The following is a 57,671-nucleotide window of genomic DNA, read 5'->3' as shown; positions in this document are numbered from 1 at the left end:
GGCGGTCTTGTGTATCCGGGCCAGCAGGAAGCAGGCGACGCCCAAGTGGTAATCGGCACCCGGATAGGCCGACTCGCCCGCCGTCCGGGCGCGCCGCAGCAGGGCCTCGGCCCCGGCGAGGGCCTCGCGCAGCCGTCCGCCGGCCCATTGCTGCTCGATACGAGTCCGCTCGGCCTCGAACCGGGCATGGGTCCAGGCGTCGCCCGGCGCGCGTGCCAGCGCCTGCGCCGCGGCATCGCGCGCCTGCCCGATTCGCGCGAGTAGCCGCGGCCGGCCGAGCCGTTGCAGCAGTTGATACAGTGACGTGGAGAGCCCGATAGTCGCCTCCGCCTCCTCGGCGCCCTGCACCCGATCGAGCAGCGCGAGCAGGTTGGGGATCTCCAGCCCCGTCAGGGTCGCGGTGATCTCGGTCTGCCGGTCGTACTGCTGGACCAGAAACGCGACATACTGCCCCATCGACTCCACCCAGCGCTCGGTGAGGGTATCAAGCTCGGCCGGCCCCAGGCGTCCGCGGAGACTAGGGCAGAGCGCCGGGTTCAGGGTCAGGTGGTTGTAGGGGTCGGCGGTGGCGAGCCCGGTGCGGATCAGGTCCTCGGCGAGCGCGGCGCAGTCGGCCTGCTCCCAGCCGGTCAGGTGCCGCAGCATGTCCAGATCGACCCCGCCATGAAAGACCCCGAGCACCGCCGCCCGCTCCCGATTGGCCGGGGCGAGGCGCTCCAGCGACAGTTCGACGCTCGCGAAGACCGAGCGCTCGCGGCTGCCGGGCCCAAGACTGAGGGGATAGCGGCGGTCCATCTCGGCCATCAGGTCGGCGAGGCGCGCGCGGGTGCGCTCGACCCCGAGGGCGCGCAGCGACGGTGCCAGCAGGGCGAGGGTGCGGGCATGTCCGTGGACCGCCTCGACCAGGGCGTCGATCGACTCGCGGGTCGCGTCGTCCGCGTCGTCCGCGGCGCCCGGGCCGTGGTCGCGGCTGCCCTCCAGTGCCCGCTCGATGAGGCGCACCGCGTCCTCCGGTGCGAGCCGCTCCAGCTCCCGGCAGCGCCGCTCGGCCGCGAAGGGCGCGGGCAGGGTCTCGCGGCTGGTGAATAGGAGCCGGGTTTGGCCGTTGCCGAGCAGGCGGTCGCAGAGGGCGAGGATGGCGGTGAGGGCGTCCCGGGCGTCCTCGCGCAGGGCCTGCGGGGACTCCTGCGCGAGATAGGGCGGGGGTAGGATGCTTTCCAGGTTGTCGATCACCAGCAGGGTCGGGTGCTCGGCCAGCGCGCGTTCGATGGGGAGGATGGCTTGTTCGAGGTCTTGTAACGGGTCGCCGGCGGTCGCCGCACTGGGGTGCGGCGCTCCCAGGGCGGCGACCGAATAGGACTTGCCGACCAGTTGGTGGCCGAGGGCGTCGAGCACGGCGGCGGCATGCGTATGGTTCTCGACTGAGACGAAGGCGGCGCGGCGGACCTGGCCGGAGCGCACCAGCCAGCGCGCCAGCTCGCAGGCCAGCGCGGTCTTGCCCTCCCCGCCCTGGCCGCGGATCAGGGCCCAGCGCTCGGGTTTGGGGGCGCCGGCGGCACGCGGGCGGAGCATCCGCTCCAGGGCCAAGAGATCCCGGCTGCGCCCGACGAAGCCGGTCTCGGGCGGGTCGGGCAGCGCCCCGAGTCGGGCTTTCAGGATGGTCCGCAGGTCCTCGCGCACCTGGGGGACGAGTCGCGCCAGGGCCGCGGGGGCGAAGAGCGGCGGGTCGGCCTGGCCCTGGTAGAGGACCGGGACGAACCAGTCGGCGAGGCGCAGCTCGCCGGTGCCGAAGACCTGGCCGCGGAAGTCGTCGTCCTTGAGCCCGCGTTGGCCGTCCAGCATGGCATCACCGACCCGCTTGCCTTCGGCCAGCCCCTGGTAGAACCTCAGCACGAAGCGCCTGGCGGTCTCGACCAGCACCGAGTGGTTCATGGCGACCACCGAGCCGACCCCGACCTTGAGGAGGCCCGAGGCGACCGACTCGGAGGCGTCCTGGGCCTGCGCGCTCTGGCAGGCATCCAGAAAGACCAGCGGGATGCGGTGGTCGCGCAGCAGCGGGCCCAAGGTGTCGGTATGCACCAGCAGATGGCGGCGCCCGTCCGGGCGGTCGCGGTCGCGCGGGTCCTCGAAGCAGAGCGCGCCCAGACCCACTTGGCGGTCGTAGAGGCCGTGGCCGTCGAAATGGACGCAATGATAGGGGGTGCCGGCATCGTAGGCGCGTTTGAGCTCCGCGCTCAGGGCCGGCAGGGTGGGCGGCTCCAAGAGGCGCAGGTCGACCAGGCCACCCAAGGCTTCCATCGTCTCGACCAGTGGCAGGGCGCTGGCGCGGTGGTCGATATAGCCGCAGGCCTCGTCCTGCGGGCGGGCGACGACCAGCAAGAGGCGGATGGGGGCGGCGGCGAGCGGCTGGCCCCGTGCCGGGTCGGTGTCCTGCGGGTCTTTGTCTTGCGGGTTTGGCAGGCGGCGGCGTACCCGGGTGGGGCGGGTGCCCTGGAACAGGAAGCCGGTGCCGTCGTGCAGCAGTTCCCAGGGGAGCGCCAGCAGGGCGCTGGCGGATTCGGAGCCGGGGCGTCCCGCCCCGGTGTCCTCGCGGGCGGGACGCCCGCGCTCCTCCAAATGCACCGAGAAGCGTCGGCCGGCATGGGGGGCGGTGGCGGACCAGGCCTTCAGGACATCGGTAGCGTGCTCGGGGGGCAGGGCGGCACGATGCAGATCCCGGCCCCAGTCGATCAGGCCCGCCTCGACCCGCCGCGCCCGGTCGGCGAAATAGGTGCTGGGCCAGACGGCGTATTTCTCCAGATACCAGCGCAGATCTTCGGTCTCGATAGGGCCCAGGGGGGCGATGAGTGGCCAGGTGTCGGCGCTGGGGATCGGCGGGCGCGTCGGGTCGGCTGGGCGGTAGATCAGCCGGGCGGTCGCGCTGGGGCGGGGGACGCCCGGCTGGACCTCCTGCACGCCGAGCCCGGTCAGTTCCAGGACCAGCTCCTCGAGCGGGCCGGTCTGGGGTCGGGGCATGGGGAGACGGTCGGTCGGTGCGCGCCAGTGCAGCGCGACCAGCATGGCGTTCAGGGCCGATTCGATGCCGTTGGGGCGGTTGTCGATGCCGACATAGATGGGCTCGTCGCCGAACTCGGCCTCCCACTCGCCGAGCGGGGTGCCGTCGAGGGCGAGTGAGACCACGGGGTAGCGGGTTGCCGCGCCCTGGCGGCTGCGTTGCACTTGGATGGCATGGCGCAGCTCGGCCAGCACCCTTTTGGATTGCAGGGCGTGGGGGCTCACCAGTACCGCGAACCCGGCGGCCGATTCGATGGCCGCGCGGATCGCCGACCCCAGCGGGTCGCCGCCGCGCAGCTCGCGCGAGTCGATCCACAGCGCCTCGCCCAAATCGGCCAGTGCCTGCTGGAGTGCGCGCACGGTCGCGTCGTCGTGCGAACTGTGCGAGAGAAAGACCTTGGACATGGCGCGTAGGCTCCGGGGTCCTTGCTGGTGGCTCGTCGGTTGGTCGACGGGGGGAGTGTATGCCGAATACCCCAAAAAGGGCAGACCTCGCTCAAAGACACAAAGACCACGCATATTCTCAATGCCCTACGTCGGTCGAGCGGACGAGTTGCGCGGGGATCTGGCCGACGCTCGCGAAGCGACTGGACACCGGGTGACCGCTGATTGCGCTAAAGTAGGTCCAGGATGCGCCGGTGATGAGCCGTGACTGGCCGAAGCGCGGCGGGCTGGACGCCCGGCGCCGGCGACGTCAACCCTGCGTAGTTGAAGGGGATATGAACACATCATTCTGGATCACGCTGGCGGTGCTGTGGCTGGTCTCACCAGTCATTCTATTCGTTGCGTTCATGGTTTACCGAAGCCGGAACAAGCAGTTGCACCAGCAACTGGCAGCCCTGCGCGGCGTGAAGCCGCCACCGACCATGACAGCCGAGTCTGCGCGGTCGAGCGTGGGTGGGGAGCGCCGTTTTGCCCGCGTCGACCTAGAGAATTTGCTGTTGTTGCGGCTCGAATTGCTGCGGCAGGTCGAGCTGGGCGCGCTCCCCGCCGCGCGCTGCCGGTCATTGACGGACGCGTTGGACTTGCTGTGGGCGTGGCATCTGCGTGAGGGAGGCGCCCAACCGGATAATGGCGTCTGGGAGCATCGGCGCGCCCTGGCCTGGGGCCTGCTGGCGCACTGGGCCGAGATGCCGATCGGAGCCCCGCCCTGGCAGGCGCCCACCACCATCGAAGATGAAGCGGTTCCCGTGACAGTCACGCCGGGGCCCGGTGGGAGCGGCTTCAGCCGCGACCTGACCCCAACCGCTGCCGTGGCCTCGTCGCGGCTAAAGCCGCTCCCACCGGGACTTTCATCGCCCGGGCTGGTGCGCCGGAAGGACACCGCCGAGGTGGGGGATGTACGCAAACCCGACCCGGTGCCCGCCTCGGTCTGGCGGCCGGCCGCGCCAAGCCGGTTGGAGCAGGCGCTGCAGGTGCTGTCCGGTTGGCCCGCGCTGATCGCGCCCTTCCTGGTGCAGAACATCGGCTGGTTCATCGGCGGTTTCTGCTTCGTGGCCGGCGCGCTGTTCCTGATCGCCAACACCAGCGGCTTCGTCAACGCCTTGGTGGTGTTCGGTAGCTTGTTCGGGGCCACCGCCTTTCTGCTCTGGGCCGGGTTCCAGTTCCGTCGCCAGCGTGCGGAGTTGGTCGTGCCCAGCAGCGTGTTGCTGACACTGGGGATGTTGCTCGGGCCACTGGTGGTGGCGGTCGCGGTTCGCCTGGTGGCTGCCAGTCTGGGTGATGGCTTGCTGATGATCGTCAGCGTGCCGGTGGCGGTGGCGACCCTAGGTGCGTTCGGCTTGGCCGCCGCCCTGGCTAGCGCGCTGATGGACCGGGCGTTGCAGGGGCGCTATCCCTGGTTGCTGACTGGGCTGGCGGCGGTGCAATTGGCCGTGCCGCTGGCGGTGTTCGCGACCGGCTGGCCGGCGCTGGCGGCGCTGCACACCCTGCTGCTGGTGTTGCTCGGTTACGGCTTGTGGCGCTTTGCGGGTGAATGGTTGCGGCGGCTGTTCGTGGACCAGTGGCGCACCACCTATTACGCCGCCGGGCTGCTGGTCTACACCGCGCTCGTGTCCTTCGTCCACCTGACCTGGGTCTGGCCGCAGCCCCTGCCGGGGGGCTATGCAGGGCCCTTCCTGATGGCCCTGTGCGGCCTGCTGCTGCCGGTGGATGCCGCGTTCAAGGAGTGGGTCAGCAAGTATGCGTTCCTGTCCCGGTTCACCTTTGCGCTCTATGGTCTGTCGGTGGTGGCGCTGGCCGTGGCGCTTCAGAGCACGCCGGCCGCGATCCTGACGCTGGCCATGGGCGCGGCGCTCTATGCTTGGATGACCTGGCAGTATCGCACCCTGCCGCCGCTCTATCTGCTGTTCGGCTGTGTGGCCGGGCTTTACGGGTTCGTCATTCTGAAGCCACTGCCGCCGGCCTGGCATGGGCTTACCAGTCTGCCCGCATTGCTGGCCCTGCTGGGGTTGGCCCGCTGGGCGGCCGCCCGATCGCGCAATCTCGCTATACAGTGCCTGGTGACCTTCGCCCTGCTGCTCTGCGCTGTGACGCTGTGGAGTCTGGTCTGGACCTCGCCGGGGGCGCTCTCAGGGGTGGCGACGGCCGCGACGGCGGCGCTGTTGGCCTACGTGGCGGTGCGCCTGGCGCTGAGGTTGCCGGACGTCGATCCCCGCTGGGCGCGCGCCGATGTCGGCGTGGTGGTGCTGGCCACGGTGGCGGTGGCGTTCATGCCCGACGCCTGGCGGTGGGGTTGGGAACTGAGTGCCGCGTTCGGCCTGCTGGCGCTGGCGGCGCTGTGGACCACGCTGGGTCTGCACCATCGCGGTCAGCCGGCGGCCAGCCGGCGGCTGTTCATCGCGGCCGCCTTGTTCAACGTGCCGCTGGCCTTGGGGTTGGGTGGCCTGGCACTGTGGCCGGGATGGCTCGGGCGGCTGGAACCCATCCTGCTGCTGGTGCCGGCGGGGGCGCTGTTGCTATGGCTCTGCCTGGGCCTGCGTCGGCAGGCGCTGTTTTACGGTGTGCTGGCCTGCGCGGGCGGGATAGGCGTCTTGGTCAAGCAGCGGTATGCCCCCGGCCCCGGCACCGGCCTGGTGGACTTCATCCTGGTGCTGGCCCTGTGGGCCTTCCTGTGGCGGCTGGCCTGGCGCGCGCGTATCAGCGCGGCGCTTGACCCGGGGTCGGACGCCGTGACGGACCACCATGAGCCGCCCGGTGCCGGGCTCTGGTCATCAGCCGCTGCGTATTTCGATCCCTCAGGTCCGCATGAAACCAGTCTGGCCGAGCTGGTCCGTGCCCCGCTGGAACAGGCCATGGTCCTGCTGTGGGCACTCGGGCTGCTGCATCTGGGTCTGCCGGTGCTCGCCGACGCGCTCTCGCCGGGGTGGCCCTGGATCACCGCCCTGGCCGTTGGCTCAGGCGTCCTGGTCGTCAGCCATTTCCACCTGTTCCGCTGGGTGGCCTTGCCGATGCTGTTGGGGCTGGTCGGTCTGCTCGTCGGACTGGACCAACTCACGTTGAACCTGCCCTGGCTCGGCGCGGCGGCGGTGCTCTATGCGCTGCTGGTCTGGCGCTTGAGTGTCGACCTGCTGGAGCGGCCGTCGACTGGGCGGCTGGCCGGGGCGCTGCATTTCACCGTGCCGGGTCGTGCCGGCGGTCGTCGGCAGGTGGAGGACAGCCTGCACGCCGGCGCGATGCTGGTTGCCGCGATAGCAGTGGCGGCCGTTCCGACGCTGGTCCTGGCGGGACTGCCGACGCCCGAATGGCTGCCGACGCTGGCGTTGAGTCTGCTGCTGTTCCTGCTGGCCGGGTGGCAGTACCGCACCGAGATCCACGCCTGGGCGGCGCTGGCCGCGCTGACGGTCGGCGCCTGGCTGACCGGGGCCTGGTTGGCCCCGCCGGCCCTGCTCGTCGTGGGGCAGCCCGTGCTCAATGGGTGCCTGAGTTTGGGCCTGGCGGTAGCCGCGGTGGGGCTGGAGGCCGAACGGGCCCGGCCGCTGGGGTATTGGCGAAGGCCGTTGCAGCGCACCAGCGGGCTCCTGTACCTGTTGGCGCTCGGCGGGGCGGTGCTGGGGGCACTGGCCGACGCGCCACGCCTGCCGGTCCTGCTGGGGTTGTTGTGCGTTGCGCTGTTCCCGGTGGCCCGACCGCTGCCGGATGCGGCGCACTGGCGCGGCCTGGGACTGGCGCTGCTCACGAGCGCCCTGGTCTGGAGTCTGGCGGTCCAGTCTGGCTTTGAGCTGCGCGCCGCGGCCTGGATTGCGGTCGCCTGGGGCTATGTGCTGTGGGGCGTCGGCAATCTGGTGCTCCCCCGCTGGAATGCCCGCTGGCCGGGCTGGGCGGCAGCGCCGACGAGTTGGCCGCTCCTGGGGCTGGCCGGCGTGCTGGGTGGGGTGACGGTCGGGGCGCTGGCTGGGGCCTGGTCGAGTGCCACCGCGCTTGCGGGGCTTACGCCCTATCTGTTCCTGCTGCTCGCCAATACCGCCTGGCCCGGTATGGCGTGGCTGGCGGTCGCGTCGCTGGCGGGGAGCGGCCTGTTGGCCGCTGGGGCATGGGCCTGGGGCGCTGGTCGCTGGCTGCCGGAGCATGCAAGCGGGTTTGCGGTCGTGCTTCCGTGGCTCAACCTGCTGTTGTTCTTGGTTCCATTCTGGCGGCGTTATGGCCGGCGGCTCGCCGCGCGACTGTCCTGGCGGCAGGACGGACTGGCGGCGCCGCTGTTCTGGATACCCTTCGCCATACTGGTGCTATTGCTCGCCGCCCTGCTCTTGGTGGAGGCCGGCGACTTGCTGCGGGCAGCGGTAGTCGACTTCGGTCGTCCGGTCGGGTGGTTGAGCGGACTGGCGCTGTTGCTGGCGGCCACGGCCAGCCATGCCTGGCGGTTGCGCCCGGGGCCACTGACCGCACAGGTGCTGTTGATGGCGCTCACGGCCACGGTCGTGGCGATCCTGCTCGATCTGCGGGTCCCGCTCCTCTGGCTGCCGCTGGTCGCGGCCCTGTGGAACGGCGTCCTGCTGTTGGCGTGGCGTTATGGGCCGGGCAAGGAGGGGCCGCGTGCCGCACTGGCTCCCTGGCTGACCGTCCTGCCGGTGGTGAGTTTGGGTTTGCTGGTGCCGCTGGCCCCCGCCGACTGGGTGGTCTGCACCCTGACCCTGTGGCTGCTGGCCCTGGTGACGCTGGCGCGCGGCTGGTGGCAGGGCAGTGGATTCTGGCTGAAGGCGGGGCTCACGTCGGCATTGGCGGGTGGTTACGCGGCCTGGCTGGTGGGGATGCCGCCGATGGTCGGGGTGCTGCCCTGGTACGCCTTGCAGACCGTGCTGTTGTTGTTGGCGTTCATCGCGGTTCAAAGGCCATTGGCGTCTTTGCTGGAGCGGGTGGACCCGGACCAGGACGCGGACCGGTTCAGGCGGATCAGTGAGGCCGAGCAGGCGGTGAGCCAACTGGTCGCCGGATTGCTGGCCTTGAGCCTGCTGTGGCTGGGTCTGCACGGCTGGTTCGTGTTGGCGTACCAGGCCGGCTGGGGGCCGCTGCCCTGGCGGTTCGGGCGTCTCGCGGACACGCTGGCCGCAGGGACTGCGCTGTTGCTGCTGGCGGGACTGTTGGCGGTGCGTGCCTGGCGGCAGCCGGACGAGCACGCCTGGGTCTATGCGGCAGCGCTGCTGCTGGGGCTGCTGGCCGGCTACGGGCGGCTGGTGGTGCTGGGGCTGGCGCCGTTCACCCCCTGGGACACGGCCGCGCTGCTGGCGGTGGCCGGCGCGACCCTGCTGCTGTATCAGCTCACCGGCTCCTGGCCGGTGTCCCGCCTGGCCCTGCTGCTGCCCGCGGTGGCGCTGGTGACCGTGCCCTGGCAACTGGCGTCGCCCTGGGCCGGCGGGGCGCTGTTGGCGGTGGCCGTGCTCTATCTGTCACAGGCCGCGACCCTGCGCAATCCCTGGCCGCTGTATCTCGGGGTGCTGGCCCTGAACGGCGCGGTCTATCTGTGGGCGCCGCTGTGGGCGGCGCACTACGGGCTGTGGCAGTTCTACATTGTCCCGGCGGCGGTGTCGGTGCTGGTCCTGCTGCATTTGCATCGGCGCGAATTGCGCCCGCAAGTGCTCGGCGGCGCGCGCCTGGCGGCCCTGAGCGCGCTCTACGCCGGGGCCGGGGTGGACCTCTTCCTGCGGCCGGAGTTGGGCGTGTTCGTGCTTGCACTGGCCTTGGCGCTGGTGGGGGTGATCCTCGGCATCGCGCTGCGCATCCGGGTCTTTCTCTATGCCGGAGTGGCCTTCCTGGTGCTGAACGTCGGCGGGCAACTGGTCCGCTTCTATCCCGGGCAGGGCCTGAGTCGGGCGCTGATCCTGATCGGCCTCGGCGTGGTCATCACCGCCGGGATGGTGGCGTTCAACCTCAAGCGCGAGTCGATCCTGCGGCGGATTCGGATCGCGCAGGCCGATCTGGCGGATTGGGAATGACCCATTGCCGGGCTTGGGTTCAGGGGATATAGCCTGGGGCGTTCGGTCCCAGGTTCTTTTCGTCGCGTAGCGCCGCGTCGCGCAGGTCGGCATAGCCCTCCACTGGCCCGCCCTCGTTGGTGGTCCCGTCACTCATGTCCTGGACGTCCGCCCCGATGGCCGGGCCGCCGCCCTGCGGGGCCTGGTCGATGACCCCGCGCACATCCACGTTGATTCCGTCGTTGTCGTTGATGAGCACCTGCTCGGCGGCGGCGGTGAGTCCGATGGCCAGCAGCAGGGTGGCGGTGGTCGCGCGGGTCAGGGTCTTGGGGTTCAAGTGGCACCTCAGTGAGTTGGATAACCGAAGGTTCATGATTGCGGCCGCCGGGCGGGTGACATTCGTCGCTGCCTGGGGCCGTTGCGCCCAGTAGGAGCGGCCCCCAGGCCGCGACCGATTGCCGCGAATGCCCCCTCACCTTTGCTGGCGGCAGTTTAGCTGGATGGTACCAGTTTGTCGCCACGTCAAGCTGACTCGCCCTCGCGGTGCCACCGACTGCCACTACACACGACTGCCACTACACATTGCCGATCAGCTGTGTTCCGGCTTCCCTCGCTAGCCTGTTGCGTCACGGTTGGCGGGGGTCGGGCCAGCCTGGATGACTGCCGCCCCGTCGTGGGCGGCTCACAAGCCACATGGGTACATCTGAATGTTGGATTCGATAAGACTGGTCGATTTCAAGAATCACGCCGATACGCGGATCGATCTGCGGGGGCTGACGCTCTTGGTCGGACCTAATGGGGCCGGTAAATCTGGTGTGCTCCAGGGGATTCACCTCGTTTCGCAAATTCTGAAGCCCAGTACGCAATTCGATCCGTCCCCCGCGTATCGTCCGGAGGTATTGATACGGCGGGGTAAGACCCAGGCGTTCATCCAATTGGTTCGTGACGATATAGATCCGAATCTGAGTAATGGCTGGGTCCTGGGTTTGACGTTTCACGCCGCCGCACGCTCGGATAGCTTTGGCGAGATCAGTTTTGCTCCCGCCGGACCGGTAATCCAAAAAGCCAAGGTGCCGAGCAACAGTTTGCTTACCCAAACCATTCGTGAGCAGCTTGGTTCCGCCGTTTATCTCAGGTTCAGCGCAAAGAACCTTGCAGAGCCAAGCTACTTGGACTCCGTATCCGCCACTATCGACTCCGACGGCTATGGTTTGGCCTCGACCCTTGCCCATTTGATGACCTTCGAGCGCGACCGCTTCGAGGAGCTTGAGGGTGCTGTACGCTCGGTGTTACCGGCGGTTAAGCGGATCAGGGTCCGTCGTGTCGAAACCGCGATCTCGCGGCCAGGGCGCGAGTCGACCAAGGTGCTCGCCGATGAGTTGATCCTCGACATGCGCTCGGGGGACACCTTGCCGCCCCAGGCGATCAGCGAGGGTACACTGATTTTCTTGGGGCTTCTCACCGTGCTGGTGGGACCCGACTGTCCGCGTCTGCTCCTGATCGACGACATCGACCAGTCTCTACACCCGCGCGCCCAGGCCCAACTCATTTCGCTCCTGCGCGGCCTGATTAAGAAGCGCGAGGTGCAGATCGTCGCGACCAGTCACTCCCCTTATTTGATCGACGAACTCGACCAAGAGGAGGTTTGGTTGATGTCGACCCGGCTCGACGGTACCGCGGCAGCTGCCTGTCTCGCTGAGCATTCGGACGCCGAGCGCTTTCGTGATGTCCTCAAGAGTGGAGAGTTTTTGAGCTCGGTCGGTGAGGATTGGGTCCTGACTCGGGAGGAGACCGATGCGGCTGGTACTGATCGCTGAGGACCGCGTCGGTTTTGTCACGGCCAAGTCGCTCGCGGATCGCGTATTGATCGAATGTGGCCCGGACTGGATCAATGCCGACTCGATTGAAGGTCTGCGTGACTGGACCGGTCTCGATGAAACGACGCCTTTCACGAAATGGATCGAGCTACAGCGACATCCAGGCTTTCCTCACGTCAAGGTGCATGGCAAGAGCGAGGGATTAAATTACATGGAAGCTGGGCGAGCTCTTACACTCGCCGTGCTCGTTGCCAAGGACGCCCCCATTGATGTCGTCGTGCTGGTTCGCGATTTGGACAATGACCCCAGTCGGAGGCAAGGCTTGGAAAAGGCGAGAGACGTGATGGCCACGGGACTTCCGTTCCAGGTGATCATCGCCGCTTCCGATCCGGAGGGAGAAGCGTGGATACTGCACGGCTTCTGCGTCCAGACTGACGCCGAAAGTGACTGTCTGGCGAGCGTTCAAGCTCGCCTGGGATTCGATCCGACCCGTCAACATGAACGCCTGCGCGGTGATCGCAGACGCGGCGGCAAACAGGCAGCGCGCGACATCAAGTTGGTATTATCGGAACTCATCGGCCCCGACCCTATGCGAGAAGAGATCTGCCTGGCGTCCACTCCACTGCGGGTGTTGATAGAGCGCGGGCGGGCCACAGGATTAGCCGATTTTCTTGCCGAAGTACGTGCTCGGATCCTTCCACTGCTGGACCCCGCTCCTCCCCGGCCCTGCGATGCATGGATGGACTAATCCTGCATGGGGAGCGTTGGCGTTATACCGTGGAGCTGATACGCCGCTGGGTCGCGGCAGGGCGGATGGAGTAGCATCCCCTCATGAGCCACGACCAGAACTTCAAGAACCTGATCCTCGACTATCCGCGTCAGGCCCTGGCCTTCTTCGCCGCGGCGGAGGCCGACGACCTGCCGGAGTCGGTGCGGATCACGCCGCTGCGTCAGGAGCAGTTGCAGGAACGCCTGGGCGAGCGCTTTCGCGAACTGGACACCCCGCTCCTGGTGGAATGGCCGGACGGGCGGCGCGAGGCCCTGCTGTTCGTCGTCGAGGAGGAGAGTGACCCGCGTCGGTTCTCGATCTACCGCTTGGTGCGCTACTGCGCGGACCTGGCCGAGCTGTGCCAGACCGACCGGGTGGTGCCGATCGTGGTCTTCCTGCGCGGGTCGCCCGACCGGCGTTCACTGACCCTTGGGGGGGATCGTCACACCTATCTCAGTTTCAGCTACATCGCGTGCGAGCTGGCGGAGTTGCCCTACCATGCCTACCGCGACAGCGACAATCTGGTCGCGCGGCTCAACCTACCCAACATGCGCTATGCGCCAGACGAGCGGGTCGCCGTCTACGCCGACGCGGTGCGTGGCCTGACGACTCTGGAGACTGATCCGGAGCGTCAACTCAAGTACATGGATTTTATCGACATCTATGCTGCGTTGGATGAAAATGAACGGCAACGCTACAGTCAAGAGTACCCATCAGAGGTCGCAACGATGACGAATTTTGCCGAACGATTTCGGGAAGAGGGTAAGCAGTTAGGCGAAGCCACCATGCTGCTGCGTCAGTTACGCAGCAAATTCGGAGAGGTCCCCGAGACCACCTGTAAGCGCGTTGAGACGGCCGACCCGGACACCCTCCTGACCTGGTCCGAGCGCATCCTGACCGCCGACAGTATTGAGGAGATCCTGCACTGACCCTGTCGCGCTGAGCCAGCCGCGTGCAGCGCGGTCGTGCGTCACGTCGGGCCTGCTGATACGGCGCCCGTCGGCAGCAAGCCAGCGTCGAAGATTGCCACCGCGCGCGTCCAACCGGCCGATGCGCCGCGGATCTTGTGCGGGAAGCAGGAGACGTAGAAACCGTCGGGCGGCAGGCACTCGAGGTTGTGCAGCTTCTCCAGGTGACAATAGCCGATGTCGCGCCCGGCCTTGTGGCCTTCCCAGATCAGCGAGGCGTCGTGGGTGGCGGCGTATTTCTTCGCGGTGTAGACGAAGGGCGCGTCCCAGCTCCAGGCGTCGGTACCGGTCAGGCGCACGCCGCGCTCCAGCAGGTACATGGTCGCCTCATAGCCCATGCCGCAGCCGGACGCGACGTAGTCGGCCTGGCCATAGCGCGTCCCGGCGCTGGTATTGACCAACACGATCTCCAGGGGCGCGAGCCGATGGCCGATGCGCGCGAGTTCAGCCTCGACATCGGCCGCCGTGACCACATAGCCATCCTCGTAATGGCGAAAGTCGAGCTTCACCCCTGGCTGGAAGCACCACTCCAGCGGTACCTCGTCGATGGTGATGGCGGGCTCCTGGCCGCCCAGCGCCTTGTTCATCGTCGAGTGATAATGGTACGGGGCGTCGAGATGGGTACCGGCGTGCGTGCAGAGCCGTATCCATTCGATCGCCCAGCCCTCACCGTCGGGCAGGTCGCTCTCCTGCAGTCCGGGAAAGAACGACGTGATCTGCTCGACACTCTGCGCGTGGTTGACATAGTCGATCCGCGGGCCGAACGGCGGCGGATCGGCGGGTACGTCATTCTCCAGGTAGATCGACAGGTCGACGAATGTACGCGGCATGGGCAGCTCCGCTTCGGCACCGTTCGGGGTGCTGGAGAAATGCATGAAATCCAATGATATCTGTCGGATTATCCGACCCTGGACGCGCATCGTCAAGCACTGATGTCGCAAGTCCGACTGAAATGGTTCGTTGATAAGGCGTTTGCAGCAGGCTATAACAATGAGACAGTGAGCCCGCTCCAAATGACGCTCTTGGAGCCGGTTTAAATATCAGGCGTAACAGTGTTGGGCGATCAGTCGTTGCGCGTGCAGTTTGGCCTTTGGGTGTCTCCCTGCTCACCAGCGTTGGCCGTCCAGGCGATCAAACCGTATTTTTCGCAATGATTTCGGCGCCGTCCGTATCGACGAACCGGGGGATTCAGCATGCCAGGTTCAGCCTAAGTGCCCCGCCCGCTGACCGCCGCTAGTGCGGCGCTGTGCTCTGCCCGCACCGCACCGCAGGCCGGGGACTCGGTGGCCGCGTCCAGGTCGGCGATGTATGTGATTCTACGCCGCGGTCCTGCTACGAGTGCCTGCCGTCGCGCGGCGGTTGGCGGGCGAACGTGCGGTTAAGGTAACACGGCCACGAATGGGATCCGATGTGCGATAGCGGACAAGGCCGGTGCCGGTTCGTCCGCCGGCCCTGGGAACCAACCTCCTCAAACCAAAGCTCACGAGGACAAGCCAATGATGAGTCGCTCCTTCTTGCGCGTTTTTCTGCTGTTTACAGGCTGTTGTCTGCTACTGCCCAGTGCGGCGGCGGCGGTCCCTGAGCAGAGCGCCTTCCAGCAGATGCTGGACTCATTGGTGGCGAATTCCAAGACGAAAACGCCCGGCGCCGTACTTGCGGTCCTTACCCCCACCGCAGAATTCAGCGTCGCCAGCGGGAAGGCCGTGCTTGGTGCGACCGATCTTGATCCGGGGACCAACATGCAGTCGGGCGATATGCTGCGTATCGCCAGTATGACCAAGACCTTTTTGGCGACCGTCGTCCTCAAGCTTGCTGAAGAAAATAAACTGAAACTGGACGATAAGATTTCAATCTATCTTCCTGCCGCGTCAGGATCGAGCGGCAATGGTGAAACCGCTACTGTCCGCAACCTCCTGAACATGACCAGCGGGATATTCGAATATTACGATAACAGCGCCTATCTGGCGGCCGTCGCCGCCAGGCAGCCGCGCGATGCCTGGACGGCGAACGAGATCATCACGAAATATGTGTATGGTCAGCCGGGGACATTCAGGCCGGGGCTGGAGTTCAAGTATACTAATACCAATTCTCTGTTGCTGGAAATGATTGTACGGCAAGTAACAAGTAGCACGCTCGCCGCCCAAATGCGGCGGATCATTTTCGACCCGCTGAAGATGGCTAATATCTTTATGGAGATGGCGGAGACGCGTTCCGGCGGATTCGGCGGGCTGCTGGTGCGTGGGTATGATACCGGCCAGACGCCACGCAAAGATATTACCGAGCAAAACGATGCGTTGGGGCTTGGCGACGGCGGTCTGATCTCTGACGCACCGGGGATTGCAAGATTTCTACGGGCACTGTTTAAAGACAAGACGATACTAAACGCCGATTCACTCACGCAGATGAAAACCATCGGCTTTACGGGGAAAGAGTATGGGCTCGGGCTTGAGGTGAAGCAATCGAGCACCTACGGGACCAGCTGGGGCCATAGCGGGAAATCAGCCGGATTTCAGTCTGAGATGCGCTATTACCCCGGCAGGGACCTGGCGTTGGTGATTCTGACCAATGAAGAGAACTCGGGTTCGGATATGATTGAGTTGATTCTGGCCGAGAGCCTGCGGCGACTGCTGTTGTGCCAGGAATGCCTGCCGCCGCGCGGCGGTTGGCGGGCGATCACGCGGTAAGGTAACGCGGTCGTGAATGGGAGCCGGGTGGTCCGAGTAATGATCACGGGGGCGCGACGCCCCGCTCCTCTCAATACAGATAGCGCTCGGCTGCGGCCACCAGGTCCTCACGGGCCGGCAGTTCGCTGGGTGAGAATGACACCAGCTGCATGACGAGCCGTTGCTCGCGGGCATTGTGCAATTCCTCAAAGTCGATCCGGCGGGCAGCGGGGTCGTGGGGGGTGCGCTCAATGTTCATCGGGTCAATGAAGAGGGTGAGTGGCTCGGACCAGAGCAGATGCTCGGCCTGTCCCAAGGACTCGGCGACGATCTCCAGATGGGTCTGCAAGACCTGGTCATCCCTCCCTAAGCTCGCCAACTGATCCGTGATCGAGTCCAATTCACTTTCCAGCGTCGCCGGATCAGGGTGCTCACCCTCGCTCGGATTAAAAGTCAAGCCCCCGCGCTTGAACGCCGCCAATTTGCCGCGCAGCAGGTCACGCTGGCGCGCGAGATCGGCGCGCTCGATGCGCACCTCGCCGATCCGGGTCAGCGCCAGAAATAGCAGATGGTCGAAGGCGCGGCGTTTCAGGTGACGGCGCGCCTCTTCTTCGCTGGCCCTGGGGTCCACCAGGTTATGATCGGTAAAGCAGACCGCTACCTGCGGCACCTCGCGGCGGATGATATCGCCCGTCAGGTCAATGCCAAAGACGGTCCGCTGGCCGCGTTCTGCCAGCACCAATGCCGTGATTCGCCCGGCGTCGCGGCCTTCCGGGCTCGCCAAATAATCGGTCAGTGAGCGATCCCGACTGAACTGGTCCAGCATATCAGCGGCGGAGGCGTACAGTGCGGCGAGCGCTGGAGCGGATGTGAACTCATGTTTGTCGGCCGACACCGGGGCGGGGATCCTGTCAACCAGCGAGATGACATGATCAATGGCGTGGATCACTGGTCCACGCAGGTGTTTACGGTAGCCCGGCAGGAGCCGGATGCGTGAGTCTGTGGTATCCACCGCGCGCTCGATGGCCGCCTCAATGAGCGACTCGGGATAGCGGCCATGGGTCTCCTCGCGACCGCCGAAGATGGATTGGAAGAGCTTCATGGTTTAGGGCTCCAGAGTCTGCAAATGCGCCCGGGCCTGCGCGGCGCTATCATATGATGAGGCGACAGAGGTCGCCGCGGGACTTCGGTGCAACCATCTATCGACCCTGAAAGCTCGATGCTACTATACCGCCCTTGGTTTTTCACGTCCTGGATGGTCCCCCTGGCCGACGCTACAGTTCCGGACCTGAAGGAAAGCCAATCGGGTCCATTGCCATGCTGTGTGGGTTCCCAGCGCCAGGGCTTCATCGGTAGCATGGTATCTTCCTCACGCGTAGCCATCGCGTGTAGGGTTCGGAAGGCTTGCCCACCGTACCAGCCGGCCGCGCTGCGGTTTGTTTCGCACCCTATTTGGCAACCCCCAGCTTGACGATTGCGTTACCGACATAAGAAATGCGCACAGGCAAGCCTTCCCCAATGGGGCCACCGTGAGAGGTGGTCGTGTTGAACCCGGCAACGACCACGTAGTCAGAGTATTCAAAGCAAACGTCTGATACGCAGAAGCGCTCCATGGCGTGACCGGTCAGTGGCATTGGTTTGAAGTTGGTGACAAGGCCTTCGACAATGCTTACCTGGTGGAGGCGCCGTGCCTGCGATAGCGATGAGTATGCGCCGTAAGTCGAGAAAAATGCACCGAGCGTCCACAGGACCGCGAACCCCAGAAAGAAGAAGGCAAATAGATTGCTCGCCGTGGGGTGCTTGCCCCACCCGCCGGGCAGTCGCTTGCGAGTCGCCACCAGCCAGGTGCCGGCAGCAACAAAGATCAACCCGAACGACACGAACCACCCGCTCTTGTATCCGGCGTCAGCAATGTCAAAGACGGTCCGATAGTCCATACGCGGTTGCCTTCTGAGGTTTCGTGGCCATGATCGTCGTTTCGGCCAAGAGAGGATAGATTGAGTCTCTACCATTATAGTCGCGCCGGGAGCGCGCTCCAATTCTCCCTCTCTCTAGGGTAGGGTGCGGAGAGAATGGCCAAGGCACCCGCAACGTTCATCTTTCGGGGCGGTGTCGGCGCCATGGCCGTTAGCCATTCGATCGGTTACTGGCGCCGGGTCTGGAGCCCAGGCAACCCGCGCATCCAGCCGCCACCACCGCCACCACCGCCAGTGCTGCCGTGACGCACACTGCGGTCCGGCGCGCGGGGCGCGGGGAAACCCAATCGCTCATTGATTCTTGATGATTTTCCGCTATCGCAGCCGGACCACAGCGAGTTCCACGCGGTCCCCCGGAATTTCACCTAAGGTGTCAGCACATCGGCGTCTTGTCGCGCTCGCCCGAGCAAAAGTCGCGCGTTGGAGAACAAAATGTGAAAAGTTAACAAAAACTTTACACTGATTTTCTTGCGACAATGCCCAAGCAGAGTATTCTGCGCGGCGACGAACACACACAAGGTGGGCGCCGGGGATGCGACGAACACCCGCGCCCCCTGACGCGTCACCTTGTTCGATCCTGCGTTGCCGCTGTTTTCGAAAGGCGGTGGTCGTCGCGGGCGGACATGAGCGCGACAAGAAACAAAATCTGGATGCGTTTTACGAGCAGCTTGGCCAGCGCGAACTTCGGCGCGGAACGGCTGCAAATTCCACGGATAGCCATAACGAATGAATTAATTGCTATGCCGAGGCAGCGCGATGGCCAAAGTTGACGACGCGAATACGTCACTGGAAATTTCTGACACCAGGGAGCGCCGTCGTCAACAACGGCTAAGGGTACAGGTGGCAGCGACACTGGTCTTGCCGGGCACGGATCAATCAATGTCCGCCCTGAATCAGGAGATCTCTTGGGGGGGGGCGGTTTTCACTGCCGCGCAACCGCTGCCGCCAGGAAGCGATTCGGTATTGGTCAATTTGCCATGGGTACGAGGTCAGTGCATTTCTATTAGCGCCGTTGTGCTGCGTACCGCGCTACTGCCAAATGATCAATATCTTATTGTTGTGCGCTTTTCCAGTCTCATGCCTGAAAGTCATTTGCGATTGGAAAAGCTGCTGCAAATACTCGGCGGGAAAGCGCACGCAACGGATCACAAGGATTCCACTGACCTGTTCCACGAGCTCGCAGTCACCGTCGGTAATCTCGAGGATTTTCGCCAGATTTTGGAGCAGATTGCCGCCGGACGATTCAATTTGCACGCGGTCAGTGGGTATGAAATAGATCAGAGTATTAGTCTTTCGGTTGAGGGTCCTGGTCATCTGCCTGAGCTACGGTTGCGGGCGCGCGTTATTGATATCAACAAAGCACCGGGCAAATATTTTGACGGGTCCGACCTGCACTGCGTGACACTGAAGTTTGAGCATCCCAGGGACGCCATCACGTCCTTGATCGATTCGCTATTGGGTCGCTTGCCGAAATCAAGTGGCGCGTTACGACGTCGTGCGTCACCGGTTGTTGGATCATCACGTACCGTTAAGAACACGGTGGCTCAACCTGGTCGATCACCCAGGTGAGACCCAGGGCATAGACTGACACACGGGCCCCGTTTATGCCTATTCGAGTTGATTTGCCGTGATGCTCGACCGCAATTACCGCGTCGGCCGATCAGAACGCTCGCTGGCCACGTCGCTGATCGGCATCACGCCCATCTTGCGGGCCGCCTCAATGTCGATCATCTGATATTGCAGATTGTCCGCGTCTTCAAACTTGTCGCCCGCCTCCGCAATTTCCCTGTCACCCTCCCGGACGGCCTCATCGAAGGTGCTGTCATCCAGCATGGTGGTCTCGATTCCGATCGTCTCATCACCGCCCTCATCCAGGTCCGCTGCCAGCAGCATGTGACCAGGCAGCGCCACCAGATAGACCTTGAGGCCGATCTTGCGCAGAATAGATGCCAGCAATACGCTGCCGTCCACACAATTGGCCTGTTTGCTCTTAAGTGCATCCCCCATGAGGCGCACGTGCTGGGTATGGATATGCTCCTCACCACTGGACGTAGTGGCGATATTGCTATACCGGAGACCGCGCTTCTGCAAAGCCTGCCAGATGGCCTTCACTTCATTGCGGACACCCCTTACATTTTTCTGGTATCCGGCAAAGCTCGTCACGATCTTCAGATCCAGTGCCTCACGCAGGATCTCGTCGATGAAGGGGTGGTTTTCATTGACGAAGGCCGCGAATGTCCAGGACATATCGGTGACCCCGTCCTCATCTTCAAAGCCGAACAAGACCTCGTTGATTGGCCGCAGCTGGGTCCGCAGTGACTCCTCACCGGCCGGTTTGTCATCCAGGAGCAGCTTAACCGTCAAGGTCTCCGGAACGGTCTGGTGCAGTGCCAGCAACTTGCCGTAGTCGTATTTCAGGACGGGCCACACGCTATAGGTTTCCCCACCCCTGGGTAAGGCGCCCACGAAACGCGAGGGCTGAATGTAATCCGGGCTCGATATCTCCACCACGATGGGGCAGTTGTCCCGGGGCGCCTTGACCTCAACGCCAACCATGCCCAGGGAATCGCCGAGCACTTGGGGGTCCGGCTTGCGGTCGAGGCGCAGGGTGGCAGTGGCAATCAAGAATGAGGAGTAGATGACATCATTCGTCTCGGTCACCACCTTCCACGCAGACTCGGGTCCTGGTGCTGCCTCCCCCTTCCCGGTTTCGGTCTTCCTATCATCGCGTTCCGGGGCGATGTCCCCCGGCGCTCGTCCGTCATTGTTCGCACCCCCTGTCTCGCCCTGGCTGGCCGAATTGACGAGTGCCGTGATCCGTTCGATGGAGAACTCACCGGCGGCCATCTTTCCGCCCGCAGTGTTCGACCTGCTCCCTACCCACGCCTCGCCGCCGTCCGGGGCTGGACCAGACTCCGCCAGTCCGACCATCGGCTTGAGGGAGCGGAAGATGCCCGCGACAGCATCCGCGACCCCCTTGCTCGCATCCGTGTTTACCAGGACAATCAGCAGGCCGTGTCGTGCGTGAGGCAGTGGGAAGACGATGGCCCGGATATCCAGCGCGGTGCCGTCGTCCTTGATCTTTCCCTTGGCGCGTAATTCCACGGCCGCCAAGCCGTTTGTCTCGATCTGCCGCGGGTTGGAATAGCGAACCCCAGTCGTTCCCCTGGCAATGATCTCTTTCACATCTCGAATGGCCTTCTCATCGGAGCCGGCTTCCCATACCATGGAGAAGGCCAAGGCCTCGTTGTCGGCGTCTTCGCTAGTCAGCAATCCTTCGTCCAGCTCGCTGGTCCATCCATCCGGGGCGGTGATGGTGATGAGCGGCTTGCCCTCCGGGGGGAGTGAAAACGTCTCCGCCCACAGCGCCGTGCTCAGGATCAATGCTATCAGCCCCGGGACGAGCCTCAGCCACTGTGTTGATTGTTTCATTGCGTGCCGAACTCCTGATGCATAGCCCAAGTCGTCAGTCATTCCCGGTGCCAGTGGCGGAGTACCGCGTACCGGGCGTTCGTGCAATTCGCAGTCCTCGGCGCGACTGGTGCGTCGCGAGCCCTCTTTGCTAGCCACCTGATCTCAGAATAGTATGCCGCTCGCCAGGACGTCAACCTGACGTCGAGCGAGCGGTGTCGCCAGCGCCGTTTGCGCAGCGCCATCAGCCGTCGTAATGGCAACGGCAGGCGATGATGATCAATTCGGTGTCGGTTGCACGGTAGACGAGGCGATAGGTGTCGTTCATGCGCCGCGACCAGTAGCCAGTTAGATTGCCGCGTAGGGGCTCGGGCTGGCCAATGACCTTTAGCCCATGATCTTGAGTCCACCGTCCACATACATCGTGCTGCCGGTCAAATGGCGGGCCTCGGGACTGGCCAGGAAGGCGCAGGTGTAGCCGACGTCCATGATGTCCACCAGGGTCCCGAGCGGTGCGCGCTGTGCCGTCTGAGCGAGCAGCGTATCGAAGTCCTTGAGTCCTGAGGCCGCCCGCGTCTTGACCGGCCCCGGTGAGATGGCGTGGACGCGGATACCCTGGCGTCCCAACTCGAAGGCCAGGTAGCGACAGGTGGATTCCAGGGCCGCCTTGATCGGTCCCATGACGTTGTAATTCGGCACGACCGCATTGGCGCCGTTGAAGGTCATGGCGAACATGGCGCCACCCTCGGTCATCAGCGGTGCCGCCAGGCGGGCCATGCGGATAAACGAGTGGCAGGAGATATCCATCGCCTGGGCGAAGCCGGCGGCAGAACAATTGAGCAGGCCGCCCTGCAAATCGGCCTTGGGGGCGAAGGCGATGGCGTGGACCAGGCAGTCAAGCCGGCCCCACTGTGCGGTGATGGTGGTGAACAGCTCCTCGAGTTGGCCGGGTTGACTGACATCGAGCGGCAGCAAGATTGGCGCGGCCAGTTCCTGCGCCAGCGGCTCGACATAGGGCTTGGCCTTCTCGTTCAGATAGGTGACTGCGACTTCCGCCCCCATCATATGAAACGCCTTGGCGCAGCCGTAGGCGATGGAGTGTTCGTTGGCGATGCCGACGACCAGGGCCTTCTTGCCCGTGAGCAGTGGGCGGGGGGATTCAATGGCCATGATGCAGCTCCTGAAGCGGTTGGTTTAAGGTGACTAGTACAGAGCAGCGTAAATCCCGCTACCATTTGAGAACCAGCGTGAACCGAAGAAATAGACAGGATTAACAGGATTTCGCAGGATTTACAGGATACGTCGTTACCGCGCGTCACAGCTAAAAATCCTGTTAATCTTGAGAAATCCTGTTAATCCTGTCCGCTTTCCTGGCGCTTGCTCAACGGCTGGAGTGGTACCGGGAATTCTATATTCGTAACACTAGACTTGGTCATCCGCCGCGATCCGGCGGCGGGCCTCCAGGACCTGGCGCACCACGGTGTCCATGGCCTGGCGGTCGGTCCAGGGGCTCATCACGAATGACTTCAGCGCGGCTATCGGGGCCTCGGCGTCGGCGGTGTGGCGATAGGCGTCGGTCCAGGACAGCAACACGCCCTCGCCCTTCATAGCCTGGGCATGGGTCCAATCGAAGACGCGGCGATTGTACGCGGTATGGCGCTGCAGTTCGGTGCGATAGGTCGGGTCGTTGGTCTCGCGCTCATAGGCCGCGGCCGCGTCGACGCCTTCGGGGTAGACCCGGAAGAGGGTCACCGGCCCCAGGTTGTAGTCGTTCAGTACGACCGCACAGTCGAGCGTTTCCAGGCGCTCCCGCAGGATCTCTGACATCTCCACGGTATGCCCCAGAATCACCCGGTAGCCTTCTTTACCCAACAGTTTCAGGTTGGCGAGCGCCGCGAGAGCCCCGGCGCCGGAGCGGGAGCATTCCAGGGTGAACAGGCCGGGACGGTAGTGGCCGAATTGATAGAGGTAGGGCATCTGTGCCTGATCGCGGCTGAGCAGGCCGAAATCGGCCCGGTGCCTGGTGAGGAACAGACTCGAGACATAGGGCGTATAGCCGGTCTTGTGGAAATCGATACCGACGCTGTCGGCCAGGTGCAACGGCGCAATCCGCTCCAGCGAGTCCTTGAGCGAGCGCAGCGTTCGGGTCTGAAAGCCCAGTGGGTTGAGTATGAAGTCATAGTCCCGGAAGACCAGCCAGGGCCAGCCGATCACCGCGTCGGCGTGCAGATGGGGAGCGAACGGCAGCCGGTATTCGGCCACCAAGCGGTCGCGCAGGGCGGCGATGGCAGCCAGATCATCAATGCCGAAGGCGTCGGTGGTGCCCATGGTCAGCACGATGGCCATGACCGTCTCGCCGCGGTCAAAGAGGTCGCGCAAGGTCGCTTCCAGATGGGGCAGCGAGATCTCATTGTGGGGCGTGGTGGGGACCGTGACCAGGTTGTTGCTGCCCAGCCCGAGCCAGCCGGTGACATTGAGCCGCGCATAATGCGATGAGTCCGACGCCAGCACCTTATAGTCGCGTCGGACACCCTCAGTCATGGCCCGGCCGCCGGTCAGCCGCTCCAGCGCGACCTTGAGCCCGTAGAGAATGGTGCCGGTGCCGCCGAAGGTGAAAACCCCGCCGGCCTGCGCAGGATTATAGCCCAAGAGGCTCGCGAGCATCGCCACTGCCTCGATCTCGGCCTCGGCGAAGCCCGCGGAATACTCGTCCCAGATCAGGTTAGGGTTGTAGAGCGCGGCGGCGATATAGGCGGTGATGCTGGGAATAGTCGGGGGTGGGATCACATTGGCTTGGGCATTAGGGTGGGCCCACACCGTCATCCCGCGGCAATAGTCGGCCAAGAGGGCGGTGATGGCCTCCACTGAGGTCATCGCCTCCGGCATGACCAGGTCGTGGTGTGCGCCATAATCGGCCTCGCGCGTGCGCCCAAGCATGGGGGCGGCGGATTTGAGCGCGTCGATCCGGTCGAGGAAGCCGGACACCGTGTGGACAAAATATCCGTCCATGATCGGATCGGACACGGGGCTCGGGAAATAAGTCTTCAGGATCTCCAGCAGGGCACTGTATGGTGGCGGTGCGGTGGTCATGGGCTTCAACCTTTGTTACTCGCGCGGAATAAAAAGAGCCGAGGGGACTATTAGGGGTGCTCCAATCGCAGAATATAGTCCCATTGGGTCGGTGTCACCGGCATGACCGAGAGTCGGTTGCCGCGGCGCACCAGCGGCAGATCGGCCAAGGGGCCTGCGGCGTGCGTCTTGATCTCACTCAGTGGGATGGGGTTGGCGAGGTGGCGGATATAGCGCACCTTCACCAAATACCAGCGGGGGTTCGCGGGGTCGCTCTTGGAATCGAAATAGTGTGCCTGCGGGTCGAACGCGGTGGCGTCCGGGTAGGGGCCGCTGGCGATCTGCGCCAGCCCCACCACCCCCGGTACGGCGCAGTTGGAGTGATAGAAGAGGACCGCGTCACCGATCCGCATCTGATCGCGCAGCATATTGCGCGCCTGGTAGTTGCGCACCCCGTCCCAGGGCTCCCCAGTGCTGCCGCGGGCCTTCAGGTCGTCGATGCTGAAGACGTCCGGTTCGGATTTAAAGAGCCAGTAGGCCATGGGTGCTCCGGTCGGTCTTGATAGGCGTGCCGCTGTTCATCGCGCAATTCATCTGCGGTAGCGCGCCGCATGGGCGGCTTGCCGGCGCGCCTCGATCGCATCGCCGATTTCGGCCGCCAGTGCCGGCGATTGGGTCAGGAGTTGACCAATCGTGTGGTGGTCGAACACCATGATCCGGAGGTCGTCGGTGGCAGTGATCCCGAGATGGTCGCTGGAGCCACCGGCGGTCACTTGATCGCCAAAGCACTCGCCGGGGCCGATATCCCCGATTGCAACCGGCTGGCCATTCGCATCGGTCGCCAGCAAGACCGCGCGGCCCTTCAGGATCAGCGCAAATCCTTGAAACTGGCAGTTGGGGGATTGTACGACCTCGCCTTGCGCGTAGTCGACGACGGCCGGCGGGGGCTCGCCACCGTCCCTGATCGCTGGTCTGAAACGGGCGTGCTCCCTTAGGTACTCGGCGGCGGTCGGCGGGCTTGCGCCAGGTCGTTCACCGGGCTGAAAGCTCGTGGAGGTCGGGTAGGGGATCGTGAGCCCCTCGCGCCGCACCAGATACCAGAGGCGCGTCAGCACGGTGTCCCGGACCACGGCCGATTCCTCCTGACAGGCGACGGAGAAGTTGAGCCGGTAGCCGATCGAGAAATCGGCATACTTGATCGTTCGGACCGTAGGCGGCGGGTCGGCCAGCACCCCGGGTGCGGCGGTGAGCAGCGCCAGCATGACTTCTTTGACCCGATTGGGGGGATCGTCGTAGCTGAAGCCGATGTCGATTTGCTCCGTGCGCAACGGGGTCGGCCGTGACAGATTGGTGAAGGCGCCTTTGTAAAGTGATACGTTGGGGATGATCTGGACTTCACGCGTCGGCGTCTGGAGGTGAACGGAGCGCCAGTTGATCTCGATGATCTTGCCCGTCACGCCCCCGGCGACGACCCAGTCGCCCAAGGTGATCGGCCGTTCCAACAGCAACATCAGGCCTGACACGATATTGCCCAGCGGCTCCTGTAATGCCAGACCGATGACGATGGAGCCCAACCCGAGCGCGGTCAGTGCGCCGGTGATCTCATGTCCCCAGACCCGCGAGTAGATGACCATTGCGCCCAGCGCGACCAATACTGTGCGCAGCAGGTCCAGGAAGAGTTTCGGTACCCGCTGACGCCAGGAGTCGGCACTGACGGCGCCCAGGACGACCACGTTGACGATGCCGAGCAGTGCATAGAGCAGAAATATCCAGAAGGCCGATTCGACGATCCGGACCACCGTGTTGTCCGGCGGCAGTTCAAGGACCTTGTCAACGAAAAGCAGCAATGCCAGGCTCGGTGCCACGAAATTGCGCACGGTGCCCAAGGTCCGGGCCAGCGGGTGGGCGGCCTTGCGGCATGCATCAATGCCCTCATTGAGCAGCAGCAGGACCAGCGGGAAGCCCAACGCCAGCCCGACCGCGGGCCAGAGATTGGCAATCGGCTCCTGGAAAAATTCATTCATCGCCGGATCTCCAGTGAATCCTTAATCCGTTACTTCCCATAAATCCAGCGGTGGCTTGCCTGGTTGTACCAACGCCGCGGGACCGCTGAACTTGAACTGCTCGCCCACCCGTTCGCGCATCGTCCCGGTGATGCGGATGGCGGCACGGTCGTCCTCGGCCAGTCTCTTGGCGATGGTGACCGTGTCGCCCCAGAGGTCATAGAGAAACTTGCGCCGGCCGACCACACCGCCTACGACCGGACCGGCATTGATGCCGATGGCGATGCTGAAATCAGTCCGGCGGTCGCGGTTGAACACGCCGACGATCCTGACCATCTCCTGCGCAAACATGATGATATGCCGGGCGTGGTCGGGTCTTGCAAAGGACAGTCCGCAGACTGCCAGATAAGACCCGCCAATGGTCTTGACCTTCTCGATTCCCGACTTCTCCGCCGCCTCGTCGAAGGCCTCGATCAGGTCACAGAGGGTCGCCAAGGCCTTGGTGTCGCCGTCTTGCTCGCCAAATGCCTCCAGTCCGATGATCTTGGCAAAGAGCACGGAGACATCGGCGAATTGGTGGCTGGCCTTCTCATCGCCTTGCCGCCATTGTGCCACGGCCGAAGCCGGCAGAATGTTCAGGAGCAACTCCTGATTTTCGCGCACCTGTTGCTCCAGCCGGTCCGTCTGCTTCTTGATGTTCTCCGACATGTCGTTGAAGACCCGGCCGAGTTCGCCAAACTCGTCGTTTGAGTGCAGGTTCACCCGCACCCCGGCTTCGCCCGCGCTCAAGCGCTGCGCGCCCTCGGTCAGCAGGCGCAACGGCCGGGTCAGTACATAGGAAGAAAACAGCGCAAGTAAGGTCACGGCCAATGCCATGCCGGTGGCCACGACCAGTACGGTCCGGCCGAAGGCACGAATCGGACCCTGGGCCTCCTGCTCGTCGATTTCCGCGATGACGGCCCAGCGCAGCGTATCCAGATCCAATGGGCCGTAGGCGCTCAGTACGCGCGTCCCACGGTAACCGGTGACGGTGTGAATTCCCGAATGCCCGCGCAGCGCCTCATCGACGCTCGCCGTCTCCACGGGCAGGACGCAGATCGGATTACCCTGCTGCTGGAGTTTGTCAACGATGCGACCGGGGACACCGGTCTGGCGCAGGGTCTGCAAGAACCCCTGGGGGTCTTCATGCATGAAGCGTGACTCGCTTCTGATGGTCTTGTCGCTCCCGACCAGGTAGACCTCTCCGGTCTTTCCCAGCCCTTCCTCCCGCCAGGCGTAGCCCCCGGTCAGGACCTTGTTGAAGTCGTTGATGGGAAATTGTAGGACCAGTATCCCGAGCAGCTCAGCACCACTGAAGATGGGGCTCATCACAAAGGCCTCAGGGGCACCAAGATTGGGCCGCCAAGGTTCGTAGCCGGCGATTCTGAAGTCGTCGCGATTCTTCGTGTCCATGATCGAGCGAACCTTGTTCCCCAGCTTGGTATTGGCATAGGGACCGGTCTCCAGGTTGGAGCCGAGCTCGGTGGTCTTTTGATAGCTGTAGACGATGTCGAGCGTCTTGGCGTCCACCAGCTGCAAATCCTCGAAGCCGAAGATCTCGGCGGCCCGGGCAAAGATCTTGTGATGCTGGGCGTGGGCAATCCCATAGGGGGTGGTGTCGCTCGGGGTTTCGATCAGGTTCTGTCGCTTGCCGTAGGGATGCGGATTGGCAACGATGTAATGGGACTGGAGATAGCGCGCGGCCGCTCGGGTGGGCAGATATTGCTCGAGGATCGGCGTGCCCTCCACGCGCTCGTCCAGCTTGGGCAAGAAGTCATGGAGATAAAAGTCATCGAGCTGCTGCGACTCGGTCGCGCTCAAGGTGGTGTTGTCGAGTTGCCGGTAGGCATCGCGCAGCTCGCGCATGCCGTCGATCGTGGACTGTCGGCCGGCGAGCAGGATCACCTCTTGGCGCAGCGATGCGATCATCATTTTCAGCGTCGTGGTCTTCGCGACCCGCACGCCCGTGAGCTCGTTTTGCACGGATTGGATCAGCGCCGGCCTGGCCGAGCTGTAGCCGATCCACGCCATGACCCCGATCGAAGTGAGACTGACTGCCAAGAGCAGCAGGATCATCTTGGACTGAATGCTTAATCGGTTGAAGCCAAACATCGCTCTTTCAATCGCTGTGGACAAAAAAGACACATCGCTCCTCGGCTGGGCGCTCAGCCCCAGTTCGGTCCCAGGCCGGCCGCCAAGTGCTGAAAATTGGCCAGCCGCTGCGGCGCGATCTGCCCTGCCTCGACGCCCAAGCGGATGGCGCAGTCGGGTTCCCGGTCGTGCCGGCAGTCGGTGAAGCGGCAGTCTCCCAGATGGGGTCCGAACTCCCGGAAACCGCGTTGCAGGGTCTCCCGGTCGATGGCGCCCAGACGGAAGCTGCGTACCCCAGGGGAATCGATCAGCGAGCCGCCGCCGATGAGGCGGTAGCAGGTGGCGGTGGAGGTGGTGTGGCGGCCGAGCCCGGTGGCGCGCGACAGGCGCCCGATCTGGACCTCCTGGTCAGGGAGCAGGGTGTTGACCAGGGAAGATTTTCCGACCCCGGACTGGCCGACCAGGATGCTGGTTTGATTGGCCAGGGCGGCGATCAGTGGGACCAGGGTCTCCGGGCGGTGCAGGCTGGTCCAGAGGGTGGGGTAACCGATCGCCGGGTAGTGGGCGAAGCGCGCCCGGAAGGCCGCCTCCGCCGCTGCGTCGAGTAGGTCCATCTTGTTGGCGACGATCAGCGCCTGGACGCCGATCAACTCCGCCGCCGCCAGATATTGGTCGACCAGATAGCCGCTGGGGTCCGGCTCGGGGGCGATCAGGACCACCAGACGGGTGAGGTTGGCGGCGAGCGGCTTGTCCCGCCCGCTGTAGTCGGGGCGACTCAAGACCATGGTGCGGGGCTGGATGGCGGTGACCACCCCTTGGCCGTCGGCCGTGGCCTGCCAGACCACCTGGTCTCCGCACACCGGGTGTCCGATGTGGCGGCGCGCCAGGCAATGATGGACTTGGCCCTGCGGGTCCTCCACCGCCAGGTTGGCCCCGTGGCGCACCACGACCTGGCCGGCCTGGGGCCCCAAGGCGTCAGGCTCTTCCTCATCGAGCGCCGCGAGCGCGTTCTCCGCCCGCTCGGCCAGCCGTTGGCGGCGGCGCTCCTGGATGGTCTGGATGCGCTCGATCTGACGTTCGGACAGGCGGCGCCTGGTCATCTGCGGTCAGGGCCGGAAGCGGTAGAAGTGGTCGTTGAGGTAGGTCGTCACCGCTGCGATTTCCTCAGTGCAAGGTGGCGGATGCGTGCGATCATAGTGCGTTTCCTGTCGGTTGTGTGATGGCATTGTAGTGACTGACCGGGCGCGGTGCACGGCCACAGACTGGTAGACTGCGGCCATTCTCATGACTTGACGCCCACCCTGCGGAAACCGGCAATGCCCACGAGCGAACAAAACCTGATCTGGCTGGACCTGGAGATGACCGGCCTCGACCCCTTCACCGACCACATCCTGGAGATCGCCACCGTGGTGACCGACCAGGAGCTGAACATCCTGGCGGAGGGCCCGGTGATCGCTGTCCACCAGGACGCGGCGGTCCTGGCGGGGATGGACGAGTGGAACCGTACCCATCACGGGGCCTCGGGGCTCATCGAGCGGGTGTGCGCCTCGGACACGGACGCGGCGGCTGCCGAGGCCGCGACCCTGGCCTTCCTGGCGCAGTGGGTCCCGGCCGGGGCCTCGCCCCTGTGCGGCAACAGCATCTGCCAGGACCGGCGCTTTCTCGCCCGCTTTATGCCCGGGCTGGATGCCTACTGCCACTATCGCAACCTGGATGTGAGCACGCTCAAGATCCTGGCGCTGCGCTGGGCGCCAAAGGTCGCTGCGAGCTTCAAGAAAGCCGGCAAGCACCAGGCGCTCGACGACATCCGCGAGTCTATCGGTGAACTGCGCCATTACCGGGAACACCTGCTGCGGGTCTAAGCCGTGCCCATAACATGGGATTCGTCGTTTTTCTCTTCCCGATCGAGGCTGGTTCTGATCCAAAGCCGGTCGGTGATCGCACGCTTATCGACAGCAACAATGACAGCTATGACAGCTATCACTGACGATTCACAAGACCAGCACCAACACCGGGAACGGGTCCGCGCGGGTATCCGCCGCGGCGCCGAATTGAGCATCGCCTACCTGCTCATGAATATCCTGGCCGCAACCATTGCCAGCTATGGACTTTTTGCCAACAGTCCGGCGGTGATCATCGGCGCCATGATCATCGCCATGCTGCTCGGACCCATCACCGGCATCTCGTTGGCGCTGGTCGACAGCGACATGAAATTGCTGCTGCGCGGTCTGGGGACGCTCGTTGCCGGCGCCTTGGTGGTGATGGCGACGGGCCTGATCATCGGTACTATCCATTCGGATGTTCCGGTCTCCCAGGAGATCATGGCCCGCACCGCGCCTAACCTGGCGGACTTGGTGGTGGCGTTGGCAGGAGGCGCGGCCGGCGCCTACGCGACCGTCTCACCCCGGTTGAGTGTTGCGCTCGTCGGCGTCGCCATCGCCACGGCCTTGGTGCCACCCCTGGCCGCGGCGTCGATCCTGTTGGCCCGGGGAGAGGTCGATGCGGCCTCCGGCGCCTTTCTGCTGACATTCACCAATATCGTCGCCATCCAGTTCGCCTCCTCGGTCGTATTCTGGTCTGCGGGTTTTCGACGAGTCAGCAGGACCAAGGGCATTTCCTTCCTGGTATTTTTCAAGAGTAATGCCGTGAGCATCCTGATCCTGGGCGTGCTGGCCGTGGTATTGACCGATAGTCTGCATGAGGCTCTGACCCGGCGTATCTATGAGTCGGGCGTTCAATCGACCCTGCAACGGGAATTCGATAATTCCCCGGGCAGCCATTTAGTGGAGGTGCGATTCGATGAGGCGGAGCGTGGGCGCAGCATCATACGCGCGGTGGTCCGTGGCCCGAGCCCGCCGTCTGCGGCACAGGTGGCGGCCATGGAGGCGACCTTGCCCGCCCATCCCGGTCGCAGACCCGTGGAACTTCGGGTACGCTTTGTCCCGACCACGATCATCAACCGGGATGGGGTGTTGCTGGAGGATGCCGCGTTTCACGGCGGCGAGTAACTAGAACATCATTGGTGCGCTGCGATGCGCTTGGCTGGATGCGCCTGACCCTCGAATACCGTGCCCCAAACCTTGATGCCACGCAGGCCTTTCACGCCCACTTCATAGGGGTCTTTGTCGAGTACGGCAAAGTCGGCCAGCTTGCCGGCTTCGATACTGCCCAGTTCGGTTTCCATGCCGATCAAGTAGGCGGCGTCGATGGTGATGGCGCGAATGGCCTGATCCAGTGTCAGCCGCTCGTCGGGGGAAAACACCTTTCCTGACATTGTTTTCCGCGAGGCGGCGGTCCAGGCCAGGAACAGCGGCTCGGCGGGCGCCATCGGGAAGTCGGAGTGCAGCCCGACCGGCACATTGCGCCTCACCAGACCGCCCAGTGGCGCAATGCGGGCGGCGCGATCGGTGCCCAGTCCGTTGGCTGCGTAGCGGTCGCCCAGGTCATAGAGATAGAAGGGGTTGGCCGAGACCCGGGCGCCCAGCTTGGCAATCCGGCGCGAGGTGCCGTCGTCAGCGTAACCGTAGTGTTCGATGGTGAAGCGGTGATCGGCGCGTGGCTTCGCGTCCAGCAACGCTTGCAGGGTGTCCAGCACCATCTTGGCACCACCGTCGCCATTGGTGTGGACATGGATCTGGTAACCCGCATCCCAGTAGCTGCGGGCGAATTCCGCGAACGGACCGGGTTGGCTGATCCACTCCCCGTGATGGCCGTCGATATAGCCCGGATCGCCGATCTGCATGGCCTGCGAGAACATGGCTCCATCGGCAAACAGCTTGATGCCATTGTTGAAGACCAGGTGGCGGGTGTTCTGGGCCTTCAGCTGGCCGACCAAGTTCATCGCCGCCTCAGGGCCCTTCAAGGCGGTGGCCAGCTTCATCACGTCGGGAGTCAGGCGCACCCGCACCGGCGAGTCGGGCGTGTCAAAATTGCGCTTGAGCGACGCCATTTCCAAATCGTAGTTGGTGCCGCCCGTGTTCATGTCGGCGACCGTCGTGACCCCATTGTAGGTCAGGTAGTCGCGCGTCTTCAGATAGCCCGGATCGGCGGCCGCGGGGTCGAGCAGGATGCCGGCCATATAGGGGAGGGCCACGCTGAACATGCCGTCCTCCCAGAAGTGGTTTGTCTTCCAATCGATCTGCGGGTGATCCTTGTACTTGTCCGGGTCCAGTCCCTTGGCCTTCAGAAAAGCCAGCATCGGGGTATTGATGTAGATCTCGTGCATGGAACGCTGCAGCACGAGGATGGGCACCTCCTTGGAGATGCTGTCCAGCACCTCGCCTGAGAGCTCACCATGCGAGTCGGCGCTGAAACCCCAGGTCATGAAGATCGGGGCGTCTTTCTGACGGGCGGCAAACGCGGTCTTGAGCGCCTTCAGGTAGGCCTCCTGCCCAAGGGTAGCCGGTGTCCTCTGGCCCATCACGTTCCAGGGCTCCGGGGTGATCCAGACGGTCTGGAAGGCGATCGCGCCCAGGAGGGGGTGCAAATGCGGGTCGATCAGGCCAGGCAGCAGCACCTTGTCCTTGAATTGGGTGTCGATGCGGTGCGGGTTTGCCTTCAACCAGGGCTGCAGATCGGCGAGCGAGCCCACGCTCAGAATCTCCTGGCCCCGGATCGCCACGGCAGTCGCGGTCGGGCGTGTGGGGTCCATCGTGACGATCTTCTTTGCAATGAAGACGGTGATCGCGCCAGGCTGCTCTTGCGCTGTGGCTTGGGTCGCCACCGCCAAGGCAAGCAATGCGCCGATAACCACGCTCTTTGTCAGCTTCAAGGATCGTTTCATGATTGGCGCCTATTGAGATTTACCCAGTCATTTGGAGCCGGATTGAGTCTTGTTGATGAACTCTACGATCAAGCGCCTGAGGTCGTCGCCACGCTCATTCAACATATTGTGGCCGCATCCCGGCATACCAACGAGCCAAGTCTTTGGCCGATTCTTTGCAATAACCAGCGCACTTTCAGGCACTGCAACGCGGTCAAGCAAGCAGGTAAGAACCAACATGGGTGCTGTGCCACCCTTTGCCCACTGATCCTTAGGGGTTGCGTCACTGGATCTTGCTAGCGCCGCCGCAAGCGCAGGAAATTCACCCTGGTCAAGGTCCAATTTGGCCAGGTATTCATTGCCCGGCGCGTACATCAATTGCCCCTGCAATCTCATTGCGAGAAGTCTTCCGTTGTCTGAGAGCTGACGGTCGCGCCCGCAGGAAGCGGACGTTGCGTCTCCGCCTCCCAGAGGTGTTTCTGGACGGCGGAGCCGGCGTCGCTGCCAGCGGTCATTCCTCGTGATCGTGAGTATGAATCACGCCGGCGCGGCCAAGCGCCCGGCTTGCGACCAGAAAACAAGCGTTCGATTCGGCGCAGCTCGCAACCGATCCCACCGTTGCCGGCGCGGCCTCGCGGCGGTAAACCGTCTTGCCTTCCTTGATGGTTTCGATCACCTTGATGTCGGCGATCTTCATCGGGTCTATGGTGAGCGGATTCCCATCGAGCACCGCGAAGTCCGCGAGCTTGCCAACCTCAAGGGAACCCTTCGACTTTTCCTCGAAATGTTGATACGCCGACCAGAGGGTATGCGCCTTCAACGCCACCAGCGGCGACGTGCGATGTTCCGGCCCCAGCACCTGGCCGCTACGCGTCACGCGGGTGACCGTGGCTGAGAGCACGCGCATCGGATCCGGCATCGCCACCGGTGCGTCGTGGTGCGAGGTGAAAATTATGCCCCGCGCGATGGCCCAGCCGGTCGGTGAGATGTTGACCGCACGCTCAGGGCCGAGCACCGAGTCGCGATGCCAGTCGCCCCAGTAGTAGGTGTGCATCGGAAAGAAGGATGGAATAATGCCCAGCGCCTTGAACGCCTCGACCTGATCCAGGCGTGCCGTTTGAGCATGGATGGCGACCGGGCGACGATCAGCCATGCCGTATCGTTGTTCGGCGGCACGCACGGCGCTGATGTATTGATCGATGGCCGCATCGCCATTCACATGCGCCAGAACTTGCCAGTTGTTCTTGAACGCTTGATCAACGAAGCCGTTAACCTGGTCGTCACTGAATGCCGAGTAGCCTTGATAGTCCGGCTTCTGTCCGGCCGGGACTTTGTAATAAGGCTGGGTCAGCCATGCCGTCTTGCCCTGCGGCGAACCGTCGAGCGTGAGCTTGATACCACCGAGTCGGAAGTGCCCTGAGTAGGTGCGTGACAGCCAGGGCGCCTTCATTGCCTCGACGCCCACGGTAATGTCTGGATAGGCCACTACATCAATGTCCAGTTTTCCACTGTTGGCCACCGCTTCCATCGTGGCGACCGAGTCGAGCGAGCCTTTGCCTTCCTGTGCCGTGGTATAGCCGAAACTCTTGTAGAGATGGACGCCGGATGCGAATAGTGCCTGGTTGGCATCAGGGCTGAGTTTGCTCATCAGGCCGAAGAGCTGCGCAAAAAAGGCATTTTCTTCAAGTACGCCGTCAGGGTCCTGGCTGCCTTCCCGACGCCGAATGACTCCGCCGGGAGGATTTTCCGTGCCTGCGTTGAGACCAAGGATCTCCAGGGCTTTGCTGTTCATCGCCCCCAGATGACCGGACTGGTGCACGATCACCACTGGCAACTCGGTCGATACCTGGTCCAGATCGTCCCGCGTTGGGTGACGCTGCTCCTTGAGTTGTGCATCGTCATAGCCAAAACCAACAATCCAGCCATATTGGCCGGTGAGTTTCTGGTTCTGCTGGGCCCACGACTTGAGCGCTGACTGCAATTCGGCGATGTCATTCACCCCACCGTCCGGGCGCGGCAAAAGATTGGCAGAGATCGCCTGAATGCCGGTATTGAACACATGGCCATGCGGGTCGATGAAACCGGGCACCAGCGTGTTGCCTCCCAAGTCGACGACCTGAGTGCTCGCACCCTTACACTGCATGACTTCGTCGCGATACCCGACTGCGAGAATAAGGCCGTCCTTGACTGCAATTGCTTCCGCCTGCGGCTGAAGCTCGTTGACGGTGATAATGTCCCCGCCGGAGTAGATCGTGTCGGCGACTTCCTGGGCGAGGAGGGGCGGCGCCCCGAATAGGCTGCCGACAAAAAAGGTGGCGGCGATGGATGTGCGCTGCATCAAGTTTGCTCCAATGTCGCCGTCCCGGGCACATGCCGAGATTGGCCAGGCCAACACCTCAGTGCCCCCGCGAAAAAAGTGGTATAAGAAATCCAACCGCACGGCGGTCACGGCGGTTGGTGTCAGGGGAAACCTAGCATCGAAGGACGGGGCTGTGCAAGGGCAAAGTACGCACCGACGGTGGCCGACTGACGGTGGCCGACCGGGGGAGACGTCTAGCACAAAAACGACACGGCCCACTCTGGACGCGCTTAGCCTTGGTGTGAGCTATCCGGGCTGGCGCGTCCGGGTGCACCCCGCCAAGTGCGCTTTCAGCAAGTCAGGCGCGGGTCGGTATATCATGACGGGCCCGATTCGCCGCAGGATACCCCAGTGCAGGCATTGATCCGCTTCTTTGTCGAACTCTGCCTGCTGCGCCGGGCGCCTCAGGACCTGCCCGCTGCCGACATCCTGTTCTGGATCGGGCTGGCTGCCAACCTCGTCGTCGGGGTGCCGGTGGGCCTGGCGTTCGGACTGGGCTTCGGGTCCAGTCTGGCCCAGGGGATCGCCGAGCTGGCCTTTCAGCTGGGGTTGCTCTTCGCCGCGCTGAAGATCGCCGGACACCTGGGGCGCTTCACCCAGAGCGCGACGGCCCTGCTCGGCAGCGGCGCCGTGCTCGGTCTGCTCGCCTGGGGGCCCATCGTCTTGAGCCGCGCCGACGGCGTGGAGTCCGATGCCGCCGCCCTGAATGCCTTTATGCTGTTCGCATTGTATGTCTGGAATCTGGTGGTCATCGGGCACATCCTGCGTCATACCTTCGGCGTCACCCTGGCCCAGGGCGTGGTCGTGGCCTTGTTGGTCATGGAGTTGATCGCGGCCATGGTCGGCGCCGGCTGAGGCCGCGGCGGGCGGCAGAAGTCCATTCATCTACTCACTCCGGATTCATCCTCACCAGGTCCACATGCATCTGCACATCCTCGGAATTTGCGGCACCTTCATGGGCGGGATCGCGCAACTCGCGCGCGCCCTGGGCCATCGCGTCACCGGCTCCGATGCCCAGGTCTATCCGCCCATGAGCACCCAGCTCGCGGCCGCGGGTATCACCCTCATGGAGGGCTATGACGCGGCGCACCTGGACCCAGCCCCGGACGTGGTGGTGGTCGGCAACACCATGCGCCGCGGCACCCCCGCGGTTGAATACATGCTCGATCATGGGCTGCCCTATTGCTCCGGACCCGAGTGGCTCAAGGCCAATCTGCTGCCGGGCCGTTGGGTGCTGGCCGTGGCCGGTACCCACGGCAAGACCACCACCGCCAGCATGCTCGCCTGGGTGCTGGCCGACGCCGGGCTCGACCCCGGTTTCCTGATCGGCGGTGTGCCGCTGGACTTTGGGGTCTCGGCGCGGCTGGGCTCCGCCCCGTTCTTTGTCGTGGAGGCGGACGAGTACGACACCGCCTTTTTCGACAAGCGCTCCAAGTTCGTCCATTACGGCCCGCGTACCCTGATCCTGAACAACCTGGAGTTTGACCACGCCGACATCTTTGACGACCTGGCCCAGATCCAGCGCCAGTTCCACCACCTGGTGCGCACCGTGCCCGGCAGCGGGCTGATCATCCATCCGGCGGCCGATCCCGCCCTGGATCAGGTCCTGGCGATGGGTTGCTGGACGCCGCGGGAGGTCTTCGGGGTTGCGGCTGCCGCGGCCTCTGCGGGCTGGAACGCGCGGCTCACGCAACCGGATGGCTCCCGCTTCGAGGTCCTGCTCGACGGCATCCCGCAAGGCGATGTCCACTGGGGCCAGACCGGCCTGCACAACGTCAACAACGCGCTTGCGGTGCTCGCCGCCGCCCGCCATGCCGGTGTCCCGGTCGCCGTTGGCATCGAGGCGCTGTCTCGCTTCAAGGGGGTCAAGCGCCGCATGGAACTGCGCGGCGAGGCACAAGGCGTGCGGGTCTATGATGATTTTGCCCACCACCCCACGGCCATCGCCACGACGCTTCAGGGGTTACGCCGCCAGGTGGGTCCCGCCCGCATCCTGGCCGTCCTGGAGCCGCGTTCCAACACCATGCGCCTTGGCATCCACAACGCCGAGCTGGCTGCTTCGCTGGCGGACGCCGATCTGATCTATGTCCATGCTCCACCGGATTTGGGATGGGACGCGGCAGCGGTCTTCGCCGGACTGGGTGAGCGGGCAGCCGTCTTCGATTCGGTGGATGGCATTGTCGCGCGGGTGGCGGCCGCGGCCGTTCCGGGCGATCAGGTGCTGGTCATGAGCAATGGCGGGTTTGGGGGGATTCATCAGAAGCTATTGGATGCCATCAAGGTGTCGGCGGTTCACTGCGCTTGAAGCGGTGACGACGAACCGCATCCTCAGGCAATCATCGCGCGGCAACGGCAAACAACATCATGTCCAGGTTCACTCATTTGACGATTAAGCGCTTCCGGCGCCTCATCGACCTAGACGTCGAGTTGCGTCCATTGACGGTCCTGCTCGGCGTCAACGGCGTCGGGAAGTCCTCGGTCCTGGATGGGATTTCGCTCCTGTCGTCTTCCGCTTCCGGCAGGCTTAGGGAGCGACTCGGCGAGATGGGCGGCCTTGCAACCGTGACGACGATCGATCGCGCCAAGCACCTTGTGCTCGGAACTCGAATGGAGCAGGACGCCAGTACCGTGCTGGATTATTCGTTGGCGCTTCAGCCGACTGGAACCGCCTACATCATCGAAAAAGAGCGCCTTTACCAAGAGGAACCGGACGGACTGGTTTCCTCCATATATAACTAATGCGTGCCGCATTCCCAACCTTTGAAGGATTAAACTTCCCGCCGGTCGCTGCCGGAACCCTGGCGATGACGTGGCGTGATCGCGCCTTCAGCCGCCCACTCTACACCCACCAACTCTCCGAAGGGACGTTGCGCTTCCTGTGGCTGGCCACCTTGCTGCAAAGCCCTGGTCTGCCAGCGATCTGCATGATCGGCGAGCCGGAGGTCAGCCTGCACCCGGAGATGCTCAGTCTGCTGGCCGACCTGCTGCGTGAGGCGTCGCAGCGCGCCCCGGTGGTGGTTGCCACCCATTCGGACCGGCTCGTTCGCTTCCTCAAACCCGAAGAGCTTCTCATCATCGACATGGCAGAGGATGGAGCCGCGTCCGCCACCTGGGCAGACAGCCTTGACCTTGATGCCTGGCTGGACGAGTACACTTTGGATCAACTCTGGCGGATGGGAAAGATGGGGGGCGTTGATGCGCATCGCATTCATCGTTGAAGCCTGATGAGCGCTATTCAAGCCTGCCCGGAACTCAAGGCGCTGGTCAATACTATCCTACAACTTTGCGGAGGGGAGACGATTGCCTGAACACTGGCCCCAGACCATCACCGTCGCCATCACCGGCGCCTCGGGGTCCCAATACGGACTGCGTCTGCTGGAGTGCCTGGTGCGCGCGGGAAGCCGGGTCTATCTGCTGGTCTCCCAGGCCGGTCAGATGGTCTTGCAGATGGAGGCCGGGCTCAGCGTACCCACCCGTCCGCGCGAGGCCGAGGCCTTTTTCACCGACCGCTTCAGTGCCCAACCCGGTCAGCTGCGCGTCTTCGGCCGCCAGGAGTGGACCGCCCCGGTGGCCAGCGGCAGCAACCCGCCGGACGCCATGGTCGTCTGCCCCTGCACCACCGGGACCCTGGCGAAGATCGCCGTCGGGCTCTCCACCGACCTGATCGACCGTGCGGCGGATGTCACCATCAAGGAGGGGCGCAAGCTCATCCTGGTCGTGCGCGAGACGCCGTTCTCGGTCATCCATCTGGAGAATATGCTCAAGCTCGCCCGCGCCGGTGCCGTCATCATGCCCGCCAACCCGGGCTTCTATTTCAATCCCACCGGCATCGAGGAGATCATCGACTTCATGGTCGCCCGCGTGCTGGACCACCTCCAGATAGATCACCAACTCGGGCAGCGCTGGGGCGAGGAGCCAGGTTGAGCCGGCGCCGACGATGAGTTTCGCTGCGCTCGGCATCCTACGAGAAATCACCCAGCGGGCAATCTCTCCAGTCGCTTGAGCCAGACCGCCAACCCCTGGGCATTGAGTTCGGTGTCGAGTGCGAGCAGCTCGGTGATGCGCCCGTGGTCCATGTCAACGCCGTGGTCGCGGGCGGCTCCGACCAGGTGGCGGGAGACGGCGTCCTTGAGCCGCGCCGCGCGTCCGGCATCGTCGTGCCCCTGCTCGGCCAGGGCAATCGCGGCCATGGCGCGGATGCTCTCACGCAGCCCGTCCACCAGGCGCTGCGGCGCGTCCACCCGGCCGTAGTGGGTCAGGTACATGGCCTGGGGTTCCAGGGCCATGAGCTTATCCAGGGTGGTGAGCCAGGTGTCCGGGTCGAAGGCGACCGGGGTGGTGGGGGCATAGAGCCAGGGGGCGTCGGCCCGGTCGAACTCACGGTAGGAGATGCCGAAGGTATCGCCGGTGAAGCAGCCGCGGGTCTGGGCGTCGTAGATGCAGCCGTGGTGGTTGGCGTGACCGGGGGTGTCGAGAAAAGTCAGGGTGCGCCCGCCCAGATCGAATGTCTGGCCGTCGGCGGCGGCGATGACGCGCTCGGCGGGCACCGGAATCAGGTGCTTGTAGTCCGCCACGAAGGCCTGCGCACCGTAGACCGCGCTGGCCCCCGCGATCAGGCGCGCCGGGTCGATCAGGTGGGGCGCCCCTTTGGGGTGGACGACCAACTGCGCCCGGGGACAGGCGGCCATCAGGTCCCCTGAGCCCCCGGCGTGGTCCAGGTGGACATGAGTCGGGATCACATAGTCGACATGGTCTGGCGAGAGTCCCAACGCCTTGATGAATTCAAGCAGGTGCGGTGCCGTGTAGGCGGTGCCGGTGTCCACGAACGCCAGTCGGTCGTGCGAGCGCACCAGATAGCAGGCGGCGAGCCCGTGGCGATAGAGTCCGGTCTCGATGCGGAAGACCTGGTCGGCGACCTCCAGGGTGGTGGGCGAAGGCATGGCGGGCTCCAAGGGGTTGGTGGTGGGGCGAGCCCCGCCATTCTAAGACCAATGGGGGTTCCTGCGCCTCGGGTGGCGGTGATCCGATCCGTCGCCTCAGGCTTGGGGATCGCTTCCGGCCGGCGGATCGAAGGCGTAGCCCAGCATCTCGATATCCCGCTGGAAGTGGCGGGCGATGAGTTCCGCGGTGTCGGTGGTGTAGTAGCTGCGGTAGTCCTTGGCGCGGTCGGTTGCCTGGCGGGTGTGGGGGAGCGCCGGGGTGGGGATGCCGATCCGGGCGCAGGCGGTGGCGAAGTCGGCATGCAGCCGCTCGTAGCGTCCGATGAAGTCCACCACCAGGTTGCCGTGCAAGTCGATCAGATAATCGGTCTGCAACTCGATGGAGGTGTCCACGTGGTACTGGTAAGGGCGCTGCGGGTCCAGTTTCCATCGCAGAAAGCCCTCGAAGTCGGTGTGGCCGCCCAAAAACTGGGGTCGCTCCCGCCGAATGTGGTGGAAGGAACTCACCTGCAAGTCCCATGGGTTTCGCACGAAGCCGAACTTGTAGAGCTGATCAAAAAACTCTTTTGGCAGCAGTTCCTTGGCTGCCACTATCTTGGAGTGGCGGGGGAATTTGGTGCCGGTGCGGTGACCGCTCAGGTGGCTGAGGCGGCTGCACAGGTACATGGACCAGGACCAGGGATCGGTCCAGCGCAGCCGCTCCAGGGCGGCGCGTACGCTGGTCCCCCCGGTCTTGGCGATATGGACGTAGAGGAAGCGGTGTTTGATGGAGAGCAGCATAGGTGGGATTTTACCGTGAAAGTCGCGCCGGGAGCGCGCTCCAATCCTCCCTCCCCCTCTGGGGGAGGGCGGGGTGGGGGAACGGCCAAGGCGCCCGCCACTTTCATCGTCCGGGTTGGCGCGGGCGCCATGGCCGTTATCCGAGTCTCAGTCCTGATACTGTTGCCGGATGGCCAATACCTCCGGAACGATGTCCAGAAACAGTGGCACCAGGTTAGGGTCGAAATGACTGCCGGTGCCCGCCCGGATCTGATCCAGTGCCTGCTCGCACGGCCAGGCCTCCTTGTAGGGGCGACGGCTCGTGAGTGCATCGAAGACGTCGGCAATAGCCACAACCCGTGCTTGCAGCGGGATATTCTGGCCACGCAGCCCCTTCGGGTAGCCGCTGCCATCCCATTTTTCGTGGTGTGTCAGTGCGATAATCGCTGCCAGGCGCATGATCTCAGACGGGTCTTCACCGATGATGTCGGCGCCGATCTGGGGATGGCTTTTCATGATCTCCCACTCGGCCGGTGTCAGCTGTCCCGGTTTGAGCAGGATTTGGTCCGAAATCCCGATCTTGCCGACGTCATGCATCGGGGCCGCCAGCAGCAGGGTTTCCGCATCACCTTCGCTCATGCCGGCCTTGAGCGCCAGTAAGCGCGAGACCTGGCTCATGCGGATGACGTGCATGCCGGTTTCATTGTCCCGATATTCGCCCGCGCGGCCCAGACGCTGAATGATCTGCAAACGGGTCCGTGCCACTTCCTGCGTGCGCTCCACCACCAGTTCTTCCAGGTTCAGACGATACCGTTCGTTTTCTTTGATCAGGCGGGCGCGATCAACGCACTTATTAACGGTATGCTCGAGCGCGGCCAGGCTGATGATCGGCTTGGTGACATAATCCCAGACCCCGCGGTGTAGGGCCTCCACCGCGTCATTCAGGTCGGAGGTCCCGGACACCACAATGGCGGGGGTCTGCGGGCTGAGCTTGGCGAGTTCCTCGATCACCGCCAGTCCATTCATCCCAGGCATCATGAGGTCGACTAACACCACATCCGGGTGCTGCGCCGCAAAGACCGCCAGACCCTCGATGCCATTGTCGGCCTCAAAGACCGTCATGCCGGAGTCTTCAAAGTAGGCGCGCAGGCTGCGGCGCAGGCGGTCGTCATCATCGATCGTCAGCAGCCGCAGCGGCTCTGTGGTCATCAGTCAGCACCCCCGCAGAGGCAGCGGATACGGGAAAAAAAAGTCTCCAGATCGGAGATCGGTTTGTAGAAAACGTCGTCCTCACCCATCCCCAGGGCGATGATTTCAGGCGTCAGGACATAGTCGACCGAGCCGGTGTGAATGAGAAAGCGCAGGTGCGGGTAGGCGCCGCCGGCCCGCTCGATCAATTCAATCCCGTTCATGCCCGGTAGGCGCACGTCCACGACGGCGACCTGAAAATCCTGTTCGGCGATGAGCTTCAGGGCGTCCTCGCCACTGGCGGCCTCACTGACCACAAAGTCTTCGTCTTCCAGCAGTGCGACCAGATTGCGGCGTAAGCTCGGGTGGTCTTCAACGACCAAAATCCGGCAGGGGAGAGGGGTATTCATAACGGAAAGCGCAGGATGAAGGTGGCGCCCTGACCGGGCGTGGATTCGAGCAACAACTGGCCGTGGTGCTTGTCGGTCATGATCATGTACGAGACCCAGAGCCCCAGTCCGGTGCCAGCCCCGGGCGCCTTGGTGGTAAAGAACGGCTCGAAGGCGCGGCGTTTCGCCTCCTCGCCAAAGCCGGGTCCGTTATCTTGCACCCGCAGTTCGGCATAGTGGTCGGTGGCGCTCGCCCGAATGCTGATCTGTGGTTCTTCGCGGCTGTCCTCGTTGAATTTCTCGAACAGGGCCTGGGCCGCATTTTTCAGCAGGTTCAGGATAACCTGTTCAACCTCGCTGCGAATCATCGGTACCACCGGCAAGCCGGCGGCCACGTCCACCTCCAGCTTGATCCGCCGAAAGTCATAGCGCTTTTTCAGGTCGTAATCCTTGCACGCCAATTCGACGGCGCGTTCTACCAATTCAGCCAGCCCCGTTTCTTCGCGGACCGGCTCGGTCTTGCGACTGAATTCCAGCAGGTTGCGTACGATCTTGGCGGCGCGCGCACCATCGTTCTTGATGTCGTCCAAAAAGACCAGGATACTGCGTTTCTCCAGGTAGGCGCGCACGGTGGTGATATCTGTCCCCAATTCGCGGGCGGTGCGCTGATTGGCCTCGATCCCATCTGACATCCGGCGTTCAATATTCTGTGCCGCCTGGATCATCACGCCCAGCGGATTGTTGATTTCGTGCGCCACGCCGGCCGCCAATCCGCCGATGGAGGAGAGCTTTTCAGACTGGATCATCAGTTCTTCCAGCCGCGTGCGTTCGGTCACGTCATCAATCCGGATGACGAGGCCGCCCGCCGCCGTGGTGGATAGGGGATAGACGGCAATATTGACGATGCGTTGATCATTGGCGAGCGGCCAAAATTGGCGCTGCAATTCGATGGCCTGGCGATTGTCAGCGACTTCGGCAATCCGCGCCAGGTGTGGTGCCAGCGGCGGCAGCAGGGTGGCAAGCAGCGCTTGCGCCTGGCCGGATGGCAGCGTGCGACCGGCCAGTTCATGAGCGGCGCGATTGCAATATTGGATCTGCAACGCCCGGGTGAGTACGATCAGGGCTGCCGGCAGGGCGTTGGCCACATCGTCGAGGAGGGCTTGGGTGGCCTGTAGCTTGGCCATGGTGAAGGTGCGTTCCCGTTCCCGCAAGTCAAGTCCCCACAGCAGGTTGGCGTAACGCGCATGCAGCAGGTCGAGTTCGTCGCCGGCCGATGCTGCTGGTGTGCCGGCCCGCTCGGGGGTATGTTCGGCAATCACGCCATCGGTCGCTTTGGTCAGTTGCGCCACGCGCTTAAGCACCAGACGGTGGATCAGGATGTGCAGCGCCAGCGCCAGTACGATAAACAGGATCAGTGAATTGAGTAATAGATGACCGATGCGCGCTGCCATCAGGCGATTGCCATCGCGTTTTGAGAGTATGGCACTCACCTCACCAATCTGCTGTTGTTCCGGACCCTCCTCGTTGAGGATGACCGCCGCGGTGAATGTCTGTCCGACACCGCGCTGGCCGAAGGTGGCAACGACATGCCCGCCGCGACTGATCTGCAGATAAACAATGTTGTCGGCGTTGTGGCCAATGGTGCGCAGTGCCTTATCGAGACTCGGGTAGTCCTGTGCCACCAGCGCCTCAATGCTGAACGCGGCCAACGATTGCGCCATGGCCTTGCCATGCTTGGCGATGGTCTCTTCCAGCGCCGCGCGCTCGTTTTCAACCGACCACCAGCCGGTGAGGCCCAGCACGATCGCGAGGACCAGTAATGTGTTCCAGAAGATCTTCGAGGCTAACGACATGGCTAGCCACCAAACCCGCGGGCGGCCTCAATGCCCTTACGCAGTTCGTCGTAATTGCTGTCGTCGGCCGGGAGGAAGCCGTTGCGGTCGAGATAATCCAAGGCGGGGCCCGTCATGGACAGCAGCGTACTGCGCAGGGCCGCCGCGACGTTGGTATCCAGCCCACTGCGTGCCACCCAGGCTTGAGTGGGGCTGGGGAAGCGGGCCAGTTCGCGCAGACCGCGCTCAGCGGCATATTTCTGAACGGTACCCTCGTTGCTGGCGCCGGCATCATGGGTGCCGCTGGCGACGGCAAAGACCACCTTGTCGTGGCGACCCAGGTATTCGTAGCTGGCCAGGTCCTTGGCAGTGATGCCGGCCTTGGCCAGTTCGGCTTGGGCCAGATAACGTCCGGTGGTCGAGGTGGGATCGCCAAATGCGAATCTCTTGCCGCGCAGATCGGCCAGGCTCTGAATGCTCGAATCCTTGGCGACGACGATCAAACCGGAGAAATCTTTCTTGCCGTCATGCGCCTCGACCGCCAGTAGGTTCACATCGGGATTACGCTGTTTGGCGATCACGTAACTGGCGGGTCCAAGTCGGGAAAAATCGACTTCGCCACGAACGATAGCATGCACGCCCTCCTCGTAAGTGGGGAAGATCCGTACCTCCACCCGCAAGTCTTGTCCGCGTTCGCGCAGTCCTTGTTCGATGGCCTTGCGGAACGGCTCCATCTTGCGGATCTCTTCCGACGGGCGTTCGGTCGCGTAAGAGGAAAAGATCAGAACCTTCGGCTCGTCTGCCAGTGCGCGACCCGCGAGCAGGGCGAGCAAGAGCAGGCACCATAGGGGGCGCCTGCCAGCGATGTGACGACAGTTCACCATCATTTGCCAGCGACGATGATGTCGGTTGACGACACCGGATTGTCGTAAAAGAAGATGGGCGGTGCGGCCCGAAAGATGCCGCTCCTCTGTAATTCAAGATAGAGCGTCGCGGCCTGGCGCAATTGATGGTAATCCCAGTCATCTGCCATCGCCTTTTCCACCTTGAATGAGAGTTCGGATTCCAGCAGGGTATTGGTCCCCCAGTCCCAGCGATTGACCAGCATCCAGGTGGAAAAAGCGCCCTTTCCCCAGTCGGTCAACATGTCGTCGAAGACTGCCTCATCCCAATGTGACAGCGGCTTTAAGGGTATAGTGGGAGCGAGTAGGGTGGCCAGGCTCGGAAAATACTTGTTGAAGTCATCCAGGGTGCTGACTTTCGTGGCGCGCCCCTTGACGAATAAAGAACCCGACGCGCAGTACTTGATGTTGCTGAAATGCAGGTCCTCTTCCAGCTTGAATTTGGTTGCGTGATGCTGGTAGTGGCTGGCCGCTTGCTCATCCGGCAGGCATGGCGAATTCTTGGGTGTGTCGAACAGCAGTTCGGGTATAAACTGATGTTGCTTGCATTTCAATTTGGTCTTTTCGTCGGTGGCCTCGATGGCCAATGTCAGGTTATTTCGTTTGAGATCACCGCCGGCCGTGTCATACCGGATACCTTCGCGGCGCCAGAGATTGTTGTTAAAGACGAGTTCCGTCTTTTTCGCGCCGGCCAGCTGCCTGACCACCGCGCTGATGGTATTCGTGACATGCTGGAATATCTGCTTGTCCGTGACCCCCGGTTTCAGGTCGGCGGTCTGGCCGGCGGGCGGCCAGACGACCTTCATCTGGAATTCCTTGCTTTCCTGTCGATAGACGGTGGCGCTCATGGTTTAGGCTCCGGGTAAGCGGGCAGGGGGAGTGCGCTGGCGGATAAGACAGACAAACGCCCAAGATACTTGGACGATGAAGCATAGTCCCGCCGCGCGCGGCGGGCAAGGCCGGCGGTGGTCATGGAGTGCTCATGCTCTGTTTTCGCGGGGCGACCGGGTTGGAGTCCGCGGCCACCGGTGGCTCCGGGGTCGCGTTGGTCTTCGCCGCGTTCGGGATCGACCTGCCTGATGTGCCGGGGGTCCTGGACCTGCTGCGCCGCTGCTGGGATGGACGCGTCTGCCGCACCGCGGCCCAGACGCAGGCCCTGCGCCACCTGACTGACCCGCGTCTACGCTCGGTCCTGGCCTATGCGACCGCCTGGCTCCAGGTGGCGGGTGCCCGCTCGGTGCTGCCGCCCTGGGTCAGGCACCGCTTCCCCGAGACGGCGGTCCTGCTCCACGCCCTGCGCGATCTGCCCTGCGCCGCGCCGGATTGTCTGTGTGCGCAGGACGATTCCGTGGCTCAATGCTTGCGTTGGCAAGCAACAGTTTGTACAAAGGGGATCTGCGGTTTGATCAGGAATCGGAATGGACTACAACGCCCGTCGTGAAGACCTTTATCGCTGGCTGTACAGTTGCCTGATTGGACCAGACAGGCGTGCCGGCTCCGCCCCTGATGCCGCGGATCTGCATCGCATCAAGCCGTTGGAGCGTTATCAAACCGGTATCCTGTTTCCGATCGTCAAGGGCGAGGACGGACTCGATCCCGCCGCCGATGAGATCGACGAGCTTGATGACGCGGGCGATTTGCAGGGGGACCAGGACGGGGCACAACGCACGGGCAGTTCGCCGACCCAACCCAAGCGGCGTTTTGTGCCCCCATCCTCGGTCGGCGTGTCGTTTTTTGTCAGCGGCGAGGATATCCGCTTCCAACTGATCCCGCGTGCGGTGCGCTACGAGCCGCTGAACGAGCGGACCAGGGTGGGGCGCGCCGATGACTGGCAGCACGTCCAGCTGGGCGGCGACGCCCAGGCTCGCAACCTCGTCGCTCCCGCGGGTGGCAGTGTCCGGACTTGGCGGGAACCGGTCTTTGACCAACGAGGCGAATTGTTCGTGCTCTGGCGACCGCTGGCCGATGGCTGGCTCGTGACTGCATCGCTCAGTAACACTCAGGACCTGCAGCAGATTCAGGATCGCAACAGATCGGAAGCGGAGCGCAATGCGAAGGCGCTGTTCGCAACAGAGCTTGAATGCGTCATCGACGCGGGCGAGCTCGGGCCCTATCCCGGAGTTCAGTACGACCGGCTGAGCGACGAGGAGCAGGAGTTGGAGCTCCAATACCGCCGGCACCGGGTCTACGCCATCGGCCATGGCGCGGCCGTGGACTGGGACCTGAAGGACGACCGTGTCGTGGCCGTGCGCACCGAATTTCTACCCCGCGTCGAGGTGCCCCAGATCAGCGCGGAGGTCCCGGGCAGCGACCAGGGCGTCCTCGACATTGCATGGCTGGCGGGGATTGCAGACGACCTTAGTGTGCGTTGTGACGCTTTGGAGCAATTCGTTTGCGGCTATGCATCCTGGGTTGCGGACACCCAGACGGAGGTCGACGGGTTCTCCGGGAGGCGGCAGGAGGCGGCCAAGCGCATTTGCCGACGCATGACGACCGCCGTGGCCCGCATGACAAAGGGCATTGGCCTGTTGCGCGCGGATCCGCAGGCGGCGCGGGCCTTTGGATTCGCCAACCAGGCGATGGTGCGACAGATGGCGCAGGCGGACCAGGCGGCCGGACGACCGGCCGGAGACTATCGCTGGCGGCCATTCCAACTGGCCTTCCTGCTCCTCAGCATCGAGTCCGCGGTCAACGAAGGCAGCGACGACCGGGACACCCTGGACCTGATCTGGTTTCCCACCGGCGGCGGCAAGACGGAGGCCTATCTCGGCCTGATGGCCTTCGTGATCTGCTGGCGACGACTCAAATTCGGTGCCACGGGGGGCGGGACCACGGTCCTCATGCGCTACACCCTCAGGCTCCTGACCAAGGATCAGTTCCGCCGTGCCGCCCGCCTGATCTGCGCCTTGGAACTGCTGCGACGCCAGACACCCGAACTGGGGGGTGAAGAAATCGCCTTGGGCCTGTGGGTCGGCGGCGCCTCCAGCCCCAACACCTTTGAAGAGGCCAAAGAGGCGCGCGATCAGGCGGTGCAAGACCGCGCCCGTCCGCCGAGTCTGTTGGTGCTGGAGACTTGCCCGTGGTGCGCGCGTCCCTTCACCGCCGACCAGAATTATGACTCCGGGGCCAAGTATTTCCGCTTCAACTGCACCAACCCGGGCTGTGACTTTGGTCGCGAACGCCCCGGGGTTCTGCCCTGCAACGTGGTCGATGCGGCGCTCTATGCGTCCCCGCCGACCCTGCTGCTGGCCACGGTCGACAAGTTCGCCCGCCTGGCCTGGGAAGAGCGGGCCGGCGCCTTCTTCGGGCGGGACGGTAATCGCCCGCCGGAACTGATCATCCAGGACGAACTGCACCTGATTGCGAGCGCCCTGGGCTCGGTCGCCGGGCTCTATGAGGCCGGGATCGAAACCGTGCTGACGCTGCGCGGGGTGCAGCCAAAGTACATTGCCTCCACCGCGACGATCCGGATGGCGGGCGAGCAAGTGAGGTGTCTCTATGGTCGCGACGCCGCCGTGTTCCCGCCGCCGGGGCTCGACTGCGAGAATTCCTACTTTGCCCGCACCGTCGCCTTGAGCGAACAGCCTGGCCGTCTCTACATCGGCTACCTGGCCCCGGCACGGGATCGCGCCCATTGCCTGGCACCGCTGGCCGGTGCCTTGCTGGTCGCGCCGGAGGTGCTGTTTGCCGACGCGGGCGCCGATGCCGCTGCCCTGCTGGATGCCTGGTGGACGGTGCTGGTCTATCACGGCAGTCTCAAGGGGGTCGGCATCAGCCGTAACGCCTTGGAGGACATTAAGACCTTCATGGCGCGCTATCAGGCCGAGGTCAGTGAGCAGCGGCGCGCGATGGGGGGCGATGGCGCCGACCCGGTGGACCCACCCGCTCACCCCTGGCAGCGCCGGGCGCGCTTGGCGCAACGGCTGACCCAAATCACCAGCCACATGTCCGCCGACGAAAATGCCCGGACCTTCGACCGGCTGAGGCATCCGTCCACCCACCCCGAGGCTCTGGACCTGGTGCTTGCCACCAATATGGTCTCGGTGGGGCTCGATGTCGCCCGGCTGGCGGTGATGGTGGTCAACGGCCAACCACTGACCACGGCGGAGTATATTCAGGCGAGCAGCCGGGTCGGGCGCGGCGGCGTGCCCGGGATCGTCATTGCCAACTACTACCGCGATCAGGCCCGTAGCCTCTCTCATTACGAGTCCTTCTGCGCCTACCACGAGTCCTTTTACCGCTACGTGGAGCCGACCAGCGTCACCCCGTATACCTATCAAGCCCGGCTGCGCGCACTGCATGCCGCGCTGATCATCGCCGTGCGCCATACGCAGGCGCGGTTGGCGGCGAATAAGTCGGCGGCGGGCTTCGACCCGGCCGACCCGGCCATCGGCCACCTCGTCGAGGAACTCAAGCGGCGCTGTCGGCGGGCGGCGGGCAAGGACCGCGGCGCGGACACCGAGAAACACATTGATGCCCTGGTGGCCCAGTGGGCCGATGCCGCGCGGCGCGCCCAGGACGGTCGCGAGCATCTCGTGTATCATGGCGGCGACGGCGACCGCCGTGATCAGCGTTTGATCCATAGTCACGAGGCGAAGGTCCCGGGTCTCTGGGCCACGGTCAACAGCATGCGCAACGTCGAGAATACCGCGCTGGTGAAGATCCTGTGAATCGGCTGATTGCAACACGCTGGTCGCACCTGCTGGGATACAGCGGGGTCGGCGCTATTGTGCGGGCGGACCACGACCTTTTCGTGGTCAAGGACATCCGTCACTGGACCGACCGGGTCAATAAGCTGCCGGCGGGGGACCTGATCCCCTATGTGGACCTGCTACGCGCGACGCTTGGGGTCGACCGCGAACTGCGGGCGCCGCCGCTGGCGCGGGAACTGCCCAAAGGTGCCGTCGATGGGACCTGCATCCCGGCGATGCGCTTCCCGCGCTGGATGCACTGCCCCGGCTGCGGCCTCTTGCATTGGCAACCGTGGCGGGAAGGTGACGATCGACCCGGCATGGCGGCGACGCGCCCACCCTGCTGCCAATGCGATGGACATCCGCGGTTGCAGCAGGTCGGTTGGGTGCTCGCCCATCCCCAGGGCGGCCTTGACGACCTACCCTGGCATTTGCTGGCGCATCGCGATGATCCCGCGCGTCAGCGTGATTGCCGGGCGGATTCGGATCGGCCTTATCTGCGCTGGCGGCGCGATGGGGAGACGGGGCTCAACTGGCGACTGCACTGTGATCGTTGCGGTGCGCAGTCGGCCTTCGATCGGCAAGTGCCGGTGCGCCTCGATCCTCCCACGCGCCAGCCCTGGGGGCACGCCTCAGTCAGGGCGCAGACGACGACCGATCAAAAGGCCAGCATCGTGGAGGTGAGTGACCCCCGTCTTTATTACCCGCGAACCCACTCGGCCCTGGTCATCCCCCCGGAGTCCCGAGTTCAGCGCGGCAGTGTGCTCGATCGGCTCTATTCTAACCGTGCGGATCAGGATCGGCTAAAGCATCAGAGGTCCGGCAGAGCGCGCCAGGGCGTGCTGCGGATACTCGCCACCCAGTACGGCTGTCCGGTAGACGAACTCAAGAACGCCGCGGATGAGATCGACCGGGGCTATCCGCTCTACGGTCAAACCGTGACACCCGGCGAACTGCTGGCGAAGGAATACAAGGCACTGATGGAGGAGATTCCAGACCTAAGCGATGGCGAAGACTTTGTGCCGCGCGATCAGACCCGGGCCTGGCGCGCACTGGCCTTAGCCCCCGGGGACACTGCCGTGCTCGCCGCGGTGGAGCGGCTGGTCGCCGTGACCCGACTGCGGGAGGTCCGCATCTTCGAGGGCTTCAGCCGCCTCGATCAAGGCTGCGACGACGGGCTGCGTCCGACCCTGGGACCGCGCGGTACTGCCCCGGAGCCCAGGACCAGCGTGATCCCCCCAGACCTGGATGGCAGCGGGGACTGGCTGCCCGCCATCGAACTCTATGGCGAGGGGATCTTTTTCACCCTTGCCGAAACGGCGCTACGGCCTTGGTCGCGCCAGCCGGGGCTCAAGGCGCGCGCCGAGACCTTGGGTCGGCGTTTCGAGCGCACTGGTATGCGCTTCCCCGACGCCCCCATCCTGCCGCTCACGCCGCGCTTTATCCTGCTGCACACCCTGGCGCACCTGGTGATCCGCCAACTGGAGACCCAGGCCGGCTACCCGGCCGCCTCCATCCGTGAGCGCATCTATTGTGCGGAGGGGGCCGAGCCGATGGCCGGCATCCTGGTCTATGTGGCGGTACCGGATATCGTCGGGTCTTTGGGCGGGCTGGCCGAACTGGCGGAGCCCGCGCGCTTTCTGCCGCTGCTCGTCAGTGTCTTCGCCCATGCGCATTGGTGCTCACTGGACCCGGTGTGCTCTGAGCATGAGGGCCAGGGGCCGAGTCAGCTCAACCTGGCAGCCTGCCATGCCTGCGCACTGGTGCCTGAGCCGAGTTGTCAATTTAGCAATGTGCTGCTGGATCGGACCTTCGTGCGGGGGGACCTCAAGGGCGAGATCCACCCGCTGCTCCACTTCGCGGCTGGCCGCACCTGACCCCCGCCATGGCTGCACGCCGCTTTGTCCTGCCCAATATCGAGGATCTCAGCAAGGATCAGGAACGGGTGCGGCTGCTGCCCAAGGAGGGCTGCCATCTCATCGTCGGCGGCCCCGGCACCGGCAAGTCGGTGATCGCCCTGCTGCGGGCGCGTCAACACCACCGTGCCGGCGGCACGCGCGCGACCTGGCCTCAGGACTACTGTTTTCTGGCCTACAACAAGTTGCTCATCGCGACCAGCCGCGAGCTGATGGGGGGGGCGCTGAATGCCCAGACCTGGATTACCTGGTTCAAGCGGACCTTTGAAAAGGTACTGCAGCAGCCCTGTCCGACTAGGAATGGTGATGCTTGGGCCCTCGATTGGCAGGCGATCAGTCAGGCCATCGGGTCTGCGGTGGATCTGCCGTTGCCGGCCTCGCCCTTCCTGATCATCGACGAGGGCCAGGACATGCCGCCGACCTTCTATGCGGCTTTATTGAACCTGGGCTATGAGCACGTCTTCGTCGTGGCGGACCAGAACCAGCAGATCACGGACCAGCACAGCACGGTCAGGCAGATCGCCGACGCCCTGGACATCGGTCCGCGCGAGCGTATCACCTTGAGTTACAACCACCGCAATGCCTACCCGATCGCCCGGCTGGCCCTGTCCTTTTGTGTCGGCGACCCGGCGAGTCCGTGTACCCAACTGCCGCCCGAGCGGGCCTCCGCCAAGACGCCGGAATTGATGGACTATGGTCCTGGGTGTGAGTGCGACTTTGACGAGGTTGTCCGGCGCGTCCTCAAGGCCGCCGACGGGGACCCGGCGCGGCTCTTGGGGGTGATCACCCCGGACAACGAGACCCGCAACCGGTGGCTCGATCGGCTGCGCAGCCAGTCGGTCGCACTGGCACTGGACCATGGGACCCCGCGCATCGTCACCTTTGCCACGGGTGAGGACCGGGGCGATCTGAGCTTCTGCCAGGGGGGTATCTTCGTCATCAATGACAAAGCCACCAAGGGCCTGGAGTTCGATTGGGTGATCCTCGCGGATATCCACCGTTACCGCTGCAATCCGGAGAAAGAGCATCAGATGGATGACCTGAGACGCCGCTTCTATGTCATGGTCTCACGCGCCCGCGAGCAGGTGATTCTGCTGCGCCAGGCCAATCAGTCCTGTCCGATGGAGGCGATCCTGCCCCAAGACCCGGACATCCTGCGCCGCTGGGGCAGATTATGAACGAGCCCATTGCCGATCTCTTCGCCCGGCAGGCGCCGCCCTCCGCGCTTGAGCAGGCCGCCGCGCCGCGTCTGGTCTGGTATCTACCCAGCAACCAGCTCAATCTGACCTTCATGCTCGCCGCCGGGCTGGTGACCGGGCCCGCGGGCTTCGGGGGGAAGTACTATGCGGACGTCCTATCGGTCTATCCGGGCTGGATTCCAGTATTTGCCGAGCGCATTCCCGCGGCGGTGCTAGACCTGGCAGTTAGTGAGGAAAACCATCTCCGGCGGGTCGTGGCGGCGCTTGACCTCAGCCGGTTGCAGGGGCCGGTCCACGCCCTGATGCCAGGCGGCGACCTCGTGCCGGTCGCGTTTCCGGCAGGGCTCACCGGTGCGGAGTCGATGCTGTTCGTGCCGGCCCCGCTGCCGGCGACCTGGATTGAGTGCATCCACTTCGCCTCCAAGGAGGAGCGCACGGCCATTGAGGCGCAGGCGGAAGACTATGCCAACGTGTCGCTCATGGCCTACAAGCGCCGCGTCAGCCCCAAGCTGTTCGCGGCGCGGCCTGCGGGCGCCTTGCCACCGGCGGGTGAGTTGCTACCCGACCGGGACCGGCCGACCCATGGGGTGGCGGCGGTCGGCGGCGCCCTGGGTCTGTTATTCGCACTCGGCAACACCGGCGACGCCCTGGGGGAGGCCGGCCGCTTTATGGCGGACCCCGGGTGCGACCCACTTGATGAGCCGGCCGCGCCCGCGGTCGCGCGGGACCCGTTGTTGACGGCGCTGCGCCGTTGGGCCTGCCTGGCCGGCCCGGCGGAGGGTCAGGACCTCCAGGGGCGGTTGCTCTTGGAGGCACTGCAGGCGCTGGTCGATGCCAAGGGGAGGTCTCAGGGCGATCCCGGCGCCGGCGCCATGCGGGTGGATCTGCATCAGACGGTCTTGGATTACCTGGCATCCCAGGGACAACGCCTGACGGATGACAAATTGCAGACGGCCCTGGGGCGTCTGGCGGGCGATTTGCGCGGCGTCCTGGGGCTGGGCGGCGATACTGTTTCGGAATTGCTGAACCGGCACACGCGGCCATTTTCGCGTGGCTTGCTCCTGTTCTTCCTGCGCCAGGAATGCCAGGACTTGCTGGACCTGCGCCAGCCGCTCCTGACTGAACTCGATTACGTGGTCGCCGCGACCCTGTTTGGGGCCCGTTCCGGGTGGATGGGGCTGCCGCCGGAGGTGCGGGGTCAGCCCGGCCTGAGGGAGGCGGTCGCCCACCGCATGGCGGCCGTGGCGCAGCGAATTGCCGAGTCCGGTCTTGACCTGGGACCGGTGCCGGAGCGCATCCGGCCGTTACGCGAACTGTTCGGCGCGAACGGGGCAGACTGGACCAAGTCGCCACCGTCAGCCGCGCTTGCGCTGGCGCGCGCCCTGGGTTGGGACCAGGTCCTGCGCACGCGCATCCGCCTCGGCAAGGGGGTCTATGAGTTCAGGGTGGACGGACGCGGTGCCGAACTGCTGCTGGATGGCGACGTCAAGGTGATCAACGAGATCGACCGGGAGGCCTTCCTGGCGCAGCTGGCCGAGGCCCAGATCCCTGCCAAACTCGCCGCCCAAGTCCGTGCCAGCCTCGCGCCCCGGGGCTAGCCTAGATGCAGATGATCCCCGCCACACCCCACGACACCCACAGTCGGGCGGAACTGCTGGTGTTCGACCGGCTCAAGGCCGCTTTTGGCCATGACAGCCAACTGCGGTTGACGGCGTTCCACTCGCTCAATCTGACCCATCATGCGGCCAAGCGCTTTGGCGAGATCGACTTCCTGATCGTCGGGCGGCCTGGGATCTTCGCGTTGGAGGTCAAGGGCGGGGGTATCGCCTGTCGTGATGGCATCTGGCAGACCTGTGACCGCGTCGGGCTGATGCACCCACTGAAGGAAAGCCCTTTCCGGCAGGCGCAGACGGCGCTGCATGGGCTCATGGACAAACTCAAGGCCGGTCTTCCGGAAGCGGTCTGGTCCCGGTTCAGCATTGGCCATGGTGTGCTCTTTCCGGATTGCGACTGGGCGTTGGCCGGGGCCGAGTGGGACCCCGAGATGCTGGCGGATGCGCGGACCTCACGCAACCTGGAGCGCTGGCTGACACGGCAATTTGCGTATTGGCGGCGTAAGGACTCGCGGCAGCGCCCGGAGCCGGACGACGAGTCGCTCGCTGCGGTCAAGCACTTTCTGCGCCCGGAGTTCGATGTCGCCGTTCCGTTGCATGTGCGGGTGGAAGAGGCGCAACGCCAGACCGTCGCATTGACGCAGGACCAGATGCGGATGGTCGATGTGGCCGAGGCCAATCTGCGGGTCATTTGTTCCGGGGGCGCGGGTACCGGCAAGACCTTCTTGGCACTGGAGCTTGCCCGTCGCTGGGCCGCTACGGGGCTCAAGGTCTTGATTGTTTGCCGCTCGCCTTGGCTGTGGCAGTGGCTGGCGACGCGCTTTGCGATCCCCGGGGTTGCGGTCTGCGTAGCGGATGCGGCACCCGTCGCCGCCCGTCGGTTGGCCATCGACCGCTTCGACGCCTTGATCGTCGATGAGGGTCAGGACCTCCTGGACCTGGCAACCCTGGATCGGCTGGACGGCGTGCTCCGCGGTGGCCTTGAGGGGGGGCAATGGTGCTTCTTTCACGACATCAACAATCAAGCCGGGTACTTCGGCTCGCCTGACCCGGATGCCCTTGGCCTGCTTACCAGCTATGGCGCGGTTCCGGTCCCGTTGAAGACCAATTGCCGTAACACGCGACAGATACTGGAACTGGTCCAGTCATCACTGGGTGCGGATATGGGGGTGCGCGGGACTGGCAATGGACCCGAGATTCGGCAAGTTCAGGCGCACTCGCAACAGCAGGCCGCATTGGCGCTCGAACTGGAGATCGAGCGCCTCATCGATCACGGTGGTTTGCCGCCGAGCGACATCAGCATTTTGTCGCCCCGGCCGTTTCTCGATTCGGCAGCCGCCTTGTTGCCGGCCGGGCCAAGGTCACGGATCGCGGTGCTCGACGAGTATTCGATGCGCAGCTTCCCGCCGTCCGCCATCAGCTTCGCCGAGATCGCCCACTTCAAAGGGCTCGAAAATGAGGCGGTGGTCGTGATTGACCTGCCCGATCCACTGACTGATCCCAACCCAGGTCCGAACCACTATGTCGGCATGAGTCGCGCCCGCGCGGTCTTGTCGCTGGTCTTCTCTGAATACTGAGTAGCGGATCCTCTTGTTTTTGGCGCAGCACCGCGCCATCGTGGAGCGTCGCTATGCGCTGCTCGGTCCCGCCGCCATCGATCTGGGCTATGCCGGCCGGCAGCCCCCCGAGGACCCGATCCACGCTTTGGTGGAATTGGTCTGGTGTCCCGCGGGGGCGGAACCGATCGTGGGTTGCGCGGTCGATCCAGCGCGCTGAGTGGCGTTCATTGGCGTTCAATCGCTGGCCCCGGCCCTCGTGCTACCCCCCTGTCTGCGCGAAGTCGAAGTCCATGGTATCGCCCGGCGGCTGGACGTAGCTGCCCTGGACCAGGTCGATCCCGGCGCAATACAGGGGGGTGATGGCCTCGGGGCCCTCGACCCCGGTGGCGATCACCAGTGTCCGATGCTGATGCACGCGGCGGACCAGGTCCTGGAGCTGCTGCGGTGGCAGGTTGCGGATCAGTTCGCGGGTCAGCCGCACATAGGCGACCGGCAATCGCTCCAGGACCCGTTGACCAAGGTCACTATCCGTGAAGCCGTTGAGACACAGGCGGATACGAAGGTGTGCCAGTTGCCCGGCGCGCTGTGCGGCCAAGTCGAGGCGGTGCTCCATGTCGGCCAATTCCCATTGGATCGTCGGGCGGCATTGGATCAGGTCGCGGGCGCTGATTTCATCGCGCACCCGCTGGACCCAGGTGTTATCCGCTGCGCTGACCATGGATTGATGCAGGAACAGGTTCACCGGCCGCCCCGCAACATGGCGCTCCCGCAGGGCGTTGAGCCCGGCAGTGAGTAGCCAGCGATCGATCAGAATCGCCTGCTGCGCATCTCGGACCAGCGGGGCGAACACGCGGGGGGTGAGCCGTTCGCCCTGTTGACCGGTCAGGCGCGGGGTCGCCTCGTAACGCTCCTTGGCCGCCCCGCCGAGCGGCACCATGGGTTGAAAGAGGAGCTGGAACCGGTCGACCGCAATGGCCGCCGGCGCCGGTGTCGGCGCCGGTGTCGGCACGGCTGCGGCGGTGTCTGCCCGGGCGGGCGGCGCGAAAACGTAGCCCTCGGCCTGGCCCTGATGGCGTTCGAGACTGATACAGGCGGCCTTTCGCGCACGCGAGACCAGGGTCACCGACTCCCCGCCTCCGGCGGGGAGTGCGCACCAGCCGACCCCGAAGACCGGGACTTCACCACCATCCGCGTCCGCGCCCAGGTCCGCACGGACACCCTGTCCCAGGCCCTGCGCAACGGCCGCGTAACGGTGCTCGGGGTCGCGCACGAGTACGCCAACCCCGTGCTCGCCG

44 protein-coding genes (1 of these 44 running past the window's edge) are annotated in these 57,671 nt (G+C 64.3%); 20 read left to right on the top strand and 24 right to left on the bottom strand.

Annotated elements, in window-relative coordinates; genetic code table 11:
• On the bottom strand, window positions 1-3,459 hold the 5' portion of the coding sequence (locus QZY44_RS19740) for a tetratricopeptide repeat protein (protein ID WP_295450483.1). It extends 1,074 nt beyond the left edge of the window; 3,459 of the gene's 4,533 nt are visible here — the first part of the coding sequence; its start codon is at window positions 3,457-3,459; its stop codon lies off the left edge, out of view.
• Window positions 3,460-3,773: 314 nt separating this feature from the next.
• On the opposite strand from QZY44_RS19740, the gene QZY44_RS19735 reads away from it, so the two are divergent.
• Window positions 3,774-9,482, top strand: coding sequence for a hypothetical protein (locus QZY44_RS19735; protein WP_295450480.1), 5,709 nt, complete (start codon window positions 3,774-3,776; stop codon window positions 9,480-9,482).
• 19 nt (window positions 9,483-9,501) lie between these two features.
• Here the strand turns inward: QZY44_RS19735 and QZY44_RS19730 are convergent, their stop codons facing one another.
• Window positions 9,502-9,798 carry a hypothetical protein gene (locus QZY44_RS19730; protein ID WP_295450477.1) on the bottom strand — a complete coding sequence of 99 codons (297 nt, stop codon included), beginning with the start codon at window positions 9,796-9,798 and terminating at the stop codon, window positions 9,502-9,504.
• A gap of 370 nt (window positions 9,799-10,168) precedes the next feature.
• Between QZY44_RS19730 and QZY44_RS19725 the strand changes: the two genes are divergently transcribed.
• From QZY44_RS19725 to QZY44_RS19715, 3 genes are all read left to right on the top strand, one after another.
• Entirely contained in the window at window positions 10,169-11,278 is a 1,110-nt protein-coding gene (locus tag QZY44_RS19725; RefSeq protein ID WP_295450474.1) for an ATP-binding protein, read from the top strand.
• A complete protein-coding gene (locus tag QZY44_RS19720) occupies window positions 11,256-12,026 on the top strand; it encodes a hypothetical protein (RefSeq protein WP_295450471.1) in 771 nt (256 codons plus the stop codon). The genes QZY44_RS19725 and QZY44_RS19720 overlap by 23 nt, the downstream gene beginning before the upstream one ends.
• An 83-nt stretch (window positions 12,027-12,109) precedes the next feature.
• Entirely contained in the window at window positions 12,110-12,976 is an 867-nt protein-coding gene (locus QZY44_RS19715; RefSeq protein ID WP_295450468.1) for a DUF4351 domain-containing protein, read from the top strand.
• 41 nt (window positions 12,977-13,017) lie between these two features.
• Here the strand turns inward: QZY44_RS19715 and QZY44_RS19710 are convergent, their stop codons facing one another.
• On the bottom strand, window positions 13,018-13,845 hold the full coding sequence (locus tag QZY44_RS19710; RefSeq protein ID WP_295450465.1) for a cyclase family protein: 828 nt from the start codon (window positions 13,843-13,845) through the stop codon (window positions 13,018-13,020).
• Window positions 13,846-14,511: 666 nt separating this feature from the next.
• Here QZY44_RS19710 and QZY44_RS19705 point away from each other — a divergent pair.
• Window positions 14,512-15,699, top strand: a complete 1,188-nt coding sequence (locus tag QZY44_RS19705; protein ID WP_295450462.1) for a serine hydrolase — start codon at window positions 14,512-14,514, stop codon at window positions 15,697-15,699.
• Window positions 15,700-15,769: 70 nt separating this feature from the next.
• Here QZY44_RS19705 and QZY44_RS19700 read toward each other — a convergent pair whose 3' ends face one another.
• Together QZY44_RS19700 and QZY44_RS19695 are read right to left on the bottom strand one after the other, a co-directional pair.
• Window positions 15,770-16,780 (bottom strand): hypothetical protein, encoded by a 1,011-nt coding sequence (locus tag QZY44_RS19700; protein WP_295450452.1) that lies wholly within the window; start codon window positions 16,778-16,780, stop codon window positions 15,770-15,772.
• A 346-nt stretch (window positions 16,781-17,126) separates the two neighbouring features.
• Window positions 17,127-17,615, bottom strand: a complete 489-nt coding sequence (locus tag QZY44_RS19695) for a hypothetical protein (RefSeq protein WP_295450449.1) — start codon at window positions 17,613-17,615, stop codon at window positions 17,127-17,129.
• Window positions 17,616-18,410: 795 nt separating this feature from the next.
• On the opposite strand from QZY44_RS19695, the gene QZY44_RS19690 reads away from it, so the two are divergent.
• Window positions 18,411-19,223, top strand: coding sequence for a PilZ domain-containing protein (locus QZY44_RS19690; RefSeq protein WP_295450440.1), 813 nt, complete (start codon window positions 18,411-18,413; stop codon window positions 19,221-19,223).
• Window positions 19,224-19,298: 75 nt separating this feature from the next.
• On the opposite strand, the gene QZY44_RS19685 is transcribed toward QZY44_RS19690, so the two are convergent.
• The 8 genes from QZY44_RS19685 to rsgA form a co-directional block, all read right to left on the bottom strand.
• On the bottom strand, window positions 19,299-21,086 hold the full coding sequence (locus tag QZY44_RS19685) for a transglutaminase family protein (RefSeq protein ID WP_295450437.1): 1,788 nt from the start codon (window positions 21,084-21,086) through the stop codon (window positions 19,299-19,301).
• A gap of 223 nt (window positions 21,087-21,309) precedes the next feature.
• Complete coding sequence (locus tag QZY44_RS19680; RefSeq protein ID WP_295450486.1) at window positions 21,310-21,447, bottom strand: Txe/YoeB family addiction module toxin; 138 nt, start codon at window positions 21,445-21,447, stop codon at window positions 21,310-21,312.
• A 5-nt stretch (window positions 21,448-21,452) separates the two neighbouring features.
• The gene (gene fabI, locus QZY44_RS19675; protein WP_295450435.1) at window positions 21,453-22,235 is read right to left on the bottom strand and encodes an enoyl-ACP reductase FabI; all 783 of its coding nucleotides are present in this window, start codon (window positions 22,233-22,235) and stop codon (window positions 21,453-21,455) included.
• A gap of 252 nt (window positions 22,236-22,487) precedes the next feature.
• Window positions 22,488-24,155: a pyridoxal-dependent decarboxylase gene (locus QZY44_RS19670; RefSeq protein ID WP_295450432.1), complete on the bottom strand. Its 1,668-nt coding sequence runs from the start codon at window positions 24,153-24,155 to the stop codon at window positions 22,488-22,490.
• Window positions 24,156-24,205: 50 nt separating this feature from the next.
• A complete protein-coding gene (locus QZY44_RS19665; RefSeq protein ID WP_295450429.1) occupies window positions 24,206-24,676 on the bottom strand; it encodes an EVE domain-containing protein in 471 nt (156 codons plus the stop codon).
• A gap of 48 nt (window positions 24,677-24,724) precedes the next feature.
• Window positions 24,725-26,158, bottom strand: a complete 1,434-nt coding sequence (locus QZY44_RS19660; RefSeq protein ID WP_295450427.1) for a mechanosensitive ion channel family protein — start codon at window positions 26,156-26,158, stop codon at window positions 24,725-24,727.
• A 21-nt stretch (window positions 26,159-26,179) separates the two neighbouring features.
• On the bottom strand, window positions 26,180-28,288 hold the full coding sequence (locus QZY44_RS19655) for an adenylate/guanylate cyclase domain-containing protein (RefSeq protein ID WP_295450424.1): 2,109 nt from the start codon (window positions 28,286-28,288) through the stop codon (window positions 26,180-26,182).
• Between the two features lie 53 nt (window positions 28,289-28,341).
• Window positions 28,342-29,367: a ribosome small subunit-dependent GTPase A gene (rsgA, locus tag QZY44_RS19650; RefSeq protein ID WP_295450421.1), complete on the bottom strand. Its 1,026-nt coding sequence runs from the start codon at window positions 29,365-29,367 to the stop codon at window positions 28,342-28,344.
• Between the two features lie 216 nt (window positions 29,368-29,583).
• Here rsgA and orn point away from each other — a divergent pair, with 216 nt between their 5' ends.
• Window positions 29,584-30,129 carry an oligoribonuclease gene (orn, locus tag QZY44_RS19645; RefSeq protein WP_295450414.1) on the top strand — a complete coding sequence of 182 codons (546 nt, stop codon included), beginning with the start codon at window positions 29,584-29,586 and terminating at the stop codon, window positions 30,127-30,129.
• A gap of 108 nt (window positions 30,130-30,237) precedes the next feature.
• The gene (locus QZY44_RS19640; protein WP_295450403.1) at window positions 30,238-31,275 is read left to right on the top strand and encodes a TIGR00341 family protein; all 1,038 of its coding nucleotides are present in this window, start codon (window positions 30,238-30,240) and stop codon (window positions 31,273-31,275) included.
• Window positions 31,276-31,283: 8 nt separating this feature from the next.
• On the opposite strand, the gene QZY44_RS19635 is transcribed toward QZY44_RS19640, so the two are convergent.
• The 3 genes from QZY44_RS19635 to QZY44_RS19625 form a co-directional block, all read right to left on the bottom strand.
• Window positions 31,284-33,050 carry an amidohydrolase gene (locus tag QZY44_RS19635; protein ID WP_295450400.1) on the bottom strand — a complete coding sequence of 589 codons (1,767 nt, stop codon included), beginning with the start codon at window positions 33,048-33,050 and terminating at the stop codon, window positions 31,284-31,286.
• 27 nt (window positions 33,051-33,077) lie between these two features.
• Complete coding sequence (locus QZY44_RS19630) at window positions 33,078-33,404, bottom strand: alpha/beta hydrolase (protein WP_295450391.1); 327 nt, start codon at window positions 33,402-33,404, stop codon at window positions 33,078-33,080.
• A gap of 136 nt (window positions 33,405-33,540) precedes the next feature.
• The gene (locus QZY44_RS19625) at window positions 33,541-35,367 is read right to left on the bottom strand and encodes an amidohydrolase (RefSeq protein ID WP_295450387.1); all 1,827 of its coding nucleotides are present in this window, start codon (window positions 35,365-35,367) and stop codon (window positions 33,541-33,543) included.
• Between the two features lie 372 nt (window positions 35,368-35,739).
• On the opposite strand from QZY44_RS19625, the gene QZY44_RS19620 reads away from it, so the two are divergent.
• From QZY44_RS19620 to QZY44_RS19600, 5 genes are all read left to right on the top strand, one after another.
• Window positions 35,740-36,243, top strand: coding sequence for a hypothetical protein (locus QZY44_RS19620; protein ID WP_295450384.1), 504 nt, complete (start codon window positions 35,740-35,742; stop codon window positions 36,241-36,243).
• Window positions 36,244-36,307: 64 nt separating this feature from the next.
• Window positions 36,308-37,693 (top strand): UDP-N-acetylmuramate:L-alanyl-gamma-D-glutamyl-meso-diaminopimelate ligase, encoded by a 1,386-nt coding sequence (gene mpl, locus QZY44_RS19615; RefSeq protein ID WP_295450380.1) that lies wholly within the window; start codon window positions 36,308-36,310, stop codon window positions 37,691-37,693.
• A 59-nt stretch (window positions 37,694-37,752) separates the two neighbouring features.
• Window positions 37,753-38,127, top strand: a complete 375-nt coding sequence (locus QZY44_RS19610) for an AAA family ATPase (protein ID WP_295450377.1) — start codon at window positions 37,753-37,755, stop codon at window positions 38,125-38,127.
• A gap of 65 nt (window positions 38,128-38,192) precedes the next feature.
• Window positions 38,193-38,606 carry an AAA family ATPase gene (locus tag QZY44_RS19605; protein ID WP_295450372.1) on the top strand — a complete coding sequence of 138 codons (414 nt, stop codon included), beginning with the start codon at window positions 38,193-38,195 and terminating at the stop codon, window positions 38,604-38,606.
• A gap of 82 nt (window positions 38,607-38,688) precedes the next feature.
• Window positions 38,689-39,312: a flavin prenyltransferase UbiX gene (locus tag QZY44_RS19600; RefSeq protein ID WP_295450369.1), complete on the top strand. Its 624-nt coding sequence runs from the start codon at window positions 38,689-38,691 to the stop codon at window positions 39,310-39,312.
• Window positions 39,313-39,359: 47 nt separating this feature from the next.
• Here the strand turns inward: QZY44_RS19600 and QZY44_RS19595 are convergent, their stop codons facing one another.
• From QZY44_RS19595 to QZY44_RS19565, 7 genes are all read right to left on the bottom strand, one after another.
• A complete protein-coding gene (locus QZY44_RS19595) occupies window positions 39,360-40,328 on the bottom strand; it encodes an MBL fold metallo-hydrolase (protein ID WP_295450365.1) in 969 nt (322 codons plus the stop codon).
• 96 nt (window positions 40,329-40,424) lie between these two features.
• A complete protein-coding gene (locus QZY44_RS19590; protein ID WP_295450362.1) occupies window positions 40,425-41,108 on the bottom strand; it encodes a sulfotransferase family 2 domain-containing protein in 684 nt (227 codons plus the stop codon).
• Between the two features lie 147 nt (window positions 41,109-41,255).
• Window positions 41,256-42,296 carry an HD domain-containing phosphohydrolase gene (locus QZY44_RS19585; RefSeq protein ID WP_295450359.1) on the bottom strand — a complete coding sequence of 347 codons (1,041 nt, stop codon included), beginning with the start codon at window positions 42,294-42,296 and terminating at the stop codon, window positions 41,256-41,258.
• Window positions 42,296-42,685: a response regulator gene (locus QZY44_RS19580; protein WP_295450355.1), complete on the bottom strand. Its 390-nt coding sequence runs from the start codon at window positions 42,683-42,685 to the stop codon at window positions 42,296-42,298. The genes QZY44_RS19585 and QZY44_RS19580 overlap by 1 nt, the downstream gene beginning before the upstream one ends.
• Window positions 42,682-44,517 (bottom strand): ATP-binding protein, encoded by a 1,836-nt coding sequence (locus QZY44_RS19575; protein WP_295450345.1) that lies wholly within the window; start codon window positions 44,515-44,517, stop codon window positions 42,682-42,684. The genes QZY44_RS19580 and QZY44_RS19575 overlap by 4 nt, the downstream gene beginning before the upstream one ends.
• A gap of 2 nt (window positions 44,518-44,519) precedes the next feature.
• Complete coding sequence (gene phnD / locus QZY44_RS19570) at window positions 44,520-45,329, bottom strand: phosphate/phosphite/phosphonate ABC transporter substrate-binding protein (RefSeq protein ID WP_295450343.1); 810 nt, start codon at window positions 45,327-45,329, stop codon at window positions 44,520-44,522.
• Between the two features lie 50 nt (window positions 45,330-45,379).
• Window positions 45,380-46,246: a hypothetical protein gene (locus QZY44_RS19565; protein WP_295450341.1), complete on the bottom strand. Its 867-nt coding sequence runs from the start codon at window positions 46,244-46,246 to the stop codon at window positions 45,380-45,382.
• A gap of 134 nt (window positions 46,247-46,380) precedes the next feature.
• Here QZY44_RS19565 and QZY44_RS19560 point away from each other — a divergent pair, with 134 nt between their 5' ends.
• Genes QZY44_RS19560 through QZY44_RS19530 form a run of 7 tightly spaced genes read left to right on the top strand, consistent with a single transcriptional unit; the run spans window position 46,381 to window position 56,593 of the window.
• Entirely contained in the window at window positions 46,381-46,839 is a 459-nt protein-coding gene (locus QZY44_RS19560) for a hypothetical protein (RefSeq protein ID WP_295450338.1), read from the top strand.
• Window positions 46,817-50,068 (top strand): helicase-related protein, encoded by a 3,252-nt coding sequence (locus QZY44_RS19555; protein WP_295450334.1) that lies wholly within the window; start codon window positions 46,817-46,819, stop codon window positions 50,066-50,068. The genes QZY44_RS19560 and QZY44_RS19555 overlap by 23 nt, the downstream gene beginning before the upstream one ends.
• Window positions 50,065-51,966: a DUF1998 domain-containing protein gene (locus QZY44_RS19550; protein ID WP_295450332.1), complete on the top strand. Its 1,902-nt coding sequence runs from the start codon at window positions 50,065-50,067 to the stop codon at window positions 51,964-51,966. Before QZY44_RS19555 ends, QZY44_RS19550 begins: the two co-directional genes overlap by 4 nt.
• 8 nt (window positions 51,967-51,974) lie before the next feature.
• The gene (locus QZY44_RS19545) at window positions 51,975-53,183 is read left to right on the top strand and encodes an AAA family ATPase (protein WP_295450329.1); all 1,209 of its coding nucleotides are present in this window, start codon (window positions 51,975-51,977) and stop codon (window positions 53,181-53,183) included.
• Window positions 53,180-54,802 (top strand): hypothetical protein, encoded by a 1,623-nt coding sequence (locus QZY44_RS19540; protein WP_295450326.1) that lies wholly within the window; start codon window positions 53,180-53,182, stop codon window positions 54,800-54,802. Before QZY44_RS19545 ends, QZY44_RS19540 begins: the two co-directional genes overlap by 4 nt.
• 5 nt (window positions 54,803-54,807) lie before the next feature.
• The gene (locus tag QZY44_RS19535; protein ID WP_295450312.1) at window positions 54,808-56,394 is read left to right on the top strand and encodes an NERD domain-containing protein/DEAD/DEAH box helicase; all 1,587 of its coding nucleotides are present in this window, start codon (window positions 54,808-54,810) and stop codon (window positions 56,392-56,394) included.
• Between the two features lie 19 nt (window positions 56,395-56,413).
• Window positions 56,414-56,593: a hypothetical protein gene (locus tag QZY44_RS19530; protein ID WP_295450300.1), complete on the top strand. Its 180-nt coding sequence runs from the start codon at window positions 56,414-56,416 to the stop codon at window positions 56,591-56,593.
• A gap of 42 nt (window positions 56,594-56,635) precedes the next feature.
• On the opposite strand, the gene QZY44_RS19525 is transcribed toward QZY44_RS19530, so the two are convergent.
• On the bottom strand, window positions 56,636-57,671 hold a 1,036-nt coding region (locus tag QZY44_RS19525), incomplete at its 5' end, for an EAL domain-containing protein (RefSeq protein ID WP_295450297.1).

Origin of the sequence: uncultured Thiodictyon sp. (assembly GCA_903837595.1) — a bacterium.
Classification (GTDB): domain Bacteria; phylum Pseudomonadota; class Gammaproteobacteria; order Chromatiales; family Chromatiaceae; genus Thiodictyon.
The sequence above is the reverse complement of the archived record's forward strand: the minus strand, read 5'-3'. Positions and strand labels throughout refer to the sequence as shown.

What these genes read in the sequence shown, in the direction of transcription:
- QZY44_RS19735 (WP_295450480.1), top strand. Translation starts at nt 3,774, where the DNA reads ATGAACACATCATTCTGGATCACGCTGGCGGTGCTGTGGCTGGTCTCA.
- QZY44_RS19725 (WP_295450474.1), top strand. Translation starts at nt 10,169, where the DNA reads ATGTTGGATTCGATAAGACTGGTCGATTTCAAGAATCACGCCGATACG.
- QZY44_RS19720 (WP_295450471.1), top strand. Translation starts at nt 11,256, where the DNA reads ATGCGGCTGGTACTGATCGCTGAGGACCGCGTCGGTTTTGTCACGGCC.
- QZY44_RS19715 (WP_295450468.1), top strand. Translation starts at nt 12,110, where the DNA reads ATGAGCCACGACCAGAACTTCAAGAACCTGATCCTCGACTATCCGCGT.
- QZY44_RS19710 (WP_295450465.1), bottom strand. Translation starts at nt 13,845, where the DNA reads ATGCCGCGTACATTCGTCGACCTGTCGATCTACCTGGAGAATGACGTA.
- QZY44_RS19705 (WP_295450462.1), top strand. Translation starts at nt 14,512, where the DNA reads ATGATGAGTCGCTCCTTCTTGCGCGTTTTTCTGCTGTTTACAGGCTGT.
- QZY44_RS19700 (WP_295450452.1), bottom strand. Translation starts at nt 16,780, where the DNA reads ATGAAGCTCTTCCAATCCATCTTCGGCGGTCGCGAGGAGACCCATGGC.
- QZY44_RS19695 (WP_295450449.1), bottom strand. Translation starts at nt 17,615, where the DNA reads ATGGACTATCGGACCGTCTTTGACATTGCTGACGCCGGATACAAGAGC.
- QZY44_RS19690 (WP_295450440.1), top strand. Translation starts at nt 18,411, where the DNA reads ATGGCCAAAGTTGACGACGCGAATACGTCACTGGAAATTTCTGACACC.
- QZY44_RS19685 (WP_295450437.1), bottom strand. Translation starts at nt 21,086, where the DNA reads ATGAAACAATCAACACAGTGGCTGAGGCTCGTCCCGGGGCTGATAGCA.
- fabI (WP_295450435.1), bottom strand. Translation starts at nt 22,235, where the DNA reads ATGGCCATTGAATCCCCCCGCCCACTGCTCACGGGCAAGAAGGCCCTG.
- QZY44_RS19670 (WP_295450432.1), bottom strand. Translation starts at nt 24,155, where the DNA reads ATGACCACCGCACCGCCACCATACAGTGCCCTGCTGGAGATCCTGAAG.
- QZY44_RS19665 (WP_295450429.1), bottom strand. Translation starts at nt 24,676, where the DNA reads ATGGCCTACTGGCTCTTTAAATCCGAACCGGACGTCTTCAGCATCGAC.
- QZY44_RS19660 (WP_295450427.1), bottom strand. Translation starts at nt 26,158, where the DNA reads ATGAATGAATTTTTCCAGGAGCCGATTGCCAATCTCTGGCCCGCGGTC.
- QZY44_RS19655 (WP_295450424.1), bottom strand. Translation starts at nt 28,288, where the DNA reads ATGTTTGGCTTCAACCGATTAAGCATTCAGTCCAAGATGATCCTGCTG.
- rsgA (WP_295450421.1), bottom strand. Translation starts at nt 29,367, where the DNA reads ATGACCAGGCGCCGCCTGTCCGAACGTCAGATCGAGCGCATCCAGACC.
- orn (WP_295450414.1), top strand. Translation starts at nt 29,584, where the DNA reads ATGCCCACGAGCGAACAAAACCTGATCTGGCTGGACCTGGAGATGACC.
- QZY44_RS19640 (WP_295450403.1), top strand. Translation starts at nt 30,238, where the DNA reads ATGACAGCTATCACTGACGATTCACAAGACCAGCACCAACACCGGGAA.
- QZY44_RS19635 (WP_295450400.1), bottom strand. Translation starts at nt 33,050, where the DNA reads ATGAAACGATCCTTGAAGCTGACAAAGAGCGTGGTTATCGGCGCATTG.
- QZY44_RS19630 (WP_295450391.1), bottom strand. Translation starts at nt 33,404, where the DNA reads ATGTACGCGCCGGGCAATGAATACCTGGCCAAATTGGACCTTGACCAG.
- QZY44_RS19625 (WP_295450387.1), bottom strand. Translation starts at nt 35,367, where the DNA reads ATGCAGCGCACATCCATCGCCGCCACCTTTTTTGTCGGCAGCCTATTC.
- mpl (WP_295450380.1), top strand. Translation starts at nt 36,308, where the DNA reads ATGCATCTGCACATCCTCGGAATTTGCGGCACCTTCATGGGCGGGATC.
- QZY44_RS19610 (WP_295450377.1), top strand. Translation starts at nt 37,753, where the DNA reads ATGTCCAGGTTCACTCATTTGACGATTAAGCGCTTCCGGCGCCTCATC.
- QZY44_RS19605 (WP_295450372.1), top strand. Translation starts at nt 38,193, where the DNA reads ATGACGTGGCGTGATCGCGCCTTCAGCCGCCCACTCTACACCCACCAA.
- QZY44_RS19595 (WP_295450365.1), bottom strand. Translation starts at nt 40,328, where the DNA reads ATGCCTTCGCCCACCACCCTGGAGGTCGCCGACCAGGTCTTCCGCATC.
- QZY44_RS19590 (WP_295450362.1), bottom strand. Translation starts at nt 41,108, where the DNA reads ATGCTGCTCTCCATCAAACACCGCTTCCTCTACGTCCATATCGCCAAG.
- QZY44_RS19585 (WP_295450359.1), bottom strand. Translation starts at nt 42,296, where the DNA reads ATGACCACAGAGCCGCTGCGGCTGCTGACGATCGATGATGACGACCGC.
- QZY44_RS19580 (WP_295450355.1), bottom strand. Translation starts at nt 42,685, where the DNA reads ATGAATACCCCTCTCCCCTGCCGGATTTTGGTCGTTGAAGACCACCCG.
- QZY44_RS19575 (WP_295450345.1), bottom strand. Translation starts at nt 44,517, where the DNA reads ATGTCGTTAGCCTCGAAGATCTTCTGGAACACATTACTGGTCCTCGCG.
- QZY44_RS19565 (WP_295450341.1), bottom strand. Translation starts at nt 46,246, where the DNA reads ATGAGCGCCACCGTCTATCGACAGGAAAGCAAGGAATTCCAGATGAAG.
- QZY44_RS19560 (WP_295450338.1), top strand. Translation starts at nt 46,381, where the DNA reads ATGCTCTGTTTTCGCGGGGCGACCGGGTTGGAGTCCGCGGCCACCGGT.
- QZY44_RS19555 (WP_295450334.1), top strand. Translation starts at nt 46,817, where the DNA reads ATGGACTACAACGCCCGTCGTGAAGACCTTTATCGCTGGCTGTACAGT.
- QZY44_RS19545 (WP_295450329.1), top strand. Translation starts at nt 51,975, where the DNA reads ATGGCTGCACGCCGCTTTGTCCTGCCCAATATCGAGGATCTCAGCAAG.
- QZY44_RS19540 (WP_295450326.1), top strand. Translation starts at nt 53,180, where the DNA reads ATGAACGAGCCCATTGCCGATCTCTTCGCCCGGCAGGCGCCGCCCTCC.
- QZY44_RS19535 (WP_295450312.1), top strand. Translation starts at nt 54,808, where the DNA reads ATGCAGATGATCCCCGCCACACCCCACGACACCCACAGTCGGGCGGAA.